Genomic DNA, 51018 nt, shown 5'->3' with positions numbered 1-51018 from the left:
CTTCAAGCGTATGGCAGGCAATGGCAAGGTTTTCGGGTTGAATACGCTCCGCAGGGGGAAGATTCCGCCCGAAACGGCTCTGCCGCCCGACCTTGCCACTACCATCAAGCCATACGCTACCTTTGCATCCGTGCATCGGGAACGAGTGGCTGACGGAATGAACCTCAACTATACCATCGGTTATTACCTCTGACGCTGGCAACTAATAGTGTAATCGTCGTAGCTTTCTTAATGGTGCTAATTTCATTTATTATAAACCGTCTGAACAAGACACTCTCTTTACTGCATATCCTGAATGCAACGGCTATAACCATTTCAATATCATAAACGTCATAACTGATGCCATCCGGTTGCTTGAGATACTTCATCGTGTCAAATTCGTTCAGTTCCTTGTTCTTGTAAATGGTATGAATCGCCTTGTGGACATCGCATGAGAACACACCGAACAGGTCGGCTATCTCAAATTGTGTCATCCACACGGGTGCTGTCGGCATAATGACTACACCCGTTTCACTGATTGTTATTATTCCTCTGTCCATAATGTACTGAATTGATACTGTTTACTTATTGTTGTCTGTCTTTTCGCCGATAGATTGTATTTTCCTGCGTTCCATCAGCTTGTCCATGTCCTTTGAGATTTTATCATCAGTTATCCGTGCGTAACCCTGTGTCGTCCGGATATTGGAATGCCCCATCATCTTGGCAATACTTTCGATAGGTATATCCGCCGAAATCAGAAATGTTCCGAAACTGTGCCGACTTTGATGATAGCTCAAATTTTCCTCTTTGCCTATGGTTATTCCCAATTCGTGAACCTCAAACCATAGGGCATCACGGTTGGGAAGAGGAAACACAGGTTTCTCGTCATCGGTCGTATTGTACAGTGACAATATCCGCTCCGCTATGGGATGTAAGGGTATGAACGCCTCCACCCTTGTCTTTTTTCGGTTGATGCGGATATACCGCCTGCCATCAGCGTTCGTCCCGATATGGTGGGGATGAAGAAGTTTGATGTCCACATACGCCAGTCCCGTCAGGGTCGAGAAGATGAAAGCTCGTCTTGCCAATTCCATCCGCTTGTCATACATCGGTGTGGAAAGTATCTTCTTGAATTCTTCACGGCTGATGTACTTGTGCCTTGCTTCCGGCTTTGGCTCGTATTCCAAGTCCTCGCAGGGATTCACACGGATAATCTCTTTATCGACAGCCAAATAAAGCAGACGGTTCAGCCAACATAGGCATTTGTTGGTCTGGGAAGCCCCGAAATTCTTGCATTTCTTAAGATATGCCTTGTAAGATTTTCCAAAATCCTCCGTCACCTCTTCAAGGGCGATGTCTTTCTTCCCGAAAGAAGCAAGATAATCCGTCAGATACTTCTGATAGTACATGGAGTGACGGTAGGAAGAAATTGAATCTATTTCTGCCGAATGTTTCCTTAACCGTTCTCTTTCCCATTCCCCCATTTGCAGGAGAGTGGTCGGATGGATGTTGTTCAAGGATATGTGGTTTTTCAGCATCTCGGCACTGACCACGCCTTGTGATTTCAGTATCTCATTGTAGGCTTCCTCTGTCAGTCGCAAATATTCCCGTAAGCGGTTATTTTCCCTTACGGATTTAATTTCGTTTTTCTTGCTGTTCCATTCTTCCGGTCGGCAATAAATCCCCGTACTGATGACGGTCTGTTTTCCGTCAATGGTTATACGGCAGAGTATGGCAGTCGTACCGTCAGCCTTTACTTTGTTGCGGTTAATATAGGGCAAGAGTGAAAATGTGCTTCGCATATCGTTTTCTGTATTAAAGGATTAAAGAACTAATTGAAAATCTTCGGTGGCTTCTATGAACTTGTCCATGTCCTCGAAAAGTTTCTTCGGGCTGACACGGGCATAGACTTGTGTTGTGGAAATGTCGGAATGTCCCAGCATCCGGCTGATGGTCTCTATCGGCACACCTGCTTCAAGCGTAATCAGCGAAGCGAAACTGTGCCTCGCCTGATGGTAGCACAAATCATCCTTGATGCCTGCCAGTGCAGCCAACGCTTTCATGTGTCGTTTCATGTTCGGGTGGTGGATTATCGGAAAAAGCGTCTCCCGGGTTTCATCCCTGTATTTTTCAAGCAGAGCCAACGCTTCGGGAAGCAGTTTCACGCTCGCCCGATGTTCGTTTTTCTTCCGGCGGTATTTCAGCCATAATGCTCCGTTATCATCCGTGTGCAGGTTCTCGTCCGTGATGGAAACCACATCAGCGTATGACACGCCCGTATAACAGGCGAACAGGAAAAGGTCGCGTGCCAGTATGTGCGTCTTTCGGTATGAAGGTATCTCCACGTCACGGATTCTTTCGAACGATTCGCGGCTCAATGCACGTGGTGTCCTTTCCGATTGCCGGGGCAGGGCGAAATGTTGAAAATGGCATTTCTCGGAATACCCTTTCTTATAGGCAAGGCGGCAGATTTTCTTCAGGATGGCAAGGTGGTGGCGTACGGTATCAATCGCATAGCCTTTCTCTTCCGTGACGAAGGCCTGATAGTCGTGTATGAACTGTTCCGTCAATTGTCCGAAAGCCAGATCCTTGACCTTGTACTTAGTTTCGATGAACACCCCGAGTGTCAGCCGCATATAGTGATAGCCGGGATAAGTCCCCTTTGCCCGGTCTATACCGATACGTGCCTTAATGTCGTCACAGATTGCATCTGTCATTTTCATGAGGGTCATTTGTGTTTCCATGCTTCCTTGGAAAAGGTCTTTCACATCGGTGGCATCGAAATCAATCTTACGCTCCACAAGATTGTCGAATGCCGTGTTTACCGCCAACAGCAGCTTCTCAATTCTGGTATTGCTTTCCACCGCTTCCTTGCTCTTGCCGTTCAGACGGCTTTCACGTGGATTCCACAATTCCGGTCTGCAGGACAGCTTGCAACTGAACTGCGCCATACTCCGGTTCACGGTGATTCTTCCCATTATCGGGGCTTTGCCCGACTTGTCCGGTTCGCTCTTTTTAAGGTAGAGCAGCACCTTGAATTTTTCTACTTTCATACGCTTATACTTTTTAGTGCAAAATTACTTGCCATATAAGCGTTCTTTGATATGCAAAACACTGTGTATGAGTGCAAACAAAACGGTGGGGATTTCTTTTCATCGCTTACCGTTACCTATTTTCGTTTCGGTAACTGCCCGGCTAACGGTTTGGTAACTGAACAACCTCAATATTCTGTTATCATTTGCATTTTCTCTACTTGGCAGAATACAGAAATGCAGCTCATTTCAAACGGTTTACATTTTATCTTTACCTGTTCGCTTTCCCTTGCACAGCCTATCACTTTCCATCAAAGCAGGCATTCATACGCCACGACCATTTGCTTATCCAATGGAGTGCCCATTGAAACGCTATCCAAATTGATGGGGCATACAAGCATACGAAGCACTCAAATTTATGCAAAGATTACAGCCGAGAAGGTAAACAATGATATTGAGAATCTATCCAAGCAAATAGAATCGCTGGAGACTTTTATTTGTAAAGCCATTTAACAACCTCTAAAACCAAGAAACGATGAAACAAGAAAGAAACATCATAACAATGGGTGAATATGGAAGAATCCATTTCCCGAGCACAACGAACAATGACATTTGGATGAACACAAATGAATTGATTGAGCTGTTCGGTATCAAATATTCGATTTTAAGAGGTAATATCAAAGCCATATACAAAAGCGGAATCCTTGATGAATGTGAGGTACAAAGATGTATCAAATTATCCAATGGAATAAGCATAGATGTTTATGCACTCCTGATGATTGTTGCTCTATCTTTTCGACTAAATACATTGGGAGCATACAAGGTTAGAGAGTGTGTAATGAACAAACTCGCAACCAAGCCAAGAAACGGCGTACTGTTTTTGAATGTGCATACGCACGAATGTATGAATGAAAATAAGTATGGACATAACTAAATGCGTATAGATGTGGGTATGATGCTACATTCAAATGTACCCATGTATGAAATTCCCATCATACGTTCATTCCTCTATGGTTACAAAGGTATGTGCGAACACCTTATGAAATCTGCAAGTTCAAGCGGCAAGCCGTTTTCGGAACAATCTTCCTCTCATACTTCGAATGTATTGATCCGAAAAAACTTGCATATTTCAAGGTCGCACAGGTAAAGTACCCATAGAGGAGATGACCGACCGATGGGAAACAGGAAACTCAGACGGATAGTAGAGCATAGATAGCTCTGCTATCCGTTTCTTTTTTAGAAGGAAGAATCCCTCCCTCAAAGAAACAGCAATTCTATGTTTGCCACAGACCGGTCGGCTTGCTGTCCTGCTGGCTATACGGCAGGCACACATGCGGGCTGTATAGCTTTATTGCCCACAAACTTGACAACCGCCATATTGCTTACCTATGTTATGGCAGTCCCAATTACAAGCCAAGAGTTGAAACTTTAGACTTGTATTCTTCTGGACACAGCAAGGTATGTTTTGTATAACTCAAAACCTTTCGGGTTACTCCCGAAAACCTTGCCGCATTCTGCGAACTTATCCCTCCGAAGTCGGGATAATTAGTAAGTTGGGAATTTTTCTTGGCTATTATTCTTTTATTCCCGATAAAATAAATACATTTGCGTTAAATTCAATAGATTGATTATAATGGAGGATATAAATCGTCTTAAAATAGTGCTTGTCGAAAAGAAGAAAACAGGCAAATGGTTGGCAGAACAATTAGGTAAAAATCCGTCAACTGTATCTAAATGGTGTTCCAATGTGGCACAACCTGATTTGGCAACATTAGTAAAGATTGCGACCTTATTGGAGGTTGATGTGCAGAATTTGATAAATAAAGCGTAACTCTACCATAAGTATAAATCGAAAGTTTTTATGACAAGCAATACACAAAGAGCTCTATTACAGGCTCAGATATGGAAAATCGCCAACGAAGTACGTGGAGCGGTTGATGGATGGGACTTTAAGCAGTTTGTCCTTGGTACATTGTTCTACCGTTTTATTAGTGAGAATTTCTCGAATTACATTGAAGGTGGAGATGAGAGCGTTGATTATGCTAATCTGCCTGATAGCATAATCACTCCCGAAATTAAAGACGATGCGATTAAGACCAAAGGATATTTCATATACCCAAGTCAGTTATTTGTAAATATCGCTAAAACAGCGAACAAGAATCCAAATCTAAACACAGACCTCAAAGCTATATTTACAGCAATTGAGGGTTCTGCGGTTGGTTATGATTCAGAGGGAGACATCAAAGGCCTATTTGCAGACTTTGATACCACAAGCACTCGATTAGGAAATACCGTAGAGGATAAGAATAGTCGTTTGGCAGCTGTTATAAAGGGTGTTGAAGGATTGAACTTCGGTAATTTTGAAGACAATCATATCGACTTGTTTGGCGATGCCTATGAGTTCTTGATACACAATTATGCTGCTAATGCTGGAAAATCAGGTGGTGAGTTCTTTACTCCTCAATGTGTATCAAATCTTATTGCGCGCTTGGCAATGCATAACCAGAGTTCCATAAATAAGATTTATGACCCTGCTGCAGGCTCTGGTTCATTATTGTTGCAGGCGAAAAAACAGTTTGATGAGCATATTATTGAAGAAGGTTTCTTTGGTCAAGAGATTAACCATACTACATACAATCTTGCTCGTATGAATATGTTTCTGCATAACATAAACTACGACAAATTTAACATTGCGCTGGGCAATACTCTGATGGATCCTCAATTTGGCGATGACAAGCCTTTTGATGCGATTGTATCCAATCCTCCGTACTCCGTAAATTGGATTGGTTCTGATGACCCAACACTGATTAACGATGATCGATTTGCTCCTGCAGGTGTGTTAGCCCCTAAGTCAAAAGCGGACTTCGCTTTTGTACTGCACGCATTGAGTTATCTTTCAAGCAAAGGTAGAGCTGCGATAGTATGTTTCCCTGGTATTTTCTATCGAGGAGGTGCAGAGCAAAAGATTAGAAAATATTTGGTAGATAACAACTTTGTAGAGACTGTTATTGCACTGGCACCTAATCTATTCTACGGAACTACGATTGCGGTAAACATCTTAGTTTTATCTAAACATAAATTAGATACAAAGACTCAATTTATTGATGCTACCAGCAATAAGTTTTATAAAAAAGGAACAAATAACAATGTTCTTGAAGAGGAGCATATAAGTGAGATTATAAAAATCTTTGATAGAAAAGAAGATAAAGAAGCTATTGCAAAATCTATTGACAACAAACAGATTGCAGAAAATGATTACAATCTATCCGTCAGTAGTTATGTAGAAGCAAAAGAGACCCGAAAAGAAACCAATATTAAGGAACTCAATGAACGCATCCGCAAGATTGTGGCACGAGAGAATGAATTGAGAACAGAGATTAATAAAATCATCGCGGAATTAGAGGAGGATGAGCTATGAATAAGTTGAAAAGATTGATAGAGGAACTTTGCCCCAATGGTGTTAAAAACAAGAAGCTTGGGGAGGTATGTGATTTTGTGAATGGCTTTGCTTTTAGAAGTAGTCTTTTTAGAGAAGATGGAGAAAAGATTATACGTATAACTAATATCAATGGTCGTACTGTTGATATAGATGATGTTAAATATTTTTATAAAGAGGATTATAAAACAGACCTAGAACAATTTTCAATCAAAAATGGAGATATTTTGATTGCAATGTCAGGTGCCACGACTGGAAAAATAGGATGTTATAATTATGATGATATCTCATATTTAAACCAACGAATCGGAAAGTTTAAGCCTCATAGTGGTATCCTATCAAGAAGATACTTATATCATGTACTTCTTGCGAATACAGGGACTTTATATGTACTTGCTGGAGGTGGAGCCCAACCCAATTTAAGCTCTACTAAACTAATGGAAACTTTTGAGATTCCAGTTCCTCCTTTTGTTGTGCAAGAAGAAATTGCAAACATTCTCGACCGCTTCGCAGAATATGCAGCGGAGCTGCAAGCGGAGCTGCAAGCGGAGCTGCAAGCGAGACAAGAGCAATATGAATACTATCGAAATAAGTTGCTGACATTCAACAAAATAGGGGGGCAAGGCGTAATATGGATGAAAATGAGTGAGTTAGGTACATTCATAAGAGGCAATGGCTTGCAAAAAAAGGATTTTACAGAAAGTGGAATCCCTTGTATTCATTATGGTCAGATATATACACACTATGGGACATTTGCAACAAAGACCAAATCGTATGTAAACAGTGAAACAGCCAAGAAGTGCAAAAAAGCTCACTATGGCGATTTGGTATTTGCAACCGTAAGTGAAAATATTGATGATGTTTGCAAATGTGTTGCTTGGCTTGGGGATGAAGAAATTTGTATTAGTGGAGATAGTCTAGCTTTTTCTCATGATCAAAATCCCAAATACATAGCGTATTATTTTCAAACATATGCATTTGCAAAATACAAAAGGAGTAGAGTTACAGGGACAAAAGTCATTAGGTTGCATCAATCACAATTAGAACAATTTGAGATACCTATACCTCCCCTAACAGAACAAGAGCGTATAGTTTCTATTCTTGATAAGTTTGAAGCATTGGTTAGCGACCTAGTACAAGGGCTGCCAGCAGAAATAGCAGCAGTAAAAGAACAATACGAATATTATAGAAATAAACTACTATCATTTCCAAAGTATAAATTAAGTGCTTGATATGGGAAAGACATTGACCGAAATTGCCCAAACGCTTAAAGATGCCAATAAGAAGGTACAATTGATTTATGCCTTCAATGGTGTTGGAAAAACTCGCCTTTCTCGTGAGTTTAAGGAGTTGGTTGCACCCAAAACTGAAGGTGAAGAGACAGAAGAAGAGAGGCCATTAAAAGTTCTCTACTATAATGCCTTTACCGAAGATTTGTTCTATTGGGATAATGATTTGCATGAAGATACCAATAGAAAGTTAATCATACACCCAAACAGTTTTACAGATTGGATATTCAAAGATCAAGGTCAAGAGTCTAATATAATTACGCACTTTCAGCGTTATACGAATGACAAACTTACTCCATCTTTTAACAAAGACTTCAATGAGATTTCTTTTTCATTAGAGCGTGGAGATGATAATACGATAGACAATATTAAAATCTCCAAAGGAGAAGAAAGTTGTTTGATTTGGTGTGTCTTTTTCAGCTTGATAAAATTAGTTATAGATACATTAAATGAGTCAGAGCCTGCAAATCGTGATACTAATCAATTTGATGAGTTGGAATATATTTTTATCGATGACCCTGTCAGTTCTTTGGATGAGAATCACCTAATAGAGCTTGCTGTTAATATTGCAGAATTAATAAAGTCGAGTCAATCTGATATTAAGTTTATCATTACAACTCATAATCCGTTGTTTTATAATGTGCTATACAATGAGTTGGAGCTAAAGAAGAAAAATAGACAGGGAAACGAGTGCTGCTATCTATTAGATAAAGAAGACGATGGCACATATGAGTTGAATGGGAAACTTGGAGATTCAAATAAGAGTTTCTCATACCACTTGTATTTGAGGTCAGTCCTCCAAGAAGCAGTTGATGATAATAAGATTGAAAAGTATCATTTCATGCTCCTTCGAAATCTTTACGAAAAGACCGCAAACTTTTTAGGCTATCCACAATGGTCAGATTTGTTACCTGATGACAAGAAGACATATTATAACAGGATTATTCAGTTCACGAGCCATTCCACATTGTCAAATGAGGTAATTCCTGAGCCAACAGAACCTGAGAAAAACACTTTAAAATTGCTCTTGAAGCATCTTGTCGATAATAATTATTATACCGAAGAATAAAATGGCATACTATAACACCATAGCAGAATCGAACAACTTTATCGTACTTGATGAGTATGAAAAGTATTCAGTGTTAAATGAGCCTTCTGTTGTGTATCAAACAGAGGCATCACTTGAACATGAGTTTATTCAAGATTTAAGGAATCAGGGTTACGAATATTTACCTGATTTAAATACTCCTGAAGCATTGTTTGCTAATGTCAGAACGCAACTGCAAGTACTCAATGATGTTGAATTTACTGATAGCGAATGGGCGAGATATTTAGAAGAATATCTTGATAAACCAAGCGATTCTCTCATCGAAAAAACAAGAAAAATCCAAGATGATTACATCTATGATTTTGTCTTTGATGATGGTCATATTAAAAATATCTATTTGGTAGACAAGCAGAATCTATCAAGAAACAAGGTTCAAGTTATCAGGCAGTTTGTGCAAGAAGGGTCACATCTTAACCGTTATGATGTGACAATTTTGGTTAATGGACTACCTTTGGTTCAAGTTGAGTTGAAGAAGCGAGGTGTTGCGATTAGAGAAGCATTCAATCAAGTACATCGCTATTCAAAAGAGAGTTTTAACACAAAGGACTCTTTATATAAGTACATTCAGCTATTCGTTATATCCAATGGCACTGATAGCCGATATTTTGCCAATACTGTAGAACGAAACAAGAATAGTTTTGACTTTACAATGAATTGGGCCAAAGCAAACAATTCGTTGATTAAAGACTTGAAGGATTTTACTGCAACATTCTTTCAGAAGAATACTCTGCTGAATGTAATACTAACATATTCAGTATTTGATTCAAACAATACATTGTTGATAATGCGACCATATCAGATTGCAGCAACGGAGAGAATACTATGGAAAATTAGGAGTTCATATCAGGCAAAGAAATGGTCTACTACAGAAGGTGGTGGATATATTTGGCATACAACAGGTTCTGGTAAGACTCTTACGAGTTTTAAGGCTGCAAGGTTGGCTACTCAACTCGATTTCATAGACAAAGTATTCTTTGTTGTTGATAGAAAAGATCTTGACTATCAAACGATGAAAGAGTATCAGCGATTCTCTCCCGATAGTGTGAATGGTTCAGAAAGCACTGCCGGACTGAAACGAAACATAGATAAAGACGATAACAAGATTATCGTTACCACTATTCAGAAATTAAATAATCTGATGAAGAGCGAAAACGATTTGCCCATTTATCAGAAACAAGTTGTCTTTATCTTCGATGAAGCACATCGCTCACAGTTTGGTGAAGCGCAAAAGCAATTAAAGAAGAAGTTTAAGAAATACTATCAGTTTGGATTTACAGGAACTCCAATCTTCCCAGAAAATGCACTTGGCTCTGATACCACTGCGAGTGTGTTCGGAAGAGAGTTGCATTCGTATGTTATTACAGATGCCATTCGTGATGAAAAAGTCTTAAAATTCAAGGTCGATTATAACAATGTTCGTCCTCGATTCAAGGGAATCGAAACGGAACAAAATGAAAAAAAGTTAAGTGCGGCAGAAAACAAGTCTGCACTGCTTCACCCTGCACGTATCAAAGAAATATCTCAATATATATTGGATAATTTCAAGATAAAAACTCATCGAAGTATAGGTGCTAATAAGGGTTTTAATGCGATGTTTGCAGTTAGTAGTGTAGATGTAGCTAAGTGTTATTATGAGGAATTAAACAACCTTCAGCAAGGCTCTGAAAAGCCATTGAAGATAGCAACAATCTTTTCATTTGCGGCCAATGAAGAGCAATCGGCAATCGGTGAAATTATGGATGAGAATTTTGAGCCTACAGCAATGGATGTTAGTGCAAAAGAGTTCTTGACTAATGCCATTAACGATTATAATGCTATGTTTAAGACAAGTTTTGGGGTTGATAGCAGAGAATTCCAGAACTATTATAGAGATCTTGCCAAACGAGTAAAGAAAAAAGAAATAGACCTTGTCATTGTTGTTGGCATGTTCCTTACTGGTTTTGATGCTCCAACACTTAATACTTTATTTGTTGATAAGAATTTACGTTATCACGGACTTATTCAGGCTTTCTCTCGTACGAATAGAATTTTTGATGCAACAAAAACATTCGGTAATATCGTTACATTTAGAGATTTAGAGCAACACACTATTGATGCTATAACTCTATTTGGAGATAGTAATACTAGAAATGTAGTGCTCGAAAGGAGTTACAAAGAATATTTGGAAGGATTTAAGGATATTGTTACGGGTGATGCCCGTAGAGGATATATTGAGGTTGTAAAAGAGTTAAATGAAAGATTCCCCGATGTCGATAAGATAGAGACAGAACAAGATAAAAAAGATTTTTCTAAACTCTTTGGTGAGTACTTACGTATTGAGAACATTTTGCAGAACTATGATGAATATACTCATCTTAAGGCTTTGCAAGGGATAGACTTGGACAATCCTAATGCTGTTGAGGAATTTAAAAATACATATTTCGTAACAGATGAGGATATTAAGGAAATGCAACAGGTAGAAATGTTGTCTGAACGAGCCGTTCAAGATTACAAATCTACTTATAACGATATTAGAGATTGGTTAAGACGTGAGAAGGATGGTTCTGCTGCTGAAAAATCTAAGATTGATTGGGATGACGTTGTCTTTGAGATTGACCTACTTAAATCTCAAGAGATAAACTTGGACTATATACTGGAGTTAATCTTCGAGAAGAATAATAAGACCAAAGATAAAACTGCATTGATTGAAGAGATACGAGGTGTAATTCGTGCAAGTGTAGGTAACAGAGCGAAGGAAAGTCTTATCGTTGATTTTATTAACGATACAGACTTGGACACTATTACTGATAAGGCTAGTATTATTGAGTCGTTCTTTGAATATGCACAAAGTAAACAGAAGCAAGAGGCCTCAGAGTTAATTTCTTCTGAAAACTTAAATGAAGAAGAAGCCAAGCGATACATTACTGTTTCCTTAAAGCGTGAGTTTGTTAGTGAGAATGGAACCGACTTTAATAGTATCTTACCAAAGATGAGTCCGTTGAATCCTATGTACTTGACCAAGAAGCATAAGGTGTTCTTGCTAATTGCAGCATTTGTAGAGAAGTTCAAGGGAGTAGGTGGAAAATTATAAATTAAAGTTTTAAATAAATACAGTATTATGAGCGAACAATTATTAACAACATATTCCTTTTTTGCAGCCTTAACAGAAAATAGCACAGATATTTATAGTGCTGTATATGTTCCTATATGCAAAAGAGCATTGTCTTTATACGCTAAGAACAAAACTATTGGTAGCGACCAAGACATATGTAATTTGATATCCTCAGAATATGGAATTGATGTGCCATTGCTAATTATTCGTAAACTTATAAAGTCTGTTGTTAATGATTTGTCTCGAAAGGATAAAACAAAATTTGATTTTCAGATTATAGAAAATGGTAATAATTTTTCATTCTCGTTTAAATCATTCTCGTTCTGCGACATCGAAGAATCGTATAACGTAGAGAGACGCAAATCAAATGCACTACAACAGGCATTTGAAATATTTGCCAAAGAACAAGGAGAAAATATAAACAACATTCCGTCCTTTTCAGATTTTATAAATAAGAATAAGAATAAAATCTCATCATTCCTTTCGGGAAGAGTTAATGATATTACAGATTGTTCTGAAGTTTCTTTTATGCCTCATGTACGTTTCCTTCAATACATAGAACAAAATAATGACAACCTATATAAGGCTACAAAACAAATTTTTATAGGTTCTGTTATTGCGTCATATTTAGAATCTGATTTTGATTTAGAGGCGAAATTAGAAAAAGGAACATCGTATTATCTTGACACCCAAATAGTGTTGGAACTTTTAGACTTGCAAAGAGCAGAAGATACGCCTCCAACAAAAGAATTAATTAAATTAATTCATGATACTGGAGGCAATATCAGATTGATGGACATAACATTAGATGAGATAAAAACTAATATACAAAATGCTATACACAATTATGATAGGAATCATCCAACGACAACAATTAATGAGGCATGTGTTCGTTTAGGAAAAAATAAAACTTGGCTTATCGCTTTGCATGGAAATTTGGATAATTTACTACAAACAGACTATAAAATTAATATAGACAAGGTTCCCGAATCTGATATTGAGAAATTTGCAAATACTGACGATGCAACGCAATTAAAAGAAATTTGGTTTAGAAAACATTCTGCAGTACATGATGTTGTTGCATATTTACATGTTCGGGAAAAGCGCAAATATGATCCAAATAAAAAGTTGCTACAAAAGGCTAGTTATTGGTTTGTAACTGCCAACAGAAAACTTTGTGAATTTAACATTACAAAGAAGGTTAATGGCAACATAGGTGAAATCATTATGCCTGATGAACTAACGAGTTTATTGTTTTTACAGAATCCTAAGAAATTATCAGGAAGGGTTTCTTCAATTGGATTAAACGAATTGATTGCGCAAACTTTATCAGAAGAATACCCTAGCAGGGATTTAATTAACGAATTTGATAGTGTCGTTTCATCTTTGCAAAATATATCTGCTGATGACTATAAAATATTGTTATCTTCTATATCTCAAGAATCTACCATCAAGATTCACAAGTTATTGCATGGTTCTATTTCTGAGCCTGAAAAGTTTAACAAGGATATACATGCAATTATTGAAACAGAACGCAACAATAAACTGAAAACAGATAATAAACATAAGATTGAAATACAGAAGAATAATGAACTTCAAGAAGCCAACAAGAACTTATCAAGACAATTATCTGATATATCCCAACAGATTGCAGATATTCAAGAGAGTCAGCATTTAGAGAAAATTAGACAAGAAGAAAAGGATAAGATAAATAGGCGTTGGATTTGGATGTGTATATCTATTATAGTTGCATTAGCAGCAATAATAGTTTTACAAAGTTTTCCCAATATAACAAAATGTATACAAAAAAGCATTCAGATTATTGGTGGATTAGGGGGATTTTGGGGATTTTGCAATTTAGCACTAAATCTTTGGTCAAAATTTAAATCGCATTAATTATGACTTCAAAAGAACTTCAACAATACTTACTTCGCGAATTTCCACAGGAGAACGCCTGTTGTGAATGGAAAGAGATGAAGAATTTGAAAAACTCCTTTGCTGGAGACGAAAAAAATGATGTTGTCTCTTATGTGTCAGCCATTGCCAATATGGAGGGTGGACATCTTGTAATTGGAGTACAGGACCAAACATTGGAAATTGTGGGTACTGACCTTACGAAGTTTAACTTGAATGCACAATCTGCTGTTTGGAAATTAGTTGAACATTGTACAAACCTTTCTTCAGAAGGGCTTGACATCAGCGAATATATAACGGAAGACACGCAAAAGGTTGTGTGGGTTATTCATATCCCTAAGCATCTCCCACGCCGTCCTGTGTATGCTCATAAGAAGGCATGGCAACGAGTGGAAGATTCGTTAGTGGAAATGACTCAAGAAAGACTTTCCGCTATTCTTGAAGAACCGATATTTGAAGCAAAGGATTGGTCTGCCGAGATTGTCCTTAACGTTACACTGGCTGACCTTGACGAATTGGCTATTGCCAAGGCACGTGTTATGTTCAAAAAGGTTCATGCTTCTAAAATCCCGTCAGAAGAGATTGATGCATGGTCGGTAGAAGAATTGCTTTGTAATAGCGGTATCATGATTGATGGAAAATTGACACGTGCTGCTATTATTCTTTTGGGTAAACCTGTATCAGTTTTTAAACTTCGCCCAGCTATGGCGGAGGTAACTTGGACATTACGCGATGAACATCAAGAGGTAGTGGATTACGAACATTTTACGGTTCCCTTCATTTTGACTGTGGATCAAATATTGGGTAAGATTCGTAACCTGACAATGAGAGAACTGCCTGGAGGAACATTATTCCCCGATACAATGAAACAATATGATGACTACACGATTCGTGAGGCACTTCATAATGCCATTGCACATCAAGATTACACCTTGCAACAACGTATCAATTTTGTAGAAAATCCGAGCTATCTGTATTATGAAAACGGAGGTAGCTTCATTCCTGGCACTCTGCAAAAAGCATTGGCAACCAAAGGGCCACAACGACATTTCAGAAATGAATGTCTTTGCCGGGCAATGGTAAACTTCAACATGATTGACACTGTAAGTAGAGGAATCAAGAAGATGTTCAATGAGCAGTGGCGTCGCCATTTCCCAATGCCCGATTATGAAATAGATGCAACGAATAAGGAGGTCGGTGTGAAAATATATGGTAATTCCATCAATGAGAAATATACCAAACTCTTAAAGGAAAATGACACTTTGACATTGGAAGATTGTATATTGTTGGATGCCGTACAAAAAGGGCATCGTATTTCGGAGGACAATGTAGTGGCACTACTGGAAAGAGGCTTGTTAGAAGGAGATAGTTCTGAGTATCGTATTTCGCTTGATGTAGCAAAGAAGACACACCAATTACCTGAATATACACGTAACAAAGGTCTTGACAAATCTAAAATTCAACAAATGATTTTGCAGTATTTGCAGAATGCAGGTTCTACAGGAGCAAAACGTGATGCCATATTCGATTATCTGAAAGAAGTCCTGCCGCAAAATAAGACACATGAGCAACAAGAGCGAATGTTGGGTAACATTCTTTCAGAAATGAAAGAAAAAGGATTAATCACTCCTGAAGGTCGAACTTGGTTCCTGAAGTCGTAATCCATAAATTATGACTGAAATATGACCTATTACGACTATTTATAACTATAAAAGGGGATTATAACTGAAAAAGTAGCCCAATTCTTTGCTCAATCAAGGAATTTGGCTACTTTTGTATCAGAGTTGTTTGACAAAGCAGAACGCAGAAGATTGGTGCAATCTCGAAATCGCCAAATCGTTACCAACAACTTTCTACCATAGCATTCGCTATTTGTGTATCAATCAGATACGGAATAATTGATTATCCGATACAAAGATAATCAAACTCTTTGTAAGAGCCGTTATATCAATCAAACAATTCCTTTTCAGTAAAGCTTCTATCTTCTTATATTTTGGGTAAATTGAGAGCTGTTTAAGATAGCCCGCTTAGCGCCTTATTCTTGAGGGTACACATCATTCGGATTAGAGCGAGAAGTCGAAACCCTGTTCAACCCATTTGTTGTATTTTTTCTCGTTGAATTTGTAGAGGAAAGCTCCTCGCTTAGAACTTTTCTTGTCTTTGATATCCAGTTTCTCCAGAATATCCATGGCGTTTAGCTTTTTGCGAAAGTTCCGTTTGTCTAAAGGGGTTTGGTAGATGGCCTCATACAATGTCTGTAGTTGGGGCAAGGTAAATTGCTCGGGAAGCAAATTGAAACCGATAGGGCGGCTTGCCGCCTTCTTTTTAAGGACAGACAACGTATCGTTTATCATTTGGTTATGGTCGAAAATCAAGTCAGGAAGCTCGGATATCTTGGTCCAAGTAGCGTTATGACTTTCCAAGATCTCGGGGTTAAAATCATTCATATTCACCAAAGAATAGTAAGCTACGGAGATAACCCGTTCCCCTAAGTCACGCGATACATCTCCGTAAGCCCCTATTTGTTCCATAAAAAGATGCTCGATACCCGTGCAATCCGTTAATACCCGTGATGCTGCTTCATCTACGCTTTCCCCGGATTTCACGAAGCCTCCCATAAGGGACCACTGTCCTTTCATCGGCTCGAACGAACGTTTGTATAATAAAACATTCAACTCCTTATTGTTAAACCCTAGAATGATACAATCTACGGCAACATAGAATTTTACTTCGTCTTGATAAAAAGCTGCTGACATCGTTTTATGGATTTTAAAGATTAACAGAGCTTGCGTGCTCCGTCGCTGATTACTACATTATATAATTTAGGTTCACGGCCAAACTTCTCTTTATAAGCGGAGAAGGCTTTCTTCACGAAATCGTCGTATAACTCCTCCTTAACCAAGTTTATCGTACAACCACCGAATCCTCCACCCATGACACGAGAACCCGTTACACCACATTCCTTGGCGATATCGTTCAAGAAATCCAGTTCCTCGCAGCTAACTTCATAAAGCTTGCTCATACCTTGATGCGTGCCGTACATCTTTTCGCCGACAGTCTCATAGTCGCCTTTCTCCAAAGCGGCACATACGTCGAGTACGCGTTGGATTTCCTCGATAACATATTCGGCACGCATGTAATCCTCTGCGCTGACATCCGCTTTTACCTCGTTCAGCATCTCCATCGTAGCGTCACGTAAGAACTCTACTTCCGGATGGTTGCGGCGAATGGCGGCTACCACGTTCTCGCAGGATTGACGGCGTTTGTTGTAGGCTGAGGACGCCAACTCGTGCTTAACGACCGAATCCAATAACACGAGTTTGTAACCAACCGGATTAAACGGATAATATTTATATTCCAAAGAACGGCAATCCAAGCGGATCAAACTTCCGGCCTTGCCGAATACGGAAGCGAATTGGTCCATGATACCGCAATTCACGCCACAATAATTATGTTCTGTAGCCTGACCGATCTTAGCCAACTCGAATTTATCGATATTCAATGAGAATAAGTCATTCAATGCGAAAGCATAAGTACTTTCCAATGCGGCGGAAGAAGACATTCCAGCACCCAGAGGTACGTCTCCGGCAAATACGGTATCGAAACCTTGGATATTGCCACCTCGTTTAATAATCTCCCGACATACGCCAAAGATATATCTTGCCCAGCTTGCGGAAGGAGCGTCCTCCTCGGTCAAGCCAAATTCAGCGTAATCATTTAAGTCGATGGAGAACGCCCGGACTTTGCCCGTCCCATTTGGTTTGATCTCAGCGATCATTCCTTTATCTACGGCACCCGGAAAAACGAAACCTCCATTATAATCAGTATGTTCACCGATCAAGTTAATACGTCCCGGAGATGTGTATAAGCTACCTTCGGTATAAAATAACTCTTTAAATTTAGTTCTGATTTTTTGTTGCATGATACTTAATTTGATTAAGGTAAATAATTGAATAAACAAGAAGAAATTATCCATTCAGAAAACTCTGCCGGATAATTTCTTCTTTATTATATTATGTCCTGTCCTTATTATTCAACAGGAATATCTTTGTTTACGTTCTTGCTACCAATCAAAGCGTAATATAGCAAATATGCCAATCCTAGGAATACCACCCAGAAGCTAGTAATGAAACCGCCAGCGTCGGCTACAGCTCCTTGGATCAACGGAAGAATACCTCCACCGCAAACCATTACCATAAAGATACCGGAAGCGGCTGCCGTATATTTACCTAAACCTTCTACTGCCAAGTTGAAGATACCACCCCACATGATGGAAGTGCATAAACCACAAAGAGCCATGAACATGATTCCGACAGGAACCTCAACCATACCGAAAGAGATATCTGACAAGAATACAGGCATACTAACTTTAGTCGTAGCAGGGGCGAAGATAGCGATCAAGATAAAGATCATACCTACCGTGGCGGCTGATGACAACATCGCCTTACTAGAGATCTTAGCTCCGAAAGAGGCACCGAACAGACGTCCGATCATCATCAAGAACCAATATGTACCCACGATAGAACCGGCTACTGTAGGATCGATACCGATCTCAGGGGAAGTAGCGAACAAGTTCATGAAGTTAGGAATACCTACCTCGACACCTACATACAAGAAGATTGCGATGGCACCTAAAATGAAGTGACGGAAAGAAAGTGCGCTGTGCTTATCCGGAGTCTTTGCTTCATTTTCCTTAACCATATGCGGTTCTGGAATTTGCATGCAGAACAATACGATAAATACGATGGCAAAGATACCCATAGCCAAGAACAATGCCGGGTTAGCGTCACTGATCTGAGCCTTAGCAGCGTCACCGATCAAATAACCAACCAATACCGGAACGATCGTAGCGCCGATAGAGTTCACGGAGCCTGCAACCTGAATTAATTGGTTACCTTTGTTTCCACCACCACCTAACGTGTTCAACATCGGGTTTACTACGGTATTCAACATACACATAGAGAAACCGGACACGAAAGCACCTGTCAAATAAACAGCGTAGCTACCAGCCACACCGGAAAGATAAGAAATACCTACACCACAGAAACCTACGATGATCGCTAACAAAGCGGTTTTCTTGTAACCGATCTTCTGCAATAACATACCGGCCGGAATACCCATGAAGGCATAGGCGATAAAGTTAGCCGCGTTACCCAGTTGCGACATGAAGTTGCTGGCAGCGAACTGGTTCTTAACGATGATACCGAATGGGTTCTGTAGACCTGTCACGAAAGATATCATGAAGAAGAGAGCCACCATCATGATAATAGGCAATGTGTAATTCTTTTTTGCTGTTGATTCCATTTCTTTTTTGTTGTTTTTAGATTATTAGATTACTTGAATTATTTTCTTATTCTACACTGAATTTATAAATAGTAGTACTTTGGAAAACCTCGCCCGGGCGGAGTTCCGTTGTCGGATATTCCGGTTTGTTAGGGCTATCGGGGAAATGTTGGGTTTCCAGACATAAAGCGGCCCGTTCCGGGTAGCGTTGTCCGTTCTTACCTTCGAAATCTCCGGTCATCCAGTTTCCGGTGTATAATTGCACGCCCGGTTCGGTCGTATAAGTTTCCATTACGATACCGGTCTTGGGAGAGGAGCAGCGAGCGCAAAAAGAAAGTTCGTTGTCCTCTTTATTTAATAGGTACGTGTGGTCATATCCCTTACCGAATATAAGCTGTTCGAAATTGTCATTGATTCGTTCGCCTACCTCATGAGGAGTCCGGAAGTCCATCGGTGTACCTTCTACCTTCTCTTTAGGTCCGTACGGGATCGCCGTATTGTCTGTAGGCAGATAATGGTCGGCGTTGATCGTGAGGATATGGTCTCCTATATAAGGATCTCCCGCACCGGATAGGTTAAAATAAGAATGATTGGTTAGGTTTAAGACCGTAGGTTTATCCGTAGAGGCTTGATAGGAGATAACGACCTCATTCTCATTTGTCAGATGATAAGTTACGGTTGTCTTTAGTTCTCCAGGGAAACCTTCCTCGCTATCGGCGGAGGTATATTTCAAATCAATGGTTTGCTCGTCTATTTGTTTGGCGTCCCATACTACCGCATTGAATCCCTTGATTCCGCCATGCAAGCTATTGGGACCGTTGTTTATGGCTAATTTGTCATAAGTAATACCGTCGATCGTGAATTTTCCAGCGGCGATACGATTTCCATAACGACCGCAAATAGCACCGAAATAAGGTTCTTCTGATGTTAAGTACTCTTCAATCGAATTATGGCCAGTAACGACATCGGTCATTTTCCCGTTCTTATCAGGAACCATCAGCGATACGATTTTCGCTCCATAATTTGTAATCGCTAGCTCTGCTCCAACCTTGTTACACAGGGTATAAAGTGCCGTTTCTTTCCCGTCAATTTGCTTGCTAAAATTAGCTACAGACAAGCCCGACAGTGTATTTATGTTCTTCATGCGTATCAATATTATTGAAATTGCGTGTAAAAGTAACTTTCTTCTTTGTATTTATAACGTTTCCGAATAATGTTTTATAGCATGATTTTAGATTTGTCTACCAAAAATATATAATTATGGCTTGTTGATACGTCAAGTCCTTGATTTTTCTCTTGAGCTAAAAAGTCAAAACAACTGAGTTGGGGCTTGAGTTTTGATATAGCCTCAAACTTACACGGGACTGATGAGGGAAATTCTCATTATGATGTCGTGTGATCCGGTAAAAACATGTATGTGTTTTCGCAAAAACATGTATGACTTTTGTGGAAAACATATGTGTGTTTTTTTAGAAATATAACCATGTTTTTAAGGACGTTGATGATCTGTAATAAGCATGCGAATGATATGAGCATGCTTATTGTTTGGATTTATTATTTGAATGTATCGTCTAATTTTTTATTCCTTTATGTCTTATGTTATAGACAATACGCTGCAATCTTGTCAAATGAAGTTAACTTCACCAGCGAAGTAACTTAACATACTTTGCCGGCGAACCTAAGATACTTTGCTGATGAAGCTAAATCACTTTTATATTTTGGATCTTTTTATATTTGCAACATCAGTGAATGAATGTGAATTAATATGAAATCCGGTATGCTAAGCGGAATATATGATATTTTTGTTAAACAAGTGATTAATAAGAGAACAGTATGGAGAACTTGAGGAATCATAATATATTGGTTGTTGGAAGTAGCAATACCGATATGGTCATAAAAACGAATCATCTTCCTCGTCCGGGAGAGACGGTATTAGGAGGAACATTTTTTATGAACCCGGGTGGGAAAGGAGCGAATCAAGCGGTTGCTGTTGCCCGGTTAGGGGGGTGGGTCTCGTTTATTTTGTAAAACAGGCAGTGATATATTCGGACATCAATCCCAGCAGCTATTTGAGGAAGAGGGAATTGATACTTCCTATATTTTCTCAGATCCGAAAATCCATCAGGCGTAGCGTTGATTACGGTGGATGCTCATGCTGAAAATTGTATTGTGATGGCCTCCGGAGCTAACGCTAATTTATTATCTTCAGATTTAGCGAAATCGGAAGAAGCGATAGAAAAGGCCGATTTGATTTTAATGCAATTGGAGATTCCTATGGATACTGTCGAGTTTGTCGCTAAGATGGCATCGTCCGTGACTCGTGTGGGAGCGCAATCTTCCGCTCCTTATCGGAATGAGGTGGATATTTTTGATTAATCTATAAAAACAATCTAATAGTATGAAACAAACAGTATTTGCGGTGATAACGGTAGCCTCTTTATTTCTAGGGGCGACCTCATGTTCCCAACAACCCTCGACAAAGGAGCAAACGACGGTGCCCGCTGAGTTTACGATTAGTAAAGAAAAGTTGATGGATAAGATTAAGGGAGGTTGGGCCGGACAAACCATAGGCTGTACGTATGGCGGTCCGACGGAGTTCAAGTATAACGGAACGATGATTCAGGAATACGTACCGATCGTATGGCCGGCCGGGTATATCAAGTGGTGGTACGAGAATGTTCCCGGATTATACGATGATGTTTATATGGACCTTACGTTCGTGGATGTCTTTGACAGGTTGGGATTGGACGCCCCTGTAGACTCATTCGCCATGGCGTTCGCTACGGCGGGATATACGTTGTGGCATGCTAACCAATCGGCACGTTATAATATTTTACAAGGGATCATGCCTCCGGCGTCAGGTCATTGGCTGAATAACCCGCATGCGGATGATCTGGATTATCAGATCGAGGCGGACTATGCCGGACTGATGTCGCCGGGTATGCCGAATACGGCTTCCGAGATCTCTGATAAGATCGGGCATATCATGAATTACGGAGATGGTTGGTACGGCGGTGTGTATGTCGGGGCGATGTATTCGTTATCGTTTATCTCGGATGATATCGAGTTTATCGTGACCGAGGCATTAAAGACGATACCGGAGCAAAGTACCTATTATAAATGTATGAGCGATGTGATCCGCTGGCATAAGGAATATCTGGACGATTGGAAACGCGCTTGGTTTGAGTGCGAGAAGAAATGGAGCTCGGATATCGGCTGTCCGGATGGTGTTTTTGTCCCGTTCAATATCGATGCCGTGATCAATAGCGCATACATTCTTATCGGCTTGCTTTATGGTGAGGGAGATTTCTATAAGACATTGGATATCTCTACTCGTTGCGGACAAGATTCGGATTGCAACCCGGCCTCTGCGGGTGGTGTCTTAGGAACGATCCTTGGTTATAGCCATATACCGGATTATTGGATGAAGAACTTGAGAGAGGTGGAAGATATGGATTTTGCCTATACGACTATTTCATTGAATAAGACTTACCAAATGGGTTTCAATCAAGCGTTGCAAGTGATAGAGAGCAACGGCGGTTCCGTGTCAGGTGACGAGGTGACGATCAAATGCCAGCAGCCTGTAGCCGTTCGTTATGAGAAGGCTTTCGAGGGTATGTATCCGATAGAGAAAGTGGCGGTTAATAAGAATTTGCCCGATGTGGGAGAACTACCTTTTGAGGGAACAGGTGCCGTATTCAGAGGCTTTGTGAACGCTAAAGATGATAAATACGTAGCGAAAGTAGAGATGTACCTAGATGGGGATCTGGTTGAGACGGCGAATCTTCCGGCATCCTATACGACTCGTAGGAACGACCTGTTCTGGAAGTATCAGCTGCCCAAGGGAAAACACACGGCTACGTTTAAATGGCTAAATCCACGTAATGATATCTCCGTTCATTTCAGCGAAATATTGATTTATTCGGATGCTCCGAAAGAGATTGTTCACCAATAAAATTATAAAGATTATGAAGAAATCATTGTTTCTGATGGGTTTATTTGCCTTGTTGATTTCCTGTAAGGGAAATGTGTCGAAAAATATTCCTCAAACCGATAAGCCTCAACCGGTAAATCTTATTCTGGATACCGATTTAGGTCCGGACTATGATGATGTGGGCGCTATAGCCTTGATGCATGCCTTGGCGGATAGCGGTCAGGTAAATATTCTTGCGACTCTTTCCTCCAACCATGATGAGCGGGTGGTGCCTTGCATTGAGGTGTTGAATACTTATTTCAACCGTCCGGACATACCGGTAGGGGCATCAAAGAGCGAACCGGGGGTCTCCTTGACTACTTGGCATAAAACGAAGTGGACAGACGAGTTACCCGCTAACTATCCGCATCATACGGCGAAGACTTCCGACGCTCCGGATGCCCTGAAGGTGTATCGTAAGATTCTGAGCGAACAACCGGATACCAGTGTAGTTATTTGTACGATTGGTTTCTTCTCTAATTTAAGGGATTTGCTTCAATCGGGAGCTGATGAATATAGCGATCTCTCCGGAAAGGAATTAGTTGCCAAGAAAGTGAAACGCTTGGTTTCTATGGCGGGCCTGTTTCCGGAAGGTAAAGAATTCAATGTGTATTGCGATGTCCCTGCCTCTAAAGTCGTAGCGGAGGAATGGCCTACAGAGATTGTCTTTAGCGGTTTTGAGATCGGGAACGTAATCTTGACCGGAAAGAAACTGGTACAGATGAACGTAGAGAACAGTCCCGTAAAAGATGCGTACGCCCTTTGTTTTGCGGAGGGAGATCCGGAAGGGCGTATGAGTTGGGATCATACGGCAGTATTGGTCAATCTTTCAGTATGATAGCGTCCGAGAAAGCGGGAGCGCCTGCCATTTCCAATCGTCTGAATGTCGGGATGTTCATTTTATTCGTGATTGGACTTGGATTCTTAATTTATGCGGGAGCTTAAATAACGTTATTTTTATTTATTCCGGAAAAAACATTACCTTTGTTCTTGTTTCTTGTTTATGGGAGTTTAATTAATGAAAAAAGACGATCTATGAAAGAAGAAGGTGATGTGTTCAAAAAGTTCCGTGATTCCTTCAGCAGGATGGAGGGACATTTCCATATACTAGAACAGCGTGTGCCGGTTGAATTTCAGATGGAGTATTTCAAATACTCGGAAAACGTACGGAAGGAAAACCGGCCTCCCCGTCCCTTATCGGAGGATGAGTGCGAGACCCTGTACAACACTTTGTTGACGGAGGAAACCACGGACAAGACCGAGAAGAGATATTTGTTATCTCAATTGGCTACCTCAAAATCTGTCCGTGCGTACCGTTTGTTGGAGGAATACACCCAGCATCCGGACCCGGAAGTGACAGATTGGGCCTACATGGCTTTGATGGAGTCTCGTATCTCTTTAGAGTCCGATTTCTCCAACGAGAAACAAATTTATATCTCGACCGGCTTGGGAGGAAAAGGGGAGAAGCTACGTTTCTATGTCTTGATGACGTCTAAAGGCAAGAAATCTTTCCAAGAATATCAGCGGCGGATAGTCGAGCGGGAGTTCGCTTATTATCTGCCGAAAACGGACTGCGAGATCGAGCGTTTGACGATCGGTGAGCAGTATGTGGAGCTGGTGTTCTTGATCCCGGTGCGTACGGATATAAAAACCACGTTGGACCGGGTGATCAATGAATGTAACCAATACGGTGATTTCCTCTCGAATGTTTTCACGATCACGAATGTCAAAGAATTGACACCAGAGGAGATTTCTGAGATTATAAATAAGAATGGAGACGATTAAGCAAGCTATTAAGTATGGTGTAGTCGGGTTGAGTAATACCTTGATAACGATGATCGTTATCTGGGTGATGATGAAACTCTTCGGATGCCGGGAAGGTTTATCTAACTTAACGGGATATGTGGTAGGCATATTAAACAGTTTCATCTGGAACAAGCAGTGGACTTTCAAGGGAAGTTCCACCGGATGGACGAAAGGGGCGGTTCGGTTCACGATCGCTTTCATTATTTGTTATGCCTTACAGTACGGATTGGTACTGATCTTGAATTCCCGACTTACGATCGATCATTACTACAACCACTTGATTGGAATGGCTTTCTATACGGTGATCAATTTTTTAGTAAATAAGTTTTATACCTTTAAAGCTTAAAAGGCATGAAGAAGTTAGCGGTTATAGTTCCGTGTTACAACGAGGAAGCCGTGATCGAGGAATCGTATCGGCGTACGAAAGAGGTCTTGGTAAAGTTGTCCAACCCTACGGAGATTATCTATATAAATGATGGTAGTCAGGATAAGACACGCTCTTTGTTGGATCATATAGCCGCTACCGATCCTCATGTGAAGGTGATTCACTTCTCCCGGAATTTCGGTCATCAACCGGCGGTAACGGCGGGTATCAATAACTGTGACGCTGATTTGGCGATTATCATCGACGCCGATATGCAGGATCCGCCGGAATTGATTCCGGATCTGCTGGAAGTGCAGGAGAGAGAGGATGCCAACGTGGTTTATTGCGTCCGTAAGTCACGGGAAGGGGAGAGCCTTTTCAAACTGTTCACCTCCAAGGCTTTTTACCGGGTGATGAATTATATGAGCGAGGTTCATTTCCCGCTGGATACAGGAGATTTCCGTTTAGTGGACCGGAAAGTGATGAATGAGTTTGACCGTTTTAAGGAACGGGGAAAATATATCCGTGGCTTGATAAGCTGGGTGGGCTTCCATCAAGTGCCGTTTTATTATGAGCGTGAGGCGCGTATCGCCGGCGAGACGAAATATCCGATTAGTAAGATGCTGAAATTTGCGTCAACGGCAATGCTTTATTTCTCGAAGAAACCGTTGCGTTTGGCGACGAGTCTCGGGTTTATATCCGTATTGGTCGGTATAATCTTGGCGGTTTGGTTCACGTTGGGCAAGATCTATGGTTTCAGTAACGCCGAGGTCGGTTGGACTTCTATCATGACTTCCATTATCTTCTTTGGAGGTGTGCAGCTATTGACGGTTGGTGTGTTAGGGCAATATGTCGGTATCCTTTTTGACGAGATCAAGGCTCGTCCCGAATACATTATTGACGAGAAGAAAAACTTTGAGAGTTGACAATTGACGGTTACGACAAGCGGTAATTAAACTATCAACTCTAAAAGATTTTTCGATAGATATGACAATAGGGTGTATCTCCTTTCTTGTCATAATAATGTTGGTGATAATCCTCGCCAACCCAGAAGGTGGTAGCGGGTTCTAAAGCAGTCGCTACCTTATATCCTTTATCTGTTAATATCCCGATATATTTCTCAGTCATTTTTTTCTGTTGTTCGTCGCAATAGAAAATAACGGAACGATATTGTGTGCCTATGTCCGATCCTTGTCCTCCTACTTGCGTGAAGTCATGGGTCTCGAAATAAAGGCGAAGTAAATCCTCATAGCTAGTCTGCGACGAATCGAATACTACCTTGACAGTTTCCACATGACCTGTCATGCCTGTTTTCACTTCTGGATAGGTCGGATTATCTATTTTTCCACGTATTTTGCCTATAGTCTTAGGGTTGCTGTCCGGATGGTTGCATGGGATTGAAGGATGGTAAAGCTATCTATCAATTAAAATCCGGCGCATACAAAATGAGTTTCCAATAATATTTTCGTATATAACGTATAGACTCTATCGCAGAACCGTTAAAAATATGTACATTTGTGCCGCTTTTTAGGGTGGTAAACCGTAATTGTTTAATTGTAATTAGGTTAGAGGATAATGTCAATACAAAAGTCCGATCGCATTATCAGTGTGGAGCACGTATCAAAGTATTTCGGCGAGAAGGCTGTGCTGAATGATGTAAATTTGCAGGTCCGCAAGGGCGAGTTTGTAACCATTTTGGGGCCTTCCGGTTGCGGAAAGACTACCCTGTTGCGTTTGATAGCCGGTTTCCAGACGGCCTCCGAGGGTGTTATCACGATCGCCGGAAAGGAGATCACGCAGACGCCGCCGCATAAACGTCCCGTGAATACGGTGTTCCAGAAATATGCCCTGTTCCCACATCTGAATGTGTACAATAATATCGCCTTTGGCTTGAAGCTGAAGAAACTACCTTCCGCCACGATCGAGAAGAAAGTGAAGCAGGCGTTGAAGATGGTGGGGCTGACGGACTATGAGGATCGCGATGTCGATTCCCTCTCCGGCGGCCAGCAGCAACGTGTGGCGATCGCCCGCGCCATCGTGAATGAGCCGGAGGTGTTATTGCTGGATGAGCCGTTGGCGGCCTTGGACTTGAAGATGCGCAAGGACATGCAAATGGAATTGAAAGAGATGCATAAGTCCTTAGGCATTACGTTCGTGTACGTGACCCACGACCAAGAGGAGGCCTTGACGCTCAGCGATACGATCGTTGTCATGAGCGAGGGGAAGATCCAGCAGATCGGTACTCCGATCGATATATATAACGAGCCTGTCAACTCATTCGTCGCCGATTTCATCGGCGAGAGTAACATCTTGAACGGAACGATGATCAAGGATAAGCAAGTCTCTTTCGCTGGGCATGAGTTTGAGTGTGTAGATGAGGGATTCGGGGAGCAAATACCGGTAGATGTCGTGTTGCGCCCCGAGGATATTTACATCTTCGAGCCATCGGAGGCGGCGATGTTGACGGGTACGGTGACCTCCTCCATCTTCAAGGGTGTGCATTATGAGATGATGGTGCAAACCCCGAACGGATACGAGTTTATGGTACAGGATTACCATTGCTTCGAGGCAGGTAGCGAGGTTGGGCTTCTTATCAAGCCTTTCGATATCCATGTGATGAAGAAGGAACGTATTTGCAATACCTTCGAGGGAAGGTTGATCGACGCTACGCATGTGGAATTCCTAGGCTGTACGTTTGAATGCAAGGAAGTAACCGATATAGAACCAAATACGTCAGTGAAAGTCGAGATCGATTTTAAAGATGTGATCTTGGAGGATAACGAGGAAGACGGTCGCCTGACCGGAGAGGTGAAATTTATTCTATACAAAGGCAACCATTATCATCTGACCGTGTTTACGGATTGGGACGAGGACATCTTTGTCGATACCAACGATGTATGGGATGATGGAGACCATGTCGGCATAACGATCGCCCCGGATAAAATTCGAATTATTCATGTTTAAAAAGGGAAGGAAGTGATCAATACGTTTTCTGCATTTTTTATGAGACGAAGGAACTGGACCATTCCTTATGTCCTGTTCTTGGCCATCTTTGTCGTGATACCGCTCCTCTTGATCGTGTATTACGCCTTTACGAATGACGAGGGGATGTTTACTTTCGCCAATTTCCATAAGTTTATGATCCATCCCGAGGCGATAAACACCTTCGTGTATTCAGTCGGGATCGCTTTGATAACGACCATTCTTTGTCTGTTGCTGGGATATCCGGCCGCTTGGATATTGAGCCAAGCCCGATTTAATACTTCCCGTACGATGGTCGTTTTGTTTATTCTTCCGATGTGGGTCAATATCTTGATCCGTACGTTGGCTACTGTGGCTTTGTTCGATTTCTTGAATTTCCCGTTGGGAGAGGGAGCCCTGATCTTTGGTATGGTGTACAACTTCCTGCCTTTTATGATCTACCCGATTTATAATACGCTCCAGAAAATGGATCACAGCTTGATCGAGGCGGCGCAAGATTTGGGGGCGAATCCGTCGCAGGTATTTATCAAGGCCGTATTCCCGCTATCCATGCCGGGAGTAATGAGCGGTATCATGATGGTGTTTATGCCGACAATCTCTACGTTTGCCATCGCCGAGTTATTGACGATGAACAATATCAAGCTCTTCGGTACGACTATACAGGAGAATATCAATAACGGTATGTGGAACTACGGGGCGGCGCTTTCTCTTATCATGTTGTTATTAATCGGAATCACGGGATTGTTCAGTAATGAGAGCAGTGATTCGGCGAATGAGGGAGGGCTTATCTGATGGTGAAATATTTAGCTAAAGGATATCTATGGGCTTTGCTATTGTTGCTCTACTCGCCGATCTTGATTATCATGATCTTTTCATTCACGGAAGCGAAAGTGCTGGGTAACTGGACCGGGTTCTCCACGAAATTATATAGCTCTCTTTTTGCCGGCAACGTACAGCATTCGTTGGTCAGCGCCCTTTGGAATACGTTCGCTATCGCTATGATAGCCGCTACGGTATCTACCTTGTTGGGAAGCGTGGCCGCTATCGGGATCTTTAATTTGAAGGCAAGGGCTCGTAACGCCGTGAGCTTTGTCAATAACATCCCGATGTTGAATCCGGATATCATCACCGGTATTTCCTTGTTCCTGCTGTTTGTCAGCCTAGGGATCTCCCAAGGGTTCACGACGGTCGTGTTGGCGCATATCACCTTCTGTACGCCGTATGTGGTATTAAGTGTCATGCCCCGCTTGAAACAAATGAACCAGAACATCTACGAGGCGGCGTTGGATTTGGGAGCCACCCCGTTTCAGGCCTTGCGGAAGGTGATCTTCCCGGAAATCCGTCCAGGTATGATCAGTGGCTTTATCCTCGCCTTCACGCTGTCTATCGACGATTTCGCTGTGACCATATTTACGATTGGTAATGAGGGCTTGGAAACTCTTTCCACCTTTATCTATGCGGATGCCCGGAAAGGAGGATTGACCCCGGAACTGCGTCCTCTCTCAACGATTATCTTCGTAACCGTGTTAATATTGTTGATTGTTATAAATAAACGTGCTGAGAAAGCGAAGCGAGCGTAAATGAAAATGAAGAAGTTTATATCGATCTTATCTGTTTGGGCCCTGCTTATGGGGCTGTTCACTTCTTGCGGGCGCTCGGACGAGGAAAGAAGCAAGATATTGAAGATTTATAACTGGGCGGATTATATCGACGAGGAGGTCTTGACGGATTTCCCGAAATGGTATAAGGAGCAGACGGGCGAGGAAGTCCGGATTATCTATCAGGTCTTTGATATCAACGAGATCATGTTGACCAAGGTTGAGCGGGGGCATGAGGATTTCGACTTGATTTGCCCTTCGGAGTATATCATTGAGCGTATGCTGCGGAAGAACCTCTTACTGCCGATCGACCGTAATTTCGGGAAGACTCCGGATTATATCAACAATGTCTCTCCCTATATCCAAGCGGAACTGAATAAGTTAAGCCAGCCGGGCCGGAAGACTACCGACTACGTGGTTCCTTATATGTGGGGAACCGCCGGTCTGTTGTATAATAAGGCCGATGTCTCTCGAGACGAGGTAATGTCGTGGAAATGCCTTTGGGATCCTCGCTTCAAGAATAAGATATTGATGAAGGATAGTTATCGTGACGCTTATGGAACCGCTATCATATACGCTAACTCACGAGGGTTGGCGGATGGTACGATCACGGTGGAGCAATTGATGAACGATAGCTCCCCGGAAATGATTGCTATCGCCGAGGAATACTTAAAGAAAATGAAACTGAATATCGCCGGCTGGGAGGCCGATTTTGGTAAGGAGATGATGACGAAGGGAAAGGCGTGGTTGAATTTCACGTGGAGCGGCGATGCGGTCTGGGCCATGGAAGAGGCGAGTGCCGTAGGCGTAGATCTGGGGTATGAGGTTCCTTTGGAGGGTAGTAATATCTGGTACGATGGTTGGGCGATCCCTAAGTATGCCCGCAACGTGAAAGCGGCCAGTTATTTCTTGGACTATATCTGCCGTCCGGAGAATGCCATCCGGAATATGGACATGACAGGATATGTCAGCGCTATAGCTACTCCGGAAATATTGGAGGAGAGAATGGATACGACTTTTACCGAATCTGTGGACGTAAGTTATTTCTTCGGGCCGGGGGCTGAGCACGCACGAGTGAATCCGGTCCAGTATCCGGATCGTAAGGTCGTGGAACGCTGTGCCATGATCCGCGATTTTGGAAACAAGACGGAGGTTGTCCTGGAAATGTGGAGCCGGGTAAAAGGTGACAATCTTAACTCTTGGATTGTTATATTGATATTCGCTGTTTTCGGTCTGTTGTTTGTCTGGATCGTCTATAAACGGATCAATCGTTATCAACAGAAAAGGCGACATCGCAGACGTCGTCGCTGGTATAAAAAGAAATGATATGGAAGGCATAAAGAACTTGATCATAGACTTGGGCGGTGTGCTTATTAACTTGACTCGCAACCGCTGTATCGAGGCTTTCGAGAATTTGGGCGTGGAGAATATCCGGGAACAGGTCACGAATAACTATCAACATAAGGATTTGTTTGAACGATTGGAGTTGGGGATGATATCGGTGGCACAGTTCCGTGATGATATTCGTGCCTTATCGGGAAAGCCCCTTACAGACGAGCAAATCGACACCGCATGGATTGCCATGCTGGGAGACGTGCCGGAAAATAAGTTGCGGTTGTTGTTGGAGCTTCGCGAACGCTATCATACGATGCTTCTGAGCAATACGAACGAGCTTCATTGGAAATGGTCCGAAGATACCTATTTCTCTTATCAAGGTCTTCGTGCCCAAGATTTCTTCCATAAGATTTACCTCTCTTACGAATTGCATATGCTGAAGCCGAACGCGGATATTTTTGAGTACGTACTGAAGGACTCGAATCTTTTAGCTGAGGAAACGATGCTGATTGATGACGCTTCCGTGAATTGCCGGGCGGCTGAATTATTGGGAATGAAGTCCTATATGCCGCAGCAAAGGGAGGATTGGTCGCATCTATTCAAATGAAGGCCGGTCATTGTTTGGTCCCGGCCTAAATGTCTTTAACCTTTAAGATATTATACGAGGTACCAAGATCATACACATCATTCCCGTCTACTTTCTTGATGTACTTTACGACACGGATGGTGACGGGAAGGATGATAACCTCGTACAAGGATTTAAGTACCGCCTGCATCCCGATCATGATAAGCAGTTCTCCGGCCGGGATCAATCCGGCGAAAGCGATCGGGAAAAAGATCACGGAGTCGGCGCTCTCGCCGATAAGGGTGGATACGATCGCCCGTAACGAGAAATGCTGTCCGTTGGAGGCGATTTTCATCTTGCTCATCACGTAGGCGTTTAGGAAAGAACCGACCAGAAACGCTATCAAGCTGGCGACCGCTATACGCGGAGCCATCCCGAACACGAAATTGAAGCCTTCCTCGCCTTCCCAGAAAGGGGCGGCCGGTAATAGTACCGCTAGTTGCGCAAAAGCGATCACCAGAAAATTAGAGGCGAAGCCACTCCAGATAATTAGCCGTGCCTTTTTGAATCCCCACACTTCCGCTATACAATCATTGATGATATACGAGATCGGGAATACGATCAAACCTGCGGTAGCCGTTATACCGCCTACTTGCACTACTTTTGTCTCTAAAAGATTGGACGCTACAAGGCATATATTAAAAAGTATACCTAGCAGCATGAAAGGTACTGTAACTGTTTTTTGCATGTCTTCTTGTTTTTAACGAGGTTTATCAAGCACTCAGGACGCGAAGGTACGAAAATTCTCATTAAAAACGATGGGTATAGCAGATACCGATCGCATGGCGGTAATTTACAGGATCGTCTACATTAAATATATGGTAGCGATAATAGAGTTGGAGGTTATTGTTCGGGTTTAGTCGGTAATTACTTCCTGTGGAGAAACGGATCTTATCGGACCGCATCTTATTTCGCGTGTCGTTGAAGATCTCAGTATAGGCAAAAGGACAGAAATCACTCTTACCGATCTTATAGGAGAGGGTCAGCATCGAACGCAGATAATTCTTGGGATGTCCGGCGTGAACCTTATAGGTACTTTGAAAACGTTCCCGGACAGAGAGGGTAAAACGTCCGGCTGAATAAGTCCCCGTAGCGTAGAGATAATATCGGTTTCGTAACTTGTCGGATGCCTTGTATCGCGCTAGAGACATATATCCGCTTCCTGCTAGAAGATATTTGTTAAACTTGTAGTTTACCTCAACGGTGGTAAGGAACCATTCCGCTTCCTTGAAGTCATCTCTCGGACGGATGTCCTCTTCTACAAGAAAGGATAAATGCTTATAGATTTTTCCGCATAGGCTCGCCTTGAAATACACACCTGCGCCCTTCATTCCGTATAAGGATGAAGTGCATCCTATTATAAAGAATAGGATCAGATAAATAGATCGTTTTGTATATGATGTGTTTTTTATGTAGAGTGATTTCCGTATGCAAAAGTAGTGTTTTTGGATGTAATACCAACATCTCGGGATATTATATCCGATTTTCCGTATATTTGTCTCCTATTAACTATCAAATTCGAATACATGGAAAACATATCAAGAAGAACGGCTATCAAGACATTTCTAGCCGGAGGTGTAGCTTTGGCTACTACAGGTATCGAGGCGGCCGCCGCCGCGAAAAAGAAAACAGACGTGAAGGAACCCTTGAAAGGAAATGTCCGCCATTCCGTAAGTAAATGGTGTTTCGGTGATTATAATCTGGACGAGTTCTGTGAGATCTGTAAGCATATAGGGATTGAATCCATTGAGTTGCTGGACCCGGTAGATTGGCCGATCGTACAAAAGCATGGCCTGACGGTGGCGATGGCGCAAGGGGCCGGGCTTGGAATAGACCGGGGGTTCAATGATCCGGCCTTGCATGACGAGTTGGTTGCCAGTTATGAGAAGGTGATCCCGATGGTGGCGGACGCTGGATTGACAAACTTGATTTGCTTCTCCGGCAGACGTAACGGCGTAACGGACTTGCAAGGCTGGGAGAACTGCGAGAAGGGGTTGAGGCGCCTTATCCCGTTAGCGGAGAAACACAAGGTCGTCTTGACCATGGAGCTTTTGAACAGTGTCGGCCATAAGGATTATCTTTGCGATCATACGGTTTGGGGTGCGGAGCTTTGCCGCCGTATCGGTTCCCCTAATTTTAAGTTACTGTATGATATTTATCATATGCAGATCATGGAGGGGAATATCATCGAGAATATCCGGAAATATAATCAATACTTCTCCCATGTCCATACCGGAGGTAGCCCGGGACGTGCCGAGATCGACGAGACGCAAGAGCTTTACTATCCGGCTATCATCAAGGCTCTTATGGAGACAGGCTATAAAGGCTTCGTTGGGCAGGAGTTCGTCCCCGCCCGAGAAGACAAGATCGCTTCCTTGGAGAAGTGTATCCGTATCTGTGATGTATAGGGTTACTTAGTAATGACTTACAGTGCCAAGCTTGTGCCATTATAGTGGCACGGCTTTGCCACCGGCGTGGCATTGTTGTGCCATCGCTATGGCATTTTTTTAATATTTCACCATCACCATCGAAGGCCTGGTCGCCAAACCGGCGAGGCCCTCTATGTGACGGAACAATTTCAAGTAAAATAGCGTGCGATATGGATTATTCTATTTATCTTTGCCATAACAAACAAATCTTGCTATGGAAAACTGGAACGAAACACAGGAGAAGAAAAGCTTGCTGTATTCTTTTTCAATTTAGCGCAGGTCTCTTTTACCATATTGGTATTAGGACTTCTTCTAACGTTGACTAAAGAGGAACTTTACAATAACTATTTCTTGATGTTGTTGTCTTTGTTTGGCATTGTACTTACGACTCTGTTTGCTAGGATAGGTAATAATATATTAAAATAATATTCATGGTAGCATTAGTAGGTTTTGGTATTATTAACGACTATAGTGGTTGCTTTCTGGATTTATACGGAAACGAAAGCCGGAAAGAAGTGGATAAAAAAATTGTAATAAGATGAGAAGTTTCGCTAGTGACAACAATTCCGGCGTGCATCCCCGGGTAATGGATGCGATCATCAAGGCAAATGATAATCATGCGGTTGGATATGGTGATGATCCTTGGACATTGGCCGCTACAAATAAGGTACAAGAAGTGTTCGGTAAGGATGCTTCCCCTTTTTTCGTGTTTAACGGAACGGGGGCGAACTCTGTTGCCCTGCAAGCTGTGACCCGTCCGTTTAATAGCATCCTGTGCGCCGAGACCGCTCATATCAACGTAGACGAATGTGGAGCCCCCGCACGAATGACCGGTTGCGCCATCGTCACGATCCCTACGACGGACGGTAAGCTGACACCGGAATTGATCCGTCCCCATCTGAAGAACTTCGGGGTTTGCCACCATTCGCAACCCAAGGCCGTTTATATCTCCCAAGTATCGGAATTAGGTACGATCTATACGATAGAGGAGGTGAAAGCGATCGCCGATCTCTTACATTCGTACGATATGTATCTGCATATGGACGGAGCCCGCTTGGCGAACGCCTGCGCTTACCTGAATTGCACGATGCGCCAAGTGACCGTAGACGCAGGCGTGGATATCTTGAGCTTCGGAGGCACGAAAAACGGTATGATGATGGGAGAGGCCGTGGTCTCGTTCCGCCCGGAGATAACGGAGAACCTGCAATTTTACCGGAAGCAATCCGCCCAACTAGCCTCGAAGCTACGTTATCTCTCCGCCCAGTTCATCCCTTATCTGGAAAATAACCTTTGGCTGGAGAACGCCATGAAAGCGAATAACAGCGCCGCCAAGCTAGCGGACGTGCTACGGCAATACCCGGAGATTCATTTTACGCAGAAGATCGAGTCCAACCAACTCTTCTTCACGATCCCTGCCGAGGCATTGAGGAAGTTGCAAGATAAATATTTCTTCTATATGTGGAACGAGGAGATAAACGAGGCTCGTCTGGTTACCTCTTGGGATACTTCCGGCGAGGATATCGCTGAGTTCGAGCAAACGTTAAAAGAAATCTTTTATGGAGAATAAATTTTCAATTTTCAATTTTCAAATTTCAATTATATGGTCGATCGTCCTGATCGGATGCTTGCCCATAAATAGGGTTTTTGCCCAGCAAGGCGGCGATGCCGAGCGGAATACGTTGCGTATCATGAGCTATAATATCCGCAACGGAAGGGGCATGGATGAGGTGACGGACCTCGGGCGTATAGCGGAAGCCATACGTAAGGTAGCCCCCGATGTAGTCGCCGTACAGGAGGTAGATAGCGTGACCGGAAGAAGCGGCGGGATCGACGTGCTCCGGACACTGGGAGAACGCACCCTGATGTTCCCTACCTACGCCCCGGCCATCGACTTTGATGGCGGCAAATATGGGGTAGGTATGCTGAGCAAGGAGAAGCCGGTGAGCTACCGCTATATAGCCCTTCCCGGACGGGAGGAGGAACGGGTCTTGCTATGGGTCGAGTTTGAGAGATATATCTTCTGCTGCACGCACCTTTCCTTGACACCGGAAGACAGGATGCTCTCCTTGCCGATCCTTCAGCGGGAAGCCGCTTCTGCGCATAAGCCCCTGTTTATCGCCGGGGATTGGAACGCTACGGCGCATTCCCCCTTTATCACGGAAATCAGCAAGGATTTCCAGCTATTGAGCAATCCTAAACAGGCTACATTCCCGGCTTCCACGCCGGATAGCTGTTTGGACTATATAGCGGGTTATGTAAAGAATGGACAGCCCTTTACTCGTTTGTCCGCATGGGTTCCCGAAGAGGCGGTGGCATCGGATCATCGCCCGGTCGTAACGGAGGTTCGCCTGAAGGCCAAGCCGGAAGAGATCTTTTATGCGGCGCCCTATCTCCAAAATCCTACGGAGGGCGGCATAACGGTGATGTGGCAGACCCATGTCCCTACGTATAGTTGGGTAGAATACGGTACGGACACGCTGAATTTGAAGAAGGCCCGTACCATCGTGGACGGTCAAGTGATATGCAACGGCTTGCATAACAAGATCCGGCTGACGGACCTAAGACCGGGGCAAACCTATTACTACCGGGTATGCTCGCGAGAGATCCTGCTTTACCAAGCCTATAAGAAAGAGTTTGGCGAGACGGCGGTATCCCCGTTCTACACTTTCAAGGTCCCTTCCGCATCCCAAGAGGATTTTACGGCCTTGATCTTTAATGACCTACATAAGCATATCCCGACCCTAGACGCCTTATACGGGCAAGTGCGTGATATCCCTTATGATTTCGTGGTATTTAACGGGGATTGTATAGACGATCCTGCCAATGAGAAAGAAGCTTTGTTTCATTTGGCTTATCTGTGCGGGAAGGTGGGCGCCAGCCATATCCCTGCTTTCTTCTTGAGAGGCAACCACGAGATCCGCAACGCTTATTCGATCGGCCTGCGTGCTCTGTTTGACTATGTGGGCGATAAGACGTATGGGGCGTTCAACTGGGGAGATACCCGTTTCGTCATGCTGGATTGCGGCGAGGATAAACCGGATAGCACATGGGTGTATTATGGCCTGAATGATTTCACCGGTCTTCGGAAAGATCAGGTGAGTTTTCTCTCGAAAGAATTGAACGGCAAGGAGTTTAAGCAAGCCTCGAAGCGGGTTTTATTGAACCATATCCCTATTTACGGGAACGGGGATGCTTATGAGCCTTGTCCGGAACTTTGGGGAAATCTGTTGGTGAAAGCCCCTTTCAACGTGAATATATCCGCCCATACGCATCAATACGCCTTCCACCCGAAAGGCTCGTTGGGAAACAACTTCCCGGTGATCGTAGGCGGGGGGTATAAGCTCGATTCGGCTACGGTGATGGTATTGAGGAAGAAAGGAAACGAGATGAGTCTGCGAGTGTTGAACGCGAAAGGGGAGACCTTGTTAGACTTGAAATTATAAGGGACAGGATGAATACGGAAATAAAAAGACATGGATGAGAGAATAAAAGAAAAGTTGATTAACCGTGCGAAGACCAATCCTTATGTGAATTTTCTGGGGATCGATTTCACGGTTATCGAGGAAGGCCGTGTGGAGGCACATATGCCCTTACATGCTGAGCAGAGACAATATAGCGGGGTGACGCATGGGGGTGTCTTGGCTGCTTTGGCGGATACGATCGCCGGTTTCGCCGCCTATACGATGACTCCGCTTGAGAAAGATGTGCTGACGGCAGAGTTGAAAATGTCTTTCTTACGGGCCGCTTGGGGCAATGAGCTGATCGCCAAGGGTACCGTGATCAAGGCGGGACGGAATATACATTTCTGTGAGTGCGAGATTTATTGCGACGATAAGTTGGTGAGCAAATCTTCCGGTACCTTCTGTGTGGTCCATCCCCAAGTATAGAAAAGATGTTACTTATTTATCAATATCATGAAGACTTCAAATGTAAAGAGAATCCTTTGCGGCTGTTTATTCTTCGCCGCTACGTGGCCGGCATTCAGCCAGCCTGCCACGAATCCCCGCCTGATCATCCGTGCGGATGACATGGGGTCGTTCCGTTCCGCCAATATAGCGTGTATGGAAGGGTATAAGAATGGGGTGGAAACCTGTATAGAGGTTATGGTTGTCACCTCGTGGTTCCCCGAGGCCGCCCGGCTGTTGAGGGAGAACCCGGGGATAGATGTAGGGCTTCACCTGACGTTTACCAGCGAATGGGATAACGTGAAATGGCGTCCGCTGACGCATTGTCCCAGCTTGACCGATAGCAATGGCTATTTCTTGCCGATGATGTCTCCGAATCCCGCCTACCCGGGTCTGGCCATTCTGGAGAATACATGGAGCTTGGCCGAGATCGAGCAGGAGGCCCGGGCCCAGATAGAGATGGCCTTGAAGAACATTCCCCAGATCAGCCATATCTCCGGCCATATGGGATCGACCGGTTTCGATCCGGAGGTGGTGAAGCTGATGCGCCGCTTGTCCGAGGAATATCATCTGCCGGTCGTGGATCGGGTAGAGGCGATGCAGGAATACGATTTCACCTATTCCGGATATGATGGAGCCTCCAAGACCCCGGCCGAGAAGGAGGCCAGTTTCATCCGGATGCTAGATAAGTTGGAACCCGGTAAACGCTACATGTTCTTGGATCACCCGGCCTTGGATAACGAGGAGATGAAAACCGTCGGGCATATCGGCTACGAGAACGTGGCGATGGACCGTCAAGGCGTGACCGATCTTTTTACCAGCCCGAAGGTGAAGCAAGCCTTGAAGGATAAGAACATAGACTTGATCAGCTATAACGACCTGACCAAGGAACTCCCTCGTGCGGAAGCCTCGAAAGCCTTGGATAAGGCGTTCGGTAATTATCTGCGGGCGGTGAAAAAGGCGGATCAAGACTTGCATAGTATCATGATCCTCCAGCATGGAAAGGTCGTAAAGGAACAATGGCTGGGTGAGGGCGACCGCCATACGCCGCACGTCTTGAACTCCGTTAGCAAGACCTTTACGGCAACGGCTATCGGTTTTGCCGTCGCGGAGGGTAAATTGAAAGTCACGGACAAGGTGATCTCCTTCTTCCCCGACCAATTACCGGCCGAGGTAAGCCCTTACTTGAAAGAGCTGGAGATACGTCACCTATTGACCATGTCCTCCGGCCACGATGTCGATCCCACCGCTTTAGTGCGGCAGGAGGGGAACGAGAACGCCGATTGGGTAAAGACTTTCCTCTCGGTGCCGTTGGTACATAAACCAGGAACCTATTTTGTATACAACAGCCTCGGCACGTATATGCTTTCCGCCATTATCCAGAAGGTGACCGGTGAGAAGGTGATCGATTATCTCTATCCCCGTCTGTTCCGTCCGCTGGGTATCGTAGGCGCTACTTGGGCGGAGAGTCCTCAAGGTATCAATTGCGGTGGTTGGGGATTGTATCTCAAGACCGAAGATCTAGCGAAAATGGGCCAGTTCTTCCTGCAAAAGGGAAAATGGAACGATGAGCAATTGCTCCCCGAAAGCTGGATAGAGGAGGTTACCACCTCTAAGATAGCCTCTTTGCCCGCCGGTATGAGACCGGAGAACGTGAAGATGAAACCGAAAGATAGCGACTGGTTACAAGGCTACGGTTACCAGATGTGGCGTTGCCGCCATAACGCCGTTCGTGCCGATGGAGCCAATGGACAATACATTATTATATTGCCCGAGAAAGATGCGGTAATCGCCATGACCGCGAATATCGGCGATATGCAGGCCGAGATCAACTTGATATGGAAATATATCTTGCCTGCCTTGAGATAGGAACTGTAGGACCTACGTCCGGGAAACCAATAAGAGCCCCCGGACGTAAGCCTATGACTTGTTGGGCGTAAGCAAAAGGTTTATGGTACGTAAACCATCGGGTTACAAAAAAAGCCTTTCGGTCTATGACCAGAAGGCTTTTTTAGTTGCGGAGGCAAGACTCGAACTTACGACCTTTGGGTTATGAGCCCAACGAGCTACCACTGCTCCACTCCGCGATATAGTTGCTATCATTCCTTGATTGCGAGTGCAAAGGTAGGGATATTTTCTTACAAAACAAATTTATTGCAAGTTTTTTTTAATATACTTGGTAGATACGATCTTTTTTAAGTACTTTGCGCACAGTTTTAATCAAAATGTGCAATACAATGCCGATGACAGTTTCTAAAACACGTGACATGTTGGTGGATGTGGCCAGACAATTGTTTGCCCGCATGGGGGTTGATAACACGACGATGAACGATATTGCACAGGCATCTCGTAAGGGGAGACGTACGCTTTATACGTACTTCAAAAGCAAGAACGAGATCTATTTGGCGGTAGTGGAGTCGGAACTAGACCAGCTTCACAAGATGTTGGTGGACGTGGCCAGCAAAGATCTGCCGGCGGACGAGAAGTTGCTGACGTTTATCTATAGCCGCTTGGACGCTGTAAAGGCGTTGGTATTTCGGAACGGTACGTTGCGGGCTACTTTCTTCCGTGATATATGGCGGGTGGAGAAGGTACGCAAGAGCTTCGACCTTCGGGAAGTGGAGATCATTAAGGGAATATTGGACGATGGCGTGAAGGAAGGTGTATTCAGCATGCCGGACACGGACATTACCGCCCTCGTGCTCCATCACGCCTTGAAAGGACTGGAGGTGCCCTATATCCGGGGGATCATGGGTGATAATATCAGCCAACGGATTAAACGTAGAGACAATGTGATGAATTTAATATTCAACGGAATAAAGATTAAGTAAATCAAAGACACTAAGGATGTTTATTAATGCGACAGGGTTTTATGTACCTGAAGGACGGGTAGATAACCAACATTTTCTTGAATTGAACGGGTTGACAAGTGAGTGGATTGAGCAGCGGACGGGCATTCATACCCGCTCGAAAGCTAAGGGGGAAGAGAATATCAATACCATGAGCCTTGAGGCCGTGAAGGATGCGCTTCCCAAATTGCCTTATGATATCACGGAGGTAGACTTGATAGTCTCCGCTTCGTATTCTCCTTATGATACGGTTGCGACGGCCGCACATACGGTTCAACATGCGTATACTATCGCTGATGCGAAAGCTTTATATCTATCTTCGGCTTGTTCTTCTTTCTTGAATGCCTTGGAAGTTGTGGAGGGATATTTCGCCATGGGGAAGGCTACCAAGGCTTTGGTACTTTCCGCTGATAAGAACTCCGCTTATTATAATGAGACAGATCCGAAGGCGGGCCATTTATGGGGCGATGCCGCCGCCGCTTTCTTTATCTCCAAGGAACGGATCGGTGAGGGTGACGCTGAGATCGTAGAGGTCTATACGCAAGGTCTCGGCCATTTGTCGAAAGCGATGGAGGCGGTTCACTTGCGCCCGGGCGATGGGGGAATCTCTATGCCGGAGGGGCGTGACGTATTTATTCAAGCTTGTACGTATATGCCAAGGAATGTCCTTCACTTGTTGGAGAAGAATGGTTATACGCTGGATAATCTCACTTATTTCATCGGCCATCAGGCGAATATGCGTATCATGACGAATATCGCCAAGCAATTGAACTTGCCGGATGAGAAATTTTTGCACAATATCGAGGAGCTGGGAAATACGGGTTCCGTAAGCTCGGCCTTGGTATATGCCCAGAACGATAAGAATTTCAAGAAAGACGACTTGGTCGCTATCACGGTATTCGGTGGTGGCTATTCAACGGGAGCTTGCTTGATTAAACATTGATATTAAAAAAATTGAGTAATATGAAACTATTAGAAGGTAAAGTGGCTGTCGTAACAGGTGCCGCTCGTGGTATTGGTAAGGCTATCGCCTTGAAGTTCGCCCAAGAGGGCGCTAACATCGCTTTCACGGATCTGGTGATTGATGAGAATGGCTTGGCTACACAGGCCGAGATCGAGGCCTTGGGCGTAAAGGCGAAAGGATACGCTTCTAACGCAGCTAACTTTGAGGAGACTCATAACGTGGTGGCTGAGATCGTAAAGGATTTCGGACGTATCGATATCTTGGTGAACAATGCCGGTATCACTAAAGACGGATTAATGATGCGTATGAGCGAGGGACAATGGGACGCTGTGTTGAACGTGAACTTGAAGTCCGCTTTCAACTTTATCCACGCTTGTACTCCAGTCATGATGAAGCAACGTGCGGGTAGTATTATCAATATGTCTTCTGTCGTAGGTGTTCATGGCAACGCCGGACAAGCGAACTACTCCGCTTCCAAGGCTGGTATGATTGGTTTGGCTAAGTCTGTCGCTCAGGAGTTGGGTTCTCGTGGCATCCGTGCGAACGCTATCGCCCCGGGATTCATCATTACGGATATGACCGCTCAGTTGTCAGAGGAGGTACGTGCCGAGTGGTGTAAGAAAATTCCTTTGCGCCGTGGCGGTACGGTGGAGGATGTGGCTAATATCGCTACCTTCTTGGCTTCGGATATGTCTTCTTATGTATCCGGACAGGTTATTCAGGTTGATGGCGGTATGAACATGTAATATGGAGGTTATTTACGAGGATAATCATATTATAGCGGTAGATAAGACTTGCCGTGAGATCGTGCAAGGCGACAAGACGGGCGATAAGCCCCTCTCGGAGATGCTGAAGGCATGGCTTAAGGAGAAGTATTGCAAGCCCGGTAACGTATTTGTCGGTGTCACGCATCGTCTGGATCGTCCGGTGAGCGGGGTCGTGATTTTCGCCAAGACGAGCAAGGCCCTCTCTCGCTTGAACGAGATGTTTCGTGTCGGTGAGGTACGAAAGACGTATTGGGCGATCGTCAAGAATCGTCCCCTGCGGGATGAGGGTGAGTTGGTGGATTGGCTGGTGCGGAACGAGAAGCAAAATAAGAGTTACGCTTACGATACCGAGCGGCCGAATGCCAAGAAAGCCATCCTGCGTTATAAATTGATCGCCCATTCGGATAATTATTATCTGTTGGAGATCGATTTGAAGACGGGGCGGCACCATCAGATCCGCTGTCAGTTGGCGAAGATGGGATGTCCGATCAAGGGGGATCTGAAATATGGTTTCGATCGTTCCAATAAGGATGGAGGCATTAGCTTGCACGCCCGTAGCGCAGAGTTTATCCATCCGGTTTCAAAAGAGAACGTGCGAATTGTCGCTCCCGTACCGGACGATAATTTGTGGAAAGCGTTGTCGGTTGATCAATAAGATAATTGATACATATCTGATATTTGTGGAATCCTTTCGGATGGAAAATCATTTCATTCGAAAGGATTTTATTTTAATGAGTGTAGACTTCCCCGGCTGGTTGTGGATTAATTCCCCAGTTGGATATGCCTTAATTTTAGTATAAATGTTAACATAAACGCTATACGGTTTGTTATTAAGTGAAGTAACGTTAATTATCGATGTGCTTGAGAAAAATGGAATGATTCTTTCTTAAATAACAAATGTGACATAAGTAATTTATATAGGTAGAATGAGCAGGAAAAGATTGGCAAAAGTACAGGTTATCTTGATAGCCCTTGTAGTAGCGATGACAGGTTGCCGCCATAAGGAAGAGCAGCAATTGCCCATCGTGATCGTAGACAACCCTTCGAAAGAAGACGTGCAAATTTATGGCGAGTACGTGGGACGTATCCGTGCCGCCAGCTTTGTCGAGGTACATGCCCGTGTGGAGGGATTCTTAGAGAAAATGTTGTTTGAGGAAGGTAAACGGGTGAAGCAGAACGAACCCCTGTTCCGGATTAATCCCGATAAATATCGTGCTAGAGTAGAGAAGGCGAAAGCCCAATTGAAGAAAAGCCAAGCCCAAGCGGCCAAGGCCCGACGTGATGTGGAGCGCCTGAAACCGTTGTACGAGCAACATGCCGCCAGCCAGCTGGATTTGGATAACGCCACGGCCGCATTGGAAGATGCTGAGGCGAATATCGCTATGAGCAAGGCGGATCTGGATCAAGCGGAGATGGAGTTGGGCTATACGGTGGTGACCTCGCCGCTGTCCGGTTATATCAGTGAGCGTTTCGTGGATGTGGGTGCTTTGGTTGGTCCGGGTGTCAATTCGAAATTGGTGGCTGTTGTGAAGAGCGACACGGTATTGGTCGATTTTAAGATGACCGCCTTAGATTACCTGCGTGCCGAGCGTCGTAACGTGAAATTTGGCGAACGGGATACGACCCGTTCGTGGCAGCCTACCGTGACGGTTACTTTGGCGGATGACTCAGAATACCCGGTAAAAGGTATCGTAGACTTCGCTGATCCACTGGTGGACCCGAAGACCGGTACGTTTGGCGTTCGTGCGGAACTATCCAACCCGAACCAGAAATTATTGCCCGGACAGTTCACGAAGGTGAAGCTCCTGCTGGATGTCCGTGAGCGTTCGATCGTTGTTCCCCGGAAAGCCCTCTCGATTGAGAAAGGAGGTGCGTTCATCTATGTCATCCGTAGGGACGATATCGCCGAGAAGCGTTTCGTGCAGACCGGCCCGGAGATTGGCAACAAGGTCGTGATCGAACGGGGCTTGGGCGAGAACGAGCGAGTGGTAGTAGAGGGCTATCATAAATTGGTACCGGGCATGAAGGTACATGCGGTAGAGGCCGGCGACGAGAAGGCTATTCAAGCACTTAGAGAGGAGGAGGAACAATGAAACCGGGATTCTTTATAGACCGTCCTGTTTTTTCGACCGTCTTATCGATACTGATCGTGATTGTCGGAATCATCGGACTAGCATTATTGCCTGTGGACCAGTATCCGCAGATTACGCCCCCCGTGGTGAAGATCAGTGCCACGTATCCGGGAGCGAGCGCCCTGACGGTGTCTCAAGCGGTCGCTACCCCGATCGAGCAGGAACTGAACGGTACGCCCGGTATGATTTATATGCAAAGTAGCAGTTCTAACTCGGGTAGCTTGAATATTACGGTGACCTTCGATGTGTCTGCCGACGCAGACTTGGCGGCTGTCGAGATCCAGAACCGTGTGAAACTGGCCGAGAGCCGTTTGCCCGCCGAGGTGATCCAGAATGGTATCACGATTGAGAAGCAGGCACCCAGCCAGCTGATGACCTTGAGCTTGATGTCCGACGATCCGAAGTTCGACGAGATCTATCTGAGTAACTTCGCCACGATCAACGTGTTGGACGTATTGCGCCGTATCCCGGGCGTAGGCCGTGTATCGAATATCGGTAGCCGTTATTACGGCATGCAGATTTGGGTGTATCCGGATCGGTTGGCCAATATGGGATTGACGGTAAAGGACTTGCAGGATGCCTTGAAAGACCAAAACCGGGAATCGGCGGCAGGTGAGTTGGGTAAACAACCTGTGCTGGACGTGGATGTCACTTTGCCTATCACGGCCCCGGGACGTTTGTCTACGGTGAAGGAATTTGAGGATATCGTGGTGCGGGCAAACCCGGATGGCTCGATCGTTCGGATGAGCGACGTGGCCCGGGTATCGCTGGAGGCTTCCTCGTATTCTACGGAGAGTGGGATCAACGGGAAGAACGCCGCTATCTTGGGTATCTATATGTTACCGGGAGCGAACGCTCTGGAGGTCGCCACGAAGGTGAAAGAGGCGATGAAGGATATCAGCAAGAACTTCCCGGAAGGCTTGGAGTATAATTTCCCGTTTGATATGACGGAGTATATCTCCCAATCCGTACACGAGGTGTATAAGACCTTGTTCGAGGCCCTCTTCTTGGTCGTTCTCGTGGTGTTCCTCTCGTTGCAGAATTGGCGTGCGGCCTTGATCCCGACGATCGCCGTCCCGATCTCCTTGATCGGGACGTTCGGCTTCATGTTGATCTTCGGCTTCTCGTTGAATATGCTTACCTTGCTGGGATTGATCTTGGCGATCGGTATCGTGGTGGACGACGCTATCGTGGTGGTGGAGAACGTGGAGCGTATCATGGCCGAGGAGCGTGTGACCGCCCGTGAGGCTACGCATAAGGCGATGCGGGAATTATCCGGTGCCTTGATCGCTACCTCCATGGTATTGGCCGCCGTGTTTGTGCCGGTGAGTTTCTTGGGAGGTATCACGGGGCAGTTGTACCGTCAGTTCTCTGTTACGATCGTGGTTTCCGTGTTGTTGTCCACGGTAGTGGCCTTGACGTTGAGCCCGGCGATGTGCGCCATAATCTTACGTCCGTCTCATAAGAAGAAACCGTTTATTTTCCGTAAGATCAATCTGTGGTTGGCGAAAGGAAATAAGAAATATACGAAGTTGTTGCGTATCTCCATCGCTAATCCCCGTCGTATCTTGGCAGGGTTCGGGATGGTACTGGTGGCTATCTTCGTCTTGAACCGGGTGTTGCCTACCAGCTTTATCCCGGAGGAGGATCAAGGGTTCTTCACCGTAGAGCTGGAGATGCCCGAGGGTACTACCTTGGAACGTACGCGTGCCGTGACAGACCGTGCGATCGAGTTCCTCGACCATCATCCGGCCGTGGCCTACGTACAGAACGTAACCGGTAGCAGTCCCCGTGTCGGTACGAACCAAGGGCGTGCTACACTAACGGTGATCTTGAAACCATGGGAAGAGCGTAAATCCTCCGGTATGAAGGTAGAGGACGTGATGGCCGATGCCCGCCGAGAATTCTATTATTATCCCGAGGCTAAGTCCTACGTGAACCGTCCGCCGGTCATCCCGGGCTTGGGCGAGAGCGGTGGCTTGGAGATGCAGTTGGAGGCTAGGGGAGATGCTAGCTGGGATAATTTAGTGAGCGCCACGGATACCTTCCTGTATTACGCTTCGCAAGTACCTGAGCTTCAAGGTGTGTCTTCCGCTATGCAGAGCGAGATCCCGCAGTTGTATTTCGACGTGGACCGTGACCGGGCGAAGTTCCTCGGCATCCCCTTGTCTGATATCTTCTCGACCATGAAGGCTTATCTGGGCTCCGTGTACGTGAACGACTTCAATATGTTCAACCGTATTTACCGTGTATATATCCAAGCAGAGGCGCCTTACCGGGCTACCCGGGATAATCTGGACTTGTTCTTCGTGCGCAGCAAGGATGGGGCGATGGTTCCCTTGACCGCCTTGGGTACGACCCAATATACGACCGGCCCGGGAACGATCAAGCGTTTCAATATGTTCACCACGGCCTCGATCAATGCCGTAGCCGCCCCGGGATATAGTACGGGCGAGGCGATGGCGGCGATGGAACGGATCGCTAGGGAGCATCTGCCCGAGAATATCGGTCTGGAGTGGAGCGGTCTTTCCTATCAGGAGAAACAGGCCGGTGGGCAGACGGGATTTGTCTTGGCGTTGGTCTTCTTGTTTGTCTTCTTGTTCTTGGCGGCTCAGTATGAGAGCTGGATCGTGCCGATCGCCGTATTGCTTTCCTTGCCGGTCGCCACGTTGGGTGCCTACTTGGGTATCTGGGTGACGGGATTGGAGAATGATATTTATTTCCAGGTCGGTTTGGTAACCTTGATCGGTTTGGCGGCGAAGAACGCTATCTTGATCGTCGAGTTTGCCAAGGTACAGGTGGATAACGGGGTAGATGTGGTGAAAGCCGCTATCCATGCCGCCCAGATGCGTTTCCGCCCGATCTTGATGACCTCGTTGGCATTCGTATTGGGTATGCTTCCGATGGTGTTGGCCAGCGGACCGGGTTCGGCTTCCCGCCATAGTATCGGTACGGGTGTGTTTTTCGGTATGTTGGTGGCGATTACGGTCGGTATCGTGTTGGTTCCCTTCTTCTTCGTCTTGATTTATAAAGTGAAGGAGAAGATGCGGATGGAACGTATCGCTCAAAAGAAAGAAGTGGTAACCTCTATTTTTAAGAGATACAAAAACGGAAAATTATGATGACAAAGAATTTCTATATAGCTGCTTTCGTTGTTTCTATGCTGGCATTCTCTTCCTGCAAGATCGGAAAGCGTTACGCACGTCCGGAGTTGAACCTACCGGACCGGATCGAGGCTTATACGGATACGATCGATACGGCGTCCGTGGAGAATATCCCTTGGGAGAGCCTTTACGCCGATGAGACCTTGAAGGATCTGATCAGAAAGGCGCTGGATAATAATAAGGAGATGAAGATAGCCGCCGCCAAGGTGAAGGAGATGATTGCCGCCAAGCGGATCTCTTTTGCGAATATGCTGCCGGAGGTGGGAGCGAATATCTATGCGCAAAAGGAACGCTTGAACTATGGAGGGGATGATCCGAAGCCTGATCCGGAATTTGGGGCGAAACTGACTTTGTCTTGGGAATTGGATTTATGGGGCAACCTCCGTTGGGCGAACGAGGCTACCATCGCTTCCTATATGCAGACCGTGGAAGGTCAGCGTGCCTTGCGATTGACCATCATTGCCGAGGTAGCTGCTAATTATTATCAACTTTGCGCCTTGGACCAAGAGTTATCGATCGTACAACAAACCTTGGACGCACGTCGTGAGGGTGTCCGTTTGGCGAAGCTTCGCTATGAGGGCGGACTTACTTCCGAGACGGCTTACAACCAAGCCCAAGTGGAGTTGGCTCGTACCGAGACCTTGATCCCCTCGCTGGAGCGTCAGATCAAGATTAAGGAAAGCGACCTCAGCATGCTGTTGGGCGAGTATACGGACGATATCCCCCGTGGTCTTTCCTTGAGCGACCAGCACTTGCCGGATGCCTTGCCGATCGGCCTACCGTCCTCTTTGCTGGAGCGTCGGCCGGATATGCGTCAAGCGGAGTTTAAGCTTCGGGCGGCGAACGCTCAGGTGGGTGTAGCGCAAACGGACTTATTCCCGAAGATCCGTTTGACAAGCAATTACGGTTTCGAGAGCGATGAGTTAAGCAGTATCTTGAAGAGTCCGGCAGGTTTTATTGCCGGAAGCCTGTTGCAGCCGATCTTCGCCATGGGGAAGAACAAGGCGAAAGTGAAAGCGGCGAAGGCTCGTTACGAGCAAGAGGTCTATAGTTACGAAAAGAGCGTATTAGGTGCTTTCAAGGAGGTGAACAACGCTATCGTGACCGTCCGCAAGGTGAAGGAGATCCGTGCTTCCCGCATGAATCTGGAAGCTTCCGCCAGTAAATATCTGGAACTCGCCCAACTGCAATACATCAACGGTGTCATCAGCTACATGGACGTATTGGATGCCCAGCGTGGTTTGCTGGATGCCCAGATTGGTTTGAACAATGCCGTGCTGGATGAGTTGCTGTCGGTGGTATACCTGTATAAGGCTTTAGGGGGAGGGTTTTGATAGCGTACCCTCCTCATAGAGGAAACTATCTCAATGGAATGTCCCGTAAATCAGTGGAATACGAAGTGAATTCCACTGATTTACGGGACATATTTTATTTGTTTTATAATTATGTATCAAGTAAAATATCAACCTCTTGCCTTAATAAAGGCAGATGATTGACAACGATACTCCAAAGAATATCAACAGATAGACTGTCATAACCATGTATAATGTAGTTTCGGGCATCTACTATCTTTCGGGAATTGGTGATCGCTATTGTCGGAGACGTTTTTTAATATCCGGTTCATGGCCTCTCCGATAATCTCGATATTTCTTTCTATTGCCCGTCTAAGACGTAAGTCTTTGCAGAAGTTTTCAAATAGCTTGGGCTGATCATCGAAAAAACTTTCGATCTCGTCAATCGCCGTAGCTATATCTTGTAAATGCTTTTTGATGAAGTTATCCATAGATTAACATCTTTGTGGTATCAATATTTTCCTTGAGATAAGGATTATGGATCGCTTGTTCTTCCAGCAAGTCTACTTCTCTTTCTAAAAGACTCTCCAAGGCATATTTCAAGTCAAAGAAATTAGAGAAGTAATCATCTACGTTGGTCTTGTCAAAATCGACTACCAGATCTATGTCGCTTTGCTCATTAAAGCGATTGGTAAGGACTGAGCCGAAAGCAAATAGCTTTTTTACTTTATGTCGTTTACATAAAGCGATGATCGCTGGAAGATAATTGCCGGGAAAGTTCATGCCTATATATCCTTTTATTAATCTGTTCAACGCTCCAAATATAATGAAAAATCTCATTACTCTACCTATCAAAAGCAATTTCTATTAGGATAGGGGGCTGGATATGGTTTGGGTGCGGTTGCCGTGGTTATCTGAGGCTGAAGCCAATTCTTTCGAACAAATCTTTGCGTAGCCATTAAAAATTTCCTATATTGCACAAGGTGAATGTTATTTGCCTTTATCCTTAAATTTGAACTAAAAGAAAAGACTATTATGAGACAGAGTTTGATAGCGGCGGGAATGTTTTTATTAGCGGGAGGTATAGTTGGTTGCGGCACCTCTTCTACCCAAGAGAAAGAGGATCTTATCGTGGTGGACGTATCGAAGGATTATCCCAAAATGGAACTGATCTTGCAAGATCTTTTCGATGTGGAATATATCCCCCTGGAGACGACGGACGAGTTCGTGACGCTAGGCTGGTTGCAGGCGATCGGGAAGGATGTGATGATCGTACGGAATATGTTTGCTGTTGATGGGAATATTTTTATTTATGACCGGAAAGGAAAAGCGGTACGAAAGATTAACCGGAGGGGACAGGGTAACGAGGAGTATTATGCGACGAATGGTATCTATCTGGACGATGAGAAAGGAGAAATGTTTGTTGGTAATCTGCAGCAAAGAAAGATAATGACTTATGACTTGTTCGGGAATTTTAAACGAAGTTTCCTGTTTAAGGAAGGAGAAGACGAGGATACGAAATCATGGGTTTATTATAAAGCGATCTTCAATTTAGACGGAGATCGTTTCATCTGCCAAGACGCTAGTAGCGGGCGTAATTTCAATAGAGATCATCAGGATCTTGAGCCTAGGAATATATTCTTGATCACTAGTGTCCCATAAAAATGGGAGCTAGTTAAAAATTAAATAAATTTGGTCCAC

43 protein-coding genes, 1 tRNA gene and 4 pseudogenes are annotated in these 51018 nt (G+C 44.3%); 35 read left to right on the top strand and 13 right to left on the bottom strand.

Features of this window, described 5'->3' with window-relative positions; translation table 11 throughout:
- The coding region (locus E5342_RS10545; RefSeq protein ID WP_432707220.1) for a hypothetical protein at positions 1–193 on the top strand (193 nt) is incomplete at its 5' end.
- On the opposite strand, the gene E5342_RS10540 is transcribed toward E5342_RS10545, so the two are convergent.
- Genes E5342_RS10540 through E5342_RS10530 form a run of 3 tightly spaced genes read right to left on the bottom strand, consistent with a single transcriptional unit; the run spans position 165 to position 3032 of the window.
- A complete protein-coding gene (locus E5342_RS10540) occupies positions 165–539 on the bottom strand; it encodes a hypothetical protein (RefSeq protein ID WP_121773769.1) in 375 nt (124 codons plus the stop codon). The genes E5342_RS10545 and E5342_RS10540 overlap by 29 nt on opposite strands.
- A gap of 21 nt (positions 540–560) precedes the next feature.
- Complete coding sequence (locus tag E5342_RS10535; RefSeq protein ID WP_135959341.1) at positions 561–1781, bottom strand: site-specific integrase; 1221 nt, start codon at positions 1779–1781, stop codon at positions 561–563.
- A 21-nt stretch (positions 1782–1802) separates the two neighbouring features.
- Positions 1803–3032 carry a site-specific integrase gene (locus E5342_RS10530; RefSeq protein ID WP_135959340.1) on the bottom strand — a complete coding sequence of 410 codons (1230 nt, stop codon included), beginning with the start codon at positions 3030–3032 and terminating at the stop codon, positions 1803–1805.
- A 51-nt stretch (positions 3033–3083) separates the two neighbouring features.
- On the opposite strand from E5342_RS10530, the gene E5342_RS10525 reads away from it, so the two are divergent.
- The 9 genes from E5342_RS10525 to E5342_RS10485 all read left to right on the top strand — a co-directional run bounded on the left by E5342_RS10525 (position 3084) and on the right by E5342_RS10485 (position 15510).
- Complete coding sequence (locus E5342_RS10525) at positions 3084–3524, top strand: tyrosine-type recombinase/integrase (protein WP_135959339.1); 441 nt, start codon at positions 3084–3086, stop codon at positions 3522–3524.
- 22 nt (positions 3525–3546) lie between these two features.
- Positions 3547–3945 (top strand): hypothetical protein, encoded by a 399-nt coding sequence (locus E5342_RS10520; protein ID WP_065539596.1) that lies wholly within the window; start codon positions 3547–3549, stop codon positions 3943–3945.
- 699 nt (positions 3946–4644) lie between these two features.
- The gene (locus E5342_RS10515; RefSeq protein WP_065539597.1) at positions 4645–4842 is read left to right on the top strand and encodes a helix-turn-helix transcriptional regulator; all 198 of its coding nucleotides are present in this window, start codon (positions 4645–4647) and stop codon (positions 4840–4842) included.
- Positions 4843–4872: 30 nt separating this feature from the next.
- Complete coding sequence (locus E5342_RS10510; RefSeq protein ID WP_065539598.1) at positions 4873–6429, top strand: type I restriction-modification system subunit M; 1557 nt, start codon at positions 4873–4875, stop codon at positions 6427–6429.
- On the top strand, positions 6426–7679 hold the full coding sequence (locus tag E5342_RS10505) for a restriction endonuclease subunit S (protein WP_135959338.1): 1254 nt from the start codon (positions 6426–6428) through the stop codon (positions 7677–7679). The genes E5342_RS10510 and E5342_RS10505 overlap by 4 nt, the downstream gene beginning before the upstream one ends.
- 1 nt (position 7680) lies before the next feature.
- Positions 7681–8805: an AAA family ATPase gene (locus E5342_RS10500; protein ID WP_121735273.1), complete on the top strand. Its 1125-nt coding sequence runs from the start codon at positions 7681–7683 to the stop codon at positions 8803–8805.
- Between the two features lies 1 nt (position 8806).
- Positions 8807–11914 (top strand): type I restriction endonuclease subunit R, encoded by a 3108-nt coding sequence (locus tag E5342_RS10495; protein ID WP_065540468.1) that lies wholly within the window; start codon positions 8807–8809, stop codon positions 11912–11914.
- Between the two features lie 27 nt (positions 11915–11941).
- Positions 11942–13831, top strand: a complete 1890-nt coding sequence (locus E5342_RS10490; protein ID WP_065539601.1) for a hypothetical protein — start codon at positions 11942–11944, stop codon at positions 13829–13831.
- Positions 13832–13833: 2 nt separating this feature from the next.
- Positions 13834–15510: an RNA-binding domain-containing protein gene (locus E5342_RS10485; RefSeq protein WP_135959337.1), complete on the top strand. Its 1677-nt coding sequence runs from the start codon at positions 13834–13836 to the stop codon at positions 15508–15510.
- Between the two features lie 402 nt (positions 15511–15912).
- Here E5342_RS10485 and E5342_RS10480 read toward each other — a convergent pair whose 3' ends face one another.
- From E5342_RS10480 to E5342_RS10465, 4 genes are all read right to left on the bottom strand, one after another.
- Positions 15913–16605 carry an NUDIX hydrolase gene (locus tag E5342_RS10480; RefSeq protein ID WP_121735276.1) on the bottom strand — a complete coding sequence of 231 codons (693 nt, stop codon included), beginning with the start codon at positions 16603–16605 and terminating at the stop codon, positions 15913–15915.
- A gap of 20 nt (positions 16606–16625) precedes the next feature.
- Positions 16626–17771, bottom strand: coding sequence for a galactokinase (galK, locus tag E5342_RS10475; protein ID WP_121735304.1), 1146 nt, complete (start codon positions 17769–17771; stop codon positions 16626–16628).
- Between the two features lie 107 nt (positions 17772–17878).
- Entirely contained in the window at positions 17879–19153 is a 1275-nt protein-coding gene (locus tag E5342_RS10470) for an MFS transporter (RefSeq protein ID WP_005866353.1), read from the bottom strand.
- Positions 19154–19199: 46 nt separating this feature from the next.
- Entirely contained in the window at positions 19200–20276 is a 1077-nt protein-coding gene (locus E5342_RS10465) for an aldose epimerase family protein (protein WP_121735277.1), read from the bottom strand.
- A gap of 689 nt (positions 20277–20965) precedes the next feature.
- On the opposite strand from E5342_RS10465, the pseudogene E5342_RS20175 reads away from it, so the two are divergent.
- The 7 genes and pseudogenes from E5342_RS20175 to E5342_RS10435 form a co-directional block, all read left to right on the top strand.
- Positions 20966–21439: pseudogene (locus E5342_RS20175) on the top strand (PfkB family carbohydrate kinase); the annotation flags it as partial.
- A gap of 91 nt (positions 21440–21530) precedes the next feature.
- A complete protein-coding gene (locus E5342_RS10455) occupies positions 21531–23087 on the top strand; it encodes an ADP-ribosylglycohydrolase family protein (RefSeq protein ID WP_135959336.1) in 1557 nt (518 codons plus the stop codon).
- Between the two features lie 13 nt (positions 23088–23100).
- A pseudogene (locus E5342_RS10450) lies at positions 23101–23928 on the top strand (nucleoside hydrolase); the annotation flags it as partial.
- Positions 23922–24050: pseudogene (locus E5342_RS20340) on the top strand (multidrug DMT transporter permease); the annotation flags it as partial. The pseudogenes E5342_RS10450 and E5342_RS20340, both read left to right, overlap by 7 nt.
- 90 nt (positions 24051–24140) lie before the next feature.
- A complete protein-coding gene (locus tag E5342_RS10445; protein WP_135959335.1) occupies positions 24141–24890 on the top strand; it encodes a hypothetical protein in 750 nt (249 codons plus the stop codon).
- Positions 24877–25257: a GtrA family protein gene (locus tag E5342_RS10440; protein WP_121735280.1), complete on the top strand. Its 381-nt coding sequence runs from the start codon at positions 24877–24879 to the stop codon at positions 25255–25257. The genes E5342_RS10445 and E5342_RS10440 overlap by 14 nt, the downstream gene beginning before the upstream one ends.
- 5 nt (positions 25258–25262) lie before the next feature.
- Positions 25263–26201 (top strand): glycosyltransferase family 2 protein, encoded by a 939-nt coding sequence (locus tag E5342_RS10435; RefSeq protein ID WP_121735281.1) that lies wholly within the window; start codon positions 25263–25265, stop codon positions 26199–26201.
- Positions 26202–26241: 40 nt separating this feature from the next.
- On the opposite strand, the gene msrA is transcribed toward E5342_RS10435, so the two are convergent.
- On the bottom strand, positions 26242–26628 hold the full coding sequence (gene msrA / locus E5342_RS10430) for a peptide-methionine (S)-S-oxide reductase MsrA (protein ID WP_282593908.1): 387 nt from the start codon (positions 26626–26628) through the stop codon (positions 26242–26244).
- A 222-nt stretch (positions 26629–26850) separates the two neighbouring features.
- Here msrA and potA point away from each other — a divergent pair, with 222 nt between their 5' ends.
- Genes potA through E5342_RS10405 form a run of 5 tightly spaced genes read left to right on the top strand, consistent with a single transcriptional unit; the run spans position 26851 to position 31797 of the window.
- Positions 26851–28239 (top strand): polyamine ABC transporter ATP-binding protein, encoded by a 1389-nt coding sequence (gene potA / locus E5342_RS10425; protein ID WP_121735283.1) that lies wholly within the window; start codon positions 26851–26853, stop codon positions 28237–28239.
- A gap of 12 nt (positions 28240–28251) precedes the next feature.
- Positions 28252–29049, top strand: coding sequence for an ABC transporter permease (locus E5342_RS10420; RefSeq protein ID WP_409072531.1), 798 nt, complete (start codon positions 28252–28254; stop codon positions 29047–29049).
- Complete coding sequence (locus tag E5342_RS10415; protein ID WP_409072532.1) at positions 29049–29837, top strand: ABC transporter permease; 789 nt, start codon at positions 29049–29051, stop codon at positions 29835–29837. The genes E5342_RS10420 and E5342_RS10415 overlap by 1 nt, the downstream gene beginning before the upstream one ends.
- Before the next feature lie 6 nt (positions 29838–29843).
- Positions 29844–31181 (top strand): ABC transporter substrate-binding protein, encoded by a 1338-nt coding sequence (locus tag E5342_RS10410; RefSeq protein ID WP_135959334.1) that lies wholly within the window; start codon positions 29844–29846, stop codon positions 31179–31181.
- Between the two features lies 1 nt (position 31182).
- Entirely contained in the window at positions 31183–31797 is a 615-nt protein-coding gene (locus tag E5342_RS10405) for an HAD family hydrolase (RefSeq protein ID WP_121735285.1), read from the top strand.
- 25 nt (positions 31798–31822) lie between these two features.
- Here E5342_RS10405 and E5342_RS10400 read toward each other — a convergent pair whose 3' ends face one another.
- Positions 31823–32503 (bottom strand): queuosine precursor transporter, encoded by a 681-nt coding sequence (locus E5342_RS10400; RefSeq protein WP_121735286.1) that lies wholly within the window; start codon positions 32501–32503, stop codon positions 31823–31825.
- Between the two features lie 61 nt (positions 32504–32564).
- Positions 32565–33227, bottom strand: a complete 663-nt coding sequence (locus tag E5342_RS10395) for a DUF2490 domain-containing protein (RefSeq protein ID WP_121735287.1) — start codon at positions 33225–33227, stop codon at positions 32565–32567.
- 114 nt (positions 33228–33341) lie between these two features.
- Here E5342_RS10395 and E5342_RS10390 point away from each other — a divergent pair, with 114 nt between their 5' ends.
- The 5 genes from E5342_RS10390 to E5342_RS10365 all read left to right on the top strand — a co-directional run bounded on the left by E5342_RS10390 (position 33342) and on the right by E5342_RS10365 (position 40018).
- Positions 33342–34223, top strand: coding sequence for a hydroxypyruvate isomerase family protein (locus E5342_RS10390; RefSeq protein WP_121735288.1), 882 nt, complete (start codon positions 33342–33344; stop codon positions 34221–34223).
- Positions 34224–34782: 559 nt separating this feature from the next.
- Positions 34783–35811 (top strand): threonine aldolase family protein, encoded by a 1029-nt coding sequence (locus E5342_RS10380; protein WP_121735289.1) that lies wholly within the window; start codon positions 34783–34785, stop codon positions 35809–35811.
- On the top strand, positions 35801–37687 hold the full coding sequence (locus E5342_RS10375) for an endonuclease/exonuclease/phosphatase family protein (RefSeq protein WP_121735290.1): 1887 nt from the start codon (positions 35801–35803) through the stop codon (positions 37685–37687). The genes E5342_RS10380 and E5342_RS10375 overlap by 11 nt, the downstream gene beginning before the upstream one ends.
- A 30-nt stretch (positions 37688–37717) precedes the next feature.
- Complete coding sequence (locus tag E5342_RS10370; protein WP_135959333.1) at positions 37718–38131, top strand: PaaI family thioesterase; 414 nt, start codon at positions 37718–37720, stop codon at positions 38129–38131.
- Between the two features lie 27 nt (positions 38132–38158).
- A complete protein-coding gene (locus tag E5342_RS10365; protein WP_121735292.1) occupies positions 38159–40018 on the top strand; it encodes a ChbG/HpnK family deacetylase in 1860 nt (619 codons plus the stop codon).
- Positions 40019–40164: 146 nt separating this feature from the next.
- On the opposite strand, the gene E5342_RS10360 is transcribed toward E5342_RS10365, so the two are convergent.
- A tRNA-Met gene (locus tag E5342_RS10360) sits at positions 40165–40236 on the bottom strand.
- A gap of 150 nt (positions 40237–40386) precedes the next feature.
- Between E5342_RS10360 and E5342_RS10355 the strand changes: the two genes are divergently transcribed.
- From E5342_RS10355 to E5342_RS10325, 7 genes are all read left to right on the top strand, one after another.
- The gene (locus tag E5342_RS10355) at positions 40387–40980 is read left to right on the top strand and encodes a TetR/AcrR family transcriptional regulator (RefSeq protein ID WP_011966477.1); all 594 of its coding nucleotides are present in this window, start codon (positions 40387–40389) and stop codon (positions 40978–40980) included.
- 16 nt (positions 40981–40996) lie between these two features.
- Entirely contained in the window at positions 40997–41941 is a 945-nt protein-coding gene (locus E5342_RS10350; protein ID WP_121735293.1) for a 3-oxoacyl-ACP synthase III family protein, read from the top strand.
- A gap of 20 nt (positions 41942–41961) precedes the next feature.
- Positions 41962–42708, top strand: coding sequence for a 3-oxoacyl-[acyl-carrier-protein] reductase (gene fabG, locus E5342_RS10345; RefSeq protein WP_008771802.1), 747 nt, complete (start codon positions 41962–41964; stop codon positions 42706–42708).
- A 1-nt stretch (position 42709) separates the two neighbouring features.
- A complete protein-coding gene (locus tag E5342_RS10340) occupies positions 42710–43384 on the top strand; it encodes an RluA family pseudouridine synthase (RefSeq protein ID WP_121735294.1) in 675 nt (224 codons plus the stop codon).
- A gap of 271 nt (positions 43385–43655) precedes the next feature.
- Positions 43656–44822, top strand: a complete 1167-nt coding sequence (locus tag E5342_RS10335; protein ID WP_135959332.1) for an efflux RND transporter periplasmic adaptor subunit — start codon at positions 43656–43658, stop codon at positions 44820–44822.
- Positions 44819–47983, top strand: coding sequence for an efflux RND transporter permease subunit (locus E5342_RS10330; protein ID WP_135959331.1), 3165 nt, complete (start codon positions 44819–44821; stop codon positions 47981–47983). Before E5342_RS10335 ends, E5342_RS10330 begins: the two co-directional genes overlap by 4 nt.
- Positions 47980–49359: an efflux transporter outer membrane subunit gene (locus tag E5342_RS10325; protein ID WP_183128535.1), complete on the top strand. Its 1380-nt coding sequence runs from the start codon at positions 47980–47982 to the stop codon at positions 49357–49359. The genes E5342_RS10330 and E5342_RS10325 overlap by 4 nt, the downstream gene beginning before the upstream one ends.
- 109 nt (positions 49360–49468) lie before the next feature.
- On the opposite strand, the pseudogene E5342_RS10320 reads toward E5342_RS10325, so the two are convergent.
- A pseudogene (locus E5342_RS10320) lies at positions 49469–49808 on the bottom strand (HepT-like ribonuclease domain-containing protein).
- Positions 49801–50100 carry a nucleotidyltransferase family protein gene (locus E5342_RS10315; protein WP_121735297.1) on the bottom strand — a complete coding sequence of 100 codons (300 nt, stop codon included), beginning with the start codon at positions 50098–50100 and terminating at the stop codon, positions 49801–49803. Before E5342_RS10315 ends, E5342_RS10320 begins: the two are co-directional and overlap by 8 nt.
- A gap of 252 nt (positions 50101–50352) precedes the next feature.
- Here E5342_RS10315 and E5342_RS10310 point away from each other — a divergent pair, with 252 nt between their 5' ends.
- Positions 50353–50979: a 6-bladed beta-propeller gene (locus E5342_RS10310; RefSeq protein WP_246867090.1), complete on the top strand. Its 627-nt coding sequence runs from the start codon at positions 50353–50355 to the stop codon at positions 50977–50979.
- Positions 50980–51018: the final 39 nt, after the last annotated feature.

Origin of the sequence: Parabacteroides distasonis (assembly GCF_004793765.1) — a bacterium.
GTDB lineage: Bacteria > Bacteroidota > Bacteroidia > Bacteroidales > Tannerellaceae > Parabacteroides > Parabacteroides distasonis_A.
This window is presented reverse-complemented; position numbering and strand designations above follow the sequence as displayed.

Excerpts from the sequence above, each read along its gene's own strand:
- E5342_RS10470 (WP_005866353.1), bottom strand. The coding sequence starts at position 19,153 with ATGGAATCAACAGCAAAAAAGAATTACACATTGCCTATTATCATGATG.
- E5342_RS10415 (WP_409072532.1), top strand. The coding sequence starts at position 29,049 with ATGGTGAAATATTTAGCTAAAGGATATCTATGGGCTTTGCTATTGTTG.
- galK (WP_121735304.1), bottom strand. The coding sequence starts at position 17,771 with ATGCAACAAAAAATCAGAACTAAATTTAAAGAGTTATTTTATACCGAA.
- E5342_RS10465 (WP_121735277.1), bottom strand. The coding sequence starts at position 20,276 with ATGAAGAACATAAATACACTGTCGGGCTTGTCTGTAGCTAATTTTAGC.
- E5342_RS10455 (WP_135959336.1), top strand. The coding sequence starts at position 21,531 with ATGAAACAAACAGTATTTGCGGTGATAACGGTAGCCTCTTTATTTCTA.
- E5342_RS10325 (WP_183128535.1), top strand. The coding sequence starts at position 47,980 with ATGATGACAAAGAATTTCTATATAGCTGCTTTCGTTGTTTCTATGCTG.
- E5342_RS10520 (WP_065539596.1), top strand. The coding sequence starts at position 3,547 with ATGAAACAAGAAAGAAACATCATAACAATGGGTGAATATGGAAGAATC.
- E5342_RS10540 (WP_121773769.1), bottom strand. The coding sequence starts at position 539 with ATGGACAGAGGAATAATAACAATCAGTGAAACGGGTGTAGTCATTATG.
- E5342_RS10515 (WP_065539597.1), top strand. The coding sequence starts at position 4,645 with ATGGAGGATATAAATCGTCTTAAAATAGTGCTTGTCGAAAAGAAGAAA.
- E5342_RS10480 (WP_121735276.1), bottom strand. The coding sequence starts at position 16,605 with ATGTCAGCAGCTTTTTATCAAGACGAAGTAAAATTCTATGTTGCCGTA.
- E5342_RS10405 (WP_121735285.1), top strand. The coding sequence starts at position 31,183 with ATGGAAGGCATAAAGAACTTGATCATAGACTTGGGCGGTGTGCTTATT.
- E5342_RS10310 (WP_246867090.1), top strand. The coding sequence starts at position 50,353 with ATGAGACAGAGTTTGATAGCGGCGGGAATGTTTTTATTAGCGGGAGGT.
- E5342_RS10435 (WP_121735281.1), top strand. The coding sequence starts at position 25,263 with ATGAAGAAGTTAGCGGTTATAGTTCCGTGTTACAACGAGGAAGCCGTG.
- E5342_RS10335 (WP_135959332.1), top strand. The coding sequence starts at position 43,656 with ATGAGCAGGAAAAGATTGGCAAAAGTACAGGTTATCTTGATAGCCCTT.
- E5342_RS10525 (WP_135959339.1), top strand. The coding sequence starts at position 3,084 with ATGCAAAACACTGTGTATGAGTGCAAACAAAACGGTGGGGATTTCTTT.
- E5342_RS10365 (WP_121735292.1), top strand. The coding sequence starts at position 38,159 with ATGAAGACTTCAAATGTAAAGAGAATCCTTTGCGGCTGTTTATTCTTC.
- E5342_RS10390 (WP_121735288.1), top strand. The coding sequence starts at position 33,342 with ATGGAAAACATATCAAGAAGAACGGCTATCAAGACATTTCTAGCCGGA.
- E5342_RS10440 (WP_121735280.1), top strand. The coding sequence starts at position 24,877 with ATGGAGACGATTAAGCAAGCTATTAAGTATGGTGTAGTCGGGTTGAGT.
- potA (WP_121735283.1), top strand. The coding sequence starts at position 26,851 with ATGTCAATACAAAAGTCCGATCGCATTATCAGTGTGGAGCACGTATCA.
- E5342_RS10410 (WP_135959334.1), top strand. The coding sequence starts at position 29,844 with ATGAAGAAGTTTATATCGATCTTATCTGTTTGGGCCCTGCTTATGGGG.
- fabG (WP_008771802.1), top strand. The coding sequence starts at position 41,962 with ATGAAACTATTAGAAGGTAAAGTGGCTGTCGTAACAGGTGCCGCTCGT.
- E5342_RS10350 (WP_121735293.1), top strand. The coding sequence starts at position 40,997 with ATGTTTATTAATGCGACAGGGTTTTATGTACCTGAAGGACGGGTAGAT.
- E5342_RS10530 (WP_135959340.1), bottom strand. The coding sequence starts at position 3,032 with ATGAAAGTAGAAAAATTCAAGGTGCTGCTCTACCTTAAAAAGAGCGAA.
- E5342_RS10505 (WP_135959338.1), top strand. The coding sequence starts at position 6,426 with ATGAATAAGTTGAAAAGATTGATAGAGGAACTTTGCCCCAATGGTGTT.
- E5342_RS10510 (WP_065539598.1), top strand. The coding sequence starts at position 4,873 with ATGACAAGCAATACACAAAGAGCTCTATTACAGGCTCAGATATGGAAA.
- E5342_RS10380 (WP_121735289.1), top strand. The coding sequence starts at position 34,783 with ATGAGAAGTTTCGCTAGTGACAACAATTCCGGCGTGCATCCCCGGGTA.
- E5342_RS10500 (WP_121735273.1), top strand. The coding sequence starts at position 7,681 with ATGGGAAAGACATTGACCGAAATTGCCCAAACGCTTAAAGATGCCAAT.
- E5342_RS10495 (WP_065540468.1), top strand. The coding sequence starts at position 8,807 with ATGGCATACTATAACACCATAGCAGAATCGAACAACTTTATCGTACTT.
- E5342_RS10315 (WP_121735297.1), bottom strand. The coding sequence starts at position 50,100 with ATGAACTTTCCCGGCAATTATCTTCCAGCGATCATCGCTTTATGTAAA.
- E5342_RS10445 (WP_135959335.1), top strand. The coding sequence starts at position 24,141 with ATGAAAGAAGAAGGTGATGTGTTCAAAAAGTTCCGTGATTCCTTCAGC.
- E5342_RS10490 (WP_065539601.1), top strand. The coding sequence starts at position 11,942 with ATGAGCGAACAATTATTAACAACATATTCCTTTTTTGCAGCCTTAACA.
- E5342_RS10370 (WP_135959333.1), top strand. The coding sequence starts at position 37,718 with ATGGATGAGAGAATAAAAGAAAAGTTGATTAACCGTGCGAAGACCAAT.
- E5342_RS10375 (WP_121735290.1), top strand. The coding sequence starts at position 35,801 with ATGGAGAATAAATTTTCAATTTTCAATTTTCAAATTTCAATTATATGG.
- E5342_RS10340 (WP_121735294.1), top strand. The coding sequence starts at position 42,710 with ATGGAGGTTATTTACGAGGATAATCATATTATAGCGGTAGATAAGACT.
- E5342_RS10535 (WP_135959341.1), bottom strand. The coding sequence starts at position 1,781 with ATGCGAAGCACATTTTCACTCTTGCCCTATATTAACCGCAACAAAGTA.
- E5342_RS10485 (WP_135959337.1), top strand. The coding sequence starts at position 13,834 with ATGACTTCAAAAGAACTTCAACAATACTTACTTCGCGAATTTCCACAG.
- E5342_RS10400 (WP_121735286.1), bottom strand. The coding sequence starts at position 32,503 with ATGCAAAAAACAGTTACAGTACCTTTCATGCTGCTAGGTATACTTTTT.
- E5342_RS10355 (WP_011966477.1), top strand. The coding sequence starts at position 40,387 with ATGCCGATGACAGTTTCTAAAACACGTGACATGTTGGTGGATGTGGCC.
- E5342_RS10330 (WP_135959331.1), top strand. The coding sequence starts at position 44,819 with ATGAAACCGGGATTCTTTATAGACCGTCCTGTTTTTTCGACCGTCTTA.